This is a genomic window from Streptomyces sp. NPDC101225 (assembly GCF_044767585.1).
Taxonomy (GTDB): domain Bacteria; phylum Actinomycetota; class Actinomycetes; order Streptomycetales; family Streptomycetaceae; genus Streptomyces.
The window spans coordinates 1-56609 of the sequence record NZ_JBIWOE010000024.1; the positions used below are offsets into that span (position 1 = coordinate 1).

Genomic DNA, 56609 nt, shown 5'->3' on the forward strand with positions numbered 1-56609 from the left:
ACCGAACCAGACGCCCGAACTCTCCCGCAACAATGCCGACACCATGCCTGATCAGCGGAAACTCAACGACCACATCCGGAAAGACAACGGCTTCTGAATGGCCGTACCCTTCTTGCCCCGGTCGACAGGAGTCGGACCTGTCAGGTCTCCCCTTGCAAGGCCCGTATGTTCACCTTTCAAGGCCCGCATGTTCACCGAGTCGATTGCGCGCCTCGGCCGGTCCAAGTCACCGTGAGCGACGAGTTCGTCCAGCACCAGGCGCTGCAGTCCGGCCCAGACCCGCGCTCTGCTCCATTCACTGAACCGGCGGTGAGCGGTCGGCGCCGACTGGCCGAAGGTTGGCGGCAGTTGCTTCCACCGGCACCCTGACGTGGCCACGAATACGATCGCGGCCGGCACCTGGCGATCCCCATACCGCCGTCGGCTCGTCGACGATCAGGGTGTGCCGGTGAGCCGGCCGGGCTCCGCCGCGGGCCCGGTCTCCGGTGCCGTAGGCCAGTGAGCCGCCAGTTCCGTGAAGGAGGCCGTGCCGGGCGCCGGTGGCATGGTGGCCCGGCCGCGCGCCCTGGCCCGGTCCAGCAAGTCGGCCGGGGCCACAGTGGCCAGGCGCTCGGCGGCGTGGGCGAGCAGCCGGGTCGCGGTGGCGAGCAGCGCCTCCTCGCCCGACGGGCGCTCGGCGAGGGAGAGTTCCTCGGTGAGCAGGGACCGCAGTGTGTCGGTCAGATCGGCGGTGCCGGCCTCACGGACCGTCAGGGAAAGGTGCGCGGAGAGCCCTTGGTCCCCGGTGGCCAGGTGGGCGAAGCCGCGCGGGACGTACAGGACATCGCCGGGGCGCAGGGTGGTCCGCAGGATCTCGGCCGGCCGGGGTCCGTCCTGGTCGGTGACCCGGCCCGCGTGCCAGTTCCCGTCCGCGGGCCCCTCGTGGATGTGCCAGGTCTTGCCGCCGGCCACCTGGACGACCAGGACGTCGGCGTCGTCGCGGTGCAGGGGCAGTCCCTGGCGGCCCGCCGGGGTGACGAAGAAGAACGCCTCCACCTGACGACCGAGTTCCGTCGCGAGGGACGCGAGCAGGGCACGGGTGGGGACGTGCCACTGGTCGACGCAGCGCAGGAGCAGGGTGGCGCCTTTGTCGAGGAGTTCCTGGATTCTGCGAATGTCGGCGAATCCGGCCGGTGTGCTGCGGGCGACCGTCCGGGGGGTGGTGAATTTCCTCGCGGGGAGTTTGTCGCCGTCCCACATCTCCACGTACGGCTCCCGGAAGAATCCGGTGGAGAGGGCGGCGTCCAGATCCGCCAGGGTGAAGGAGCTGTGGCCGCCGCCGTCGGGGTGGAAGACGCCCGGGCGTTCATTCCAATAGGTGGTGAGGAATTCAGCGGGATTTCCCACCCATTGGGCGAGCGTCGGCGCGTGCATGGGCATGGTCCCTTCTTCGGCAAGCTCTCTCCGCTGTCGGAAAGGCTCTCCGTTTGTTCGGTGATGTGCTCGGTCTCGCCGGTTCGTGCGGTTCGGGCCGTGGGAGCCGCGCGGTCAGCCGGGCAGGACGGCGCCAGGGTGGCGATCCAGCGCCGCCTGGGCCAGTTCGAGGGGCACGGAGAGCGTGTCGACCATCAGGTATCCGCCTGCGGGGCAGCGGACGACGGTCATGTCGGCGTCCTGCTCGACGACCACGGTGGGGCTGCTCAGCGCGGGCCCGAGGGGGAAGCCGTAGTGCACGACCGGGGCGGTGCCGTCGATGCCGTCGGGGCCGGCTGCGGCGGCCCGTCGCGCCCGTTCCCGTTCGGCGGCGGCGCCGAGGTCACGCGCCAGTGCCCGTGAGGTCGCGGTCGCCAGGCCGGGTACGGCGTTCACCCTGGTGAGCGCCTCCCACACCTCCGGCGCCAGCATCCAGTGTTCGGCGGCACGGTACAGATCCGTCACGTCCCGCCCGGTCATCGCGTCGGCCAGGACGGCGACGTCGACGACGTCCCGCCCCCGCAGCGGCTGCTGGAACAACTCCTCGGCGATGAGCAGGAGATGGGCCACCACCGGGTTGGCGGGCCACTCGGTGCGCAGGGGGACCGTCGTGGAGTTGCCGACGAAGGGCGCCGAGAGGAACTCCGCCGCGTACACGGGGTCGAGGTCCGACTCCGGGGAGGGCCAGTTCAGAGCCACGGCCCAGTGGCGGCGGCCGTCGCTCTCCAGCATGCTCACCCGGGCCTCGTCCACGGGCCGTTCCCGGATCACGGCGGCCACCGCCGCCCACAGTTCGTCCTCGTCGGGGATCAGCAGGTCCACGTCGCGGCTGGTGCGCAGCACACCCGGCGGATAGTAGCCCTGGAGCGCCGCTCCCTTGAGGACGTGGGCGCGGCCCCCCTCGCGGACGAGTGCGATGAGGCGCGCGTGTTCGTCGCGGCGTGCGCGCTCCACGTCGAGCAGCGCGGTGCCGAACGCGCCCATCCGGTGGCCCTCGGCCGCGGCGAGCGAGCACACGGTGCCGCCGAGGCGGTGGTCGCGGCGCGTGGCCCGCTCCAGGACCAGGCCGAGCCGGATGTCCGGGTCGAGGCCCATGACCTCCCGCACGGTCCTCAGCGACAGCTCCACGGTGCACCTCCAGGGACGGAATTCCGAGCAGCGTAGCCGTGCGGACGAGTTCCGGACCGCGCTGTGCGTATTCCGGAAAAGACGAGTTGATCACCGCTTCGCGGGTTTCCGGTGGATGCGGGGCAGTGACTGCGGATTACGGAAGCAGCCGTTGCCCGGCCGATCCGCTCCCGCCTACAGTCCGTTGTGCTCGATCAACTCCCAACGAAGGAGCATCACATGATGAAGCACGCTTCCATCCTGCGCCCGCGTCTCGACAAGGTGAAGCCGCAGAGCCGCTGAATCATCACCTGAAGTGGAATGCCGTCGCCTTCGGGGGGCGGCATTCGCTTGTACGGACCAGTGAGGGAGAGTGCTTTCCTTGTATGAATTCCGGAACCTCGACGGGCCGCTTCCGGTCATGGCGGTCGTCGACGAACGGCTGAGCACGACCACGGTCTGTCTCGCCTCGAAGTACGGTTCGCGGGACGATCCGGCGCGGGAGTGCGGTCTCGCCCATGTGCTGGAGCATGTGCTGATGTCCGCGCCGGTGGGGCCGGTGCCGTCGTTCAGCGAGTACGTCGAGCGGCTGGGCGGGCACGCCAACGCGGAGACCGGCCTGGACCGCATGCTGTTCTACGCGCAGGTGCACGCGGACGACGCGGAGGAGATCACCGCACTGCTCCAGCAGGCGGTGCTGCGGCCCCGGTGGGACGAGGGGACGCTGCACCAGGAGAAGGCGGCGGTCTTCCAGGAGCTGGCGGCGGCCGCCGCGGACCCGAGCGACGTGGTGCAGGACGCCTTCCTCGATCACCTCTTTCCCGGACATCCGCTGGGCCGTCCCGTGGGCGGCACCCGGGAGACCGTCGAGGCCTTCGACGCCGCGGCCTTGGCGGCGGGACACCACGACCGTCTGCTGGCCGCCCCGCTGTCGCTGATCGTGGTGGGACCGTCGGTCCCCGCGACGGCCGACCCGCTGGTGGCGGATGTCCCGGCGGAGGCGCTGGCCCGGCTGGGCACGGCCGAGCGCGACCTGTCCGCGCTGCCGGTGCCCGGGCCCCACGGGCCGGTGCCGTGGCCGGACGAGTTCGCGTGGGTCTGCGCGGGCGCGCGCTCGGTCGGCAACCACGATCCGCGCCGTCCGCACTTCAACGTCCTGGCACAGCTGCTCGGTTCGAGCCCGTCGTCGCTGCTGTACCGCCGGCTGCGCGGCGAGGCGGGGCTCGCGTACGCGTTCCAGTCGTGGAACCGCGGGTACGGGGAGACAGGCGCCTGGCGGGTCCTGGCCGGAGTCGATTCCGGCAACGGTGACGCGGCGCTCGCGGTGATCCGGGGAGCGCTGGAGGAGATCGCGGCGGACGGCCCGAAGCCGGACGACCTGGAGTCCGCCCGGCGCCAGGCGCAGATGCGGATCCACACCTCCGTCGACACCCCGCTGGAGTGCGCGCGTTTCCTCGCGCTCCGCAGCGGCGGCCCCGCCGACTGGTCGCCCGCGGCGGAGGTGGCGAACATCGCCGCGGTCGGCGCCGAGGAACTGCGCGCGGCCGCCGCGCACGTGCTGAGCGGCTGGCGGGCCGTGGTCCGGCCGGAGGCACAGTGACGGCCGCCCGGGGGTATCTCGACCGGGCCGCGGCGGCCGGACTCCTGCGCGAGGCGGGCGGGTTCGGCTTCGTCGCGGACCGCTGCGACGACCCGTTCACCGGACGCCGGCAGGTGCTGGTCGAGTACTGCGACCCGCGGCTGCCCGCCTCCCCCGACGCGCTCGCGGCCCTGCGCGGCGCCCTGCGCGCGGACGGCGAGGAGGCCGACGCGGTGCTGCTGCGTGCCGTCGGTGAGGTGCGGCTGCCCGCGCCGTGGCGGCCCCGGTTGACGTACGTACGGCACGACCGCACGCCCCGTCCGCCGGGAGCCGGCGTCCCGTCCCCCGCCGGGCTCACGGTGCGGCCGGCGACCCCCGCCGACGATCCGCGCATACGCGACTGGCTCGCGCAGGCGTTCCGGAACGCCTACCCGGGGCAGGAGGTCGACCCCGGACACCCGGGTGTCACGGACGTCGTGGACGCCCCGGACCGGCTGTCCCTCATCGCCGAGGTGCGCGGTGAGCCGGTCGGGCACGCGACCGTCCTCGTCCGGCAGCAGGACAGCGTGACGGACGAGGAGTTCGCCGAGCTGGTGGACACGCTGGTGGACGACGCGGGCGTCCGGCGGGCCGCCGTCGCCGCGCTGGTGGACGCTGCCGTACGGGCCACCGAGGGACATCCGCTGTGCGGCCATGTCGTGCACCCCTACGAGCCCGGGGCGGCGCGCGGCGCGGACGGTGTGCTGCGCGCGCTCGTGGCGGGCGACTGGTCGGTCGACCACTGTTTCTGGGAGATCCCGTGGTGAGCATCGAGGAGTACGGCCCGGCCCGCCGGGGAGCGTCGGAACGCCCCGAGAACGGGGGCACGGGGCCGGACGCCATCGTCGTGGAGGACGTCGGGCGGACCTTCGCCGACCGGCGGGGCCGGGCGGGCGGCGAGGTGACCGCGCTGAGCGGGATCAGCCTGCGGGTGGCACCCGGCGAGGTGCACGGCCTGCTCGGCCCGAACGGCGCGGGCAAGACGACGCTGTGCAAGATCCTGACGACGACCCTGGAGCCGACGACGGGTTCGGCGCAGGTGCTCGGCCTGGACGTGACCCGGCAGCCGCGGGCCGTGCGGCGGTCGATCGGCCTGGTCTTCGGCGGCGACCGGGGACTGTACGGGCGGCTCAGCGCCCGCGAGAACCTGTGGTTCTGGGGTGCCATGTACGGGCTGCGCCGCTCCGAACTGCGGTCGCGCGCCGAGCTGTTGCTCGGCCGGGTGGGGCTGCTGGACCGGGCGGACGCGCGGGTCGACACGTTCTCGCGCGGGATGAAGCAGCGGCTGCACCTGGCGCGCGGTCTGGTCGGGGACCCGCGCGTGCTGATCCTCGACGAACCGACGATGGGCATGGACCCGGTGGCCGCGCTGGACTTCCGGGTGCTCGTCGCGGAGCTGCGCGAGGAGGGGCGCACGGTCCTGCTGACCACGCACGACATGGCGGAGGCGGCGGCGGTCTGCGACCGGGTGTCGCTGATCGACCGGGGCCGGCTGCTCATGACGGAGGACACGGACGCCGTCGGCCGGCTGCTCTCCGGCTATGAGCGGGTCGTCGCGCACGGGGTGTCCGCCGGGCTGGCGGAGCGCGTGGGGGCGCTGGCAGGCGTCGTCGAGGTACGCCACGAGGCGGACCGGCTGGAGGCCGAGACGGAGCAGCCGTCCGCCACCGCCTCGGTCCTCGCCGTCCTCGCCGGGGCGGGCGTGCACCGGGTCAGCACGGCGCGGCCGGACCTGGCCGAGGTGTACCTGCATCTGGTGGGCCGGCGGGGCATGGCGGTGACCTGATGTCCCTCTTCCTGGCCGCCCTGCGCTTCCAGTTGCGCCTCGCGCCACGCTCCCCCGGCACCTTGCAGGTGTGGGCGACGGCACCGCTGTTCACGGCGGTGTTCCTGTCGATCGCCGAGCACGCGCACCGCACCGACCTCACGTCGTTCTCCGTCGTCGCCCCGACCCTCATGGGCCAGTGGGCGTTGGCCCTCGGCATCGCGGGCGAGCTCATCGCGGAGGAACGCAGCCAGGGCACTCTGGAGGCGGTGATCGCGACCCCGTGCCGGCTCTCGGTGGTCGTGGTGGGCCGGATCCTCGCGGTCTGCCTGCTCGGCGTCACCGCCATGGCGGAGGCGTGGCTGGTCGCGGGGCTCGGCTTCGGCCGCTGGATCGCCGTACCGCACCCCGTCGTGCTGGCGGCCGCGCTGCTGGCGAACGCGGCCGCCATGGCCGGGACCGCGAGCATCCTGTCGTCCCTGTTCGTCCTGATGCCGTCGGCGCGGATCGTGCAGAACACGCTCAACTATCCGCTGTACCTGCTCAGCGGCGTCCTGGTGCCGCTGTCGACGCTGCCGGCCTGGGTCAGGCCGCTGGGCCGCGCGGTGTTCCTGAGCTGGAGCGCCGACCTGTTCCGGTCCGCCCTGGACGGCGCCGCGGTCTCCCGGCCGGTGACGCGGATCGCCGTCGTCGCCCTGCTCGGGCTGTCCGGATACCTCATCGGGTCGCTCCTGCTGGCCCGCGTACTGCGCAGGGTCCGCAGGCTCGGCACCCTCACGCACACCTAAGGGCAGACATGTACCCCTCCGCGTTCCATCTCGTGCGCTACGGCTTCCTCAACGCCGTGGCCGACTTCAAGGCCACCTACACCTGGCGCAGTTGGTCGTTCGGCTGGCTGGGCCGGATGCTGGCCCAGGTGGTGTTCTTCGTCGGGCTCGGCCGAGTGCTGGACCAGCCCGGCGCCGTACGGTACCTGGCGCTCGGCAACGCGCTGATGACCTGTGTCGTGGACACCATGGCCGTGGTGGCGACGACGAGCGGGGAGCGCCGGGCCGGCACGCTGTCGCTGCTGGTGGCGAGCCCGGCGGACCCGATGTGGGTGTTCGCGGGGCGCAGTCTGCACTGGCCGCTCAGCGGGTTCGCGACGGCGTCGGTGGCGTTGTTCGGCCTCGGCCCGTTCTTCGGGGTCACCTGGAGCGCGGCGCAGGTGCCGCCGGTCCTGCTGCTGATCGCGCTCACCGCGCTGGGCACCTACTGCGTCGGGCTGTTCCTGGCCGTGCTGGTGCTCAACGTGCCGCGGCTGCGCAACGTGGTGTCCAACTGCGCCTATCTGGCGATGATGGCGTTCTGCGGTGTCCAGGTGCCGGTGGGCTTCTGGCCGCGTCAGGTCGGGGCGGTGGCCCAGGCGGTGCCGTTGACGCATACGCTGCGGGCGCTGCGGGCGGTGGGCGACAGCCGTCCGGCGGCCGAGGTGTTCGGCCCGGTGGTGGCGGCGGTACTGACGGCCTGCTGCTGGCTGCTCGCGGCGGGCGTCACCTTCCGCTGGCTGGTCGCGGTGCCCGCCCGGCGGGCGGGCACCCTGGACCTGTCCTACTGACGGCCGCCGCCGCCCGCGCAGCCGCACGGCCGGTCCGCCGCCGGCCGCTGCGCGAGCAGGGCGGCGGTGAGCGCCTCGGTGGCCGTGCCGAGCGCCGCGACGTAGGCGTCCTCGCCGGTGCCCGGGGCGGGTTGGAGGCCGAGGTCGAGCACGGGGTGGTGGCGCCCGCTGCGCCCGCAGGTCAGGTCGCACGTGCCGAGCGTGATCCGGACCGGCGCCGGGACGTCCGGGGCGGCGGCGCGCACACCCCGGCACAGGGCGGCCGCCGCCCGCGTGAACTCCTCCGGGGAGCGGGGCAGTACGCCGACGCGGCGCCGTCCGGGCGCGAGGGAGCCGGAGCGGTAGGCGTGGCCCTCGCAGCTGTCGTAGGTGACGAGCCGCCAGGCGCCCGTGGTGAGCGCGTCCACCAGGGGCCAGACGCCGTCCTCGATGGCGGCGCGCCACTGGGGGTGGCCGGGGTCGACGTCGTCCGCCTCGTGGATGCCCGGGAGTCCGACCGTGTTGATGTTGCCGGCCGTGCTCCTGAGCAGCCGGACGGGGCGGCGGGGCGCGGCGGGCGCGTTCCAGCAGCCGAGGAACGCGTCGACGTCGGGCATGACGTTCGGGAAGCGGGGGCGGTGCGCGAGCATGCGGCAGCCCCCGCCCGCCGTCGTCGTTCCCTCTTGGCGGCCTGTCACAATTCCCTCCCGGTTTATGGTCCACGGATTCAGGATGCTGTCCGGCGATCCTAACGACGAAAGACGGGGAAACGGCCCGGCGGTTATCACGGGAGGCCGGAGAATGCGGATTCCCGCAGGGCCCGGATACGGCCGCCGTCCTCTTCCGTTCGTATTTCCGCAATTCCTTGGCCGCGGGCCGGTCGTCTCGGTCATCCTGCTGGCACGTGCCGCCGTCCACGGCGGATCACGGAATCCTCTTCGGCCGCACGGGAAGGAGTCGGGGCCGTGGCTGAAACGTACGACCTCGCCGTCGTCGGACTCGGTTACGCCGGGCTTCCGCTGGTCGTCGCGGCTGCCCGCAACGGCATGCGGGTCGCGGGCTACGACGTCGACACCGGCCGCGTCGCCGCGCTGGCCGGCGGGACCAGCTACGTGGACGACATCTCCGACCAGGAGATCACCGAGGCGCTGGCCTCGGGGTTCACCCCGTCCTCGGATCCGGAGGTGATCGCCGCCGCGTCCGCCGTCACCATCTGCGTGCCGACGCCGCTGCGGGAATCCGTACCCGACCTGAGCGCCGTCGTGGACGCCGCGCGCCTGGTGGCGCCCCGGCTGCGCCCCGGGGCACTGGTGGTGCTGGAGTCGACCACCTACCCGGGGACCACCACCGGCGTCGTGCTGCCGCTCCTCGCGCAGGACTCGCAGACCGTCGGCGAGGACTTCCTGCTGGCCTTCTCCCCCGAGCGCATCGACCCCGGCAACCCGGCGTTCGGGCTGCACAACACCCCGAAGGTGGTCGGCGGCGTCACGGCCCGCTGCACCGAGGCCGCCACCGCGCTGTACGAGCGCATGGTGCAGAAGGTGGTGACGGTGAGCACCCCGGCGGCGGCCGAACTCACCAAGCTGCTGGAGAACACGTACCGGCAGGTCAACATCGCGCTCGTCAACGAACTCGCCGTGTACTGCCACGGGCTCGGGGTGGACGTGTGGGAGGTGGTGGCCGCCGCGGCCACCAAGCCGTTCGGCTTCCAGCCGTTCCGGCCGGGTGCGGGGGTGGGAGGCCACTGCATCCCCGTGGACCCCGGCTATCTGGCCTTCAGCGGCCGGGCCTCGGGGTTTCCGCTACGGCTGCCGGAACTGGCGCAGGAGGTGAACGACCGGATGCCGGCGTACGTCGTCGACCGCATCGTCCGGCTCCTCAGCGACCGGCGGCGCAGCGTCCGCGGCACCCGTGTCCTGCTGCTCGGGGCGACGTACAAGGCGGACATCGCCGACGGCCGCGGCTCACCGGCGGTGCCCGTGGCCGAACTCCTGCTGGACCGGGGCGCCCTCGTGCGCTTCCACGACCCCCATCTCCGCACCCTGCGGCTGCGTGGGCGGAGCGTCGCCGGCGCGGAGTCGCTGGACGCGGCGGTGGCCGAGGCGGACCTCGTGGTCCTGCTGCAAGCCCACCTCGACTACGACCTGGCCGCCCTGGCCGACACCGCGCCGCTGCTGTTCGACACCACCGGACACACCGTCGGCGCGCGCGTGGCACATCTCTGACCCGGCCGCGCGGACACCGGCCGGCATCCTTCCGAAAAGGACGCCGGCCGGGTTTTCGGCATTCCCGGAATACAACGCTGCGGATATCGGAAATCATCGCCCATGCAATGCGTTGATCCGGCCTCCCGGGCGCTGCTAATTTCATTCCAGGGAATCAACGGATTCCTCGACGCAAAAGAAAGAGGTACATCATGTCCGAGAAGAACGAGATCTCCTTCGACGCGTTCGTCGACGCCGTCAAGTCGTACGACCTGGAGTCCGTCAGCGCCAAGGACACCGCCCACTCGTCGGCGGTCTCGGTGAAGCCCTGGGAGCACGTCACGGAGCAGACCTCGGACGCCGTCTGATCCGCTGCGCCACACCCGGCGGGCGGCTGTCCGCAGCCGTCCGCCGGGATCCCCCGCGCCCGCCGTGCTCCGCGGCCCGGCGCCCGTCCCGACGGCCCTGCGAGGTGGCACACATGCTCGACCCGTCCCCGTGGGCGGACCCGGCGGACCGCGAAGTGGAGACCGAGGTGCTGATCCTCGGCGGCGGACTGGCCGGACTGGCCGCCGGATCCCTGCTCGGCGATAGCGCCATCGTAGTGGAGGCCGCGGACCGGCCCGGTGGCCTGGTGCGCACCGAACGCGTCGGGAACTACTGGTTCGACCACGTCATCCACCTGCTCTACTTCAGCCATCCCGACGTCGAGGACCGCGTCCGCGCGCTGCTCGGTGACGTCCTGCGCCCGTGCCCCCCGGACGCCCGGGTCGAGACGGCCCGGGGCACCACCCGCTTCCCCGTGCAGCTGAACCTGCACGGCCTGCCCGCCGAGGTGCGCGTCGCGTGCCTGGCGGACCTGCGGACCGCGCACGCGCGGGACACGACGCCCGGCGACTACGAGGAACTGCTGCTGAGCGCCTTCGGCCGCACCTTGTGCGAGCTGTTCTTCTTCCCGTACAACCGCAAGCTGTGGCGGCGGCCGCTCGGCACGCTGTCGGCGTCCGGCTTCCACTGGAACCTGACCCGGCCGAGCGTCGCCGAGATCGAGCGCGGCGCGAACTCGCCACGCCCGGCGGGCGGTTACAACGCGCGGGGCTGGTACCCGCGGCCCGCCCCGGGCGGCCGGCGCGGCATGGAGGTGCTCTCCCAGGCGCTGGCCGGCCGCGTCCGGGACCTGCGGCTGCGGCACACCGTCCTCGCCGTCGACCCCGAGTCCCGTACCGTACGCACCCGTTCCCCCGAGGGCGTCACCGACTTCCGCTACACGCACGACTGCGTCTCCACGCTCCCGCTGCCCGCCACCGTCGAGCTGTGCCACCGGGCACCGGATGCGCTCGTCGGGCGCTGCCGTGCGCTGCCCCGCAACCGGGTACGGTCGGTGGCGCTCGCCGTCCAGGGCCCGCGCCCGCGCGACACCGGCCACTGGCGGTACTACACGCGGGAGGACGTCCCGTTCACCCGCCTCGTCTTCATGACGGAGTTCGACCCGGACATGGCGCCCGCCGACGGCTGGGGTGTGCTCGCCGAGGTGCTCGAACCGTCCGAGGGGCCGCGCGCGGCGGACGACGCGCTGGTGGCCGACGTCCTGCGCGGGATCGGGACGGTGGGACTGCTCGGCCCCGGCAGCCGGGTCGTCGGGTCCCGGGTGTTCACGAGCGACCCCGGCTACGTCGTCTTCACCGACGAGGCCCGCAAGACCGCCGACGAGGCCACCCGTCATCTCACCGCCCGCGGCATCACCCCGCTCGGCCGCTACGGCACCTGGACCTACTCCTCCATGTCCCAGGTCATGGAGGAGGCCTTCGCCTGGGCGGCGCGGCGTTCGGCCCCGGCGACGACATGACCCGGACAGCAGACAGGGAGATCCCCCTTGCCCAGCACCACAGTCCACGGATTCCTCGCGCTGGAGGGCGTCGACGGATCCGGGAAGACGACGACCGCACGGCTCATCGCCGAACACGTGCGCGCGCAGGGACGGCCGCTGTCCCGCATCGGCCAGCACTCCTGGCTCGATCCGCAGGCGGCGCGCGTCATCATCGACGTCCGCGAGGACCGGCCGCACCGGCACAGCCACCGGCGGATCACCGAGGCCTACTTCCGGGACAAGCAGCTGCAGGCCGGCGCCATCGGCGACCTGCTGCGCGACCGCACCGTGCTGTCGGACCGCTACATCTTCAGCGACGCCGCCTACCTGGAGGTGCTGTACGGCATCCCCGCACGCGAGACGCTGGACCGCCACCACGCGCACGGCACCCTGCTCCCGGACCTGATCGTCTATCTCGACGTCCCCGTCGAACTGGCCGCCGACCGCGTCGTCTCCCGCGGCAAGAGCATGCGGCACTACGAGAACAGCTACACCCTCGACAAGGTCAGCACGGTGTACCGGGCGCTGCTCCTCGACGACCCGCCGCCCTACCTGCCGCCGGTGCACGTGTTCCGCAACACCGCCGGTGCGCACGAGGACGGCCGGATGCGCGCCCTGTACCGGGCCGTGGACGACGCCGTGGCCGCACCCGGACGCGCGTTGCTGGAGGCCTCGTGAACCGCCTGGACGTCGTGATCCCCTGCCACAACGGCGCGCACTGCGTGGGCCGGCAGCTCGCGGCGCTCGGCCGGCAGCGCACCGACGCCGACTGGGGTCTGGTGATCGTCGACGACGGCTCGAGCGACGCCCTCGCGGCCGTCGTGGACGGCCACCGCCGCCACCTGCCGCCGGACACCCGGATCGTGACCCGCCCGGTGCGCGGGGGTACCGGTGCCGCCCGCAACACGGGGGCGCGCGCGGCCCGCGGCGACCGTCTGCTGTTCCTGGACGCCGACGACGAGATCGCCGAGGACCACGTCGCGGCGATGGCGGCGGCGCTCGACCGGGCCGAACTGGTCACGGCCGGCATCGACTACCGGCGGCTCAACCCGCCCGAGGTACTGCGCGGCACACCATCCGACCAGCTTCCCGACATCCTGACCGCGAGCCTGTTCAAACCCCATGTGCTGGGCGGGCTGATGGGGATCTCGCGGGGCCTGTTCGAGGAACTGGGCGGCTTCGACGAGCGGTTGCCGGCGCTCGCCGACGTCGACCTGTCCTGGCGGGCACAGTTGGCGGGCCGCACCATCGGCGTGGCGGACACCGTCGTGTCGGTCGGCATCCGCGCCACGCACCGCGGCAGGTTCCGCCGGGGCCGGTTCCAGGGTCACGACATCGTGGCGCTGCGCCGGAAGTTCGCCGCGCACGGCACCGACCCCGTGACCTGGCGCGGCCACCTGGCGGACTGGCTGCGCCTGCCGGTCACGGCCGTACGCGCGGGAGCGCCCGCCGCCCTGTCCGCCCTGGTGTGGGAACTCGGCTGGCAGACGGGGGTGTGGGACGCCCTGCGGTCCGAGCCGCGCCTCCCGTCCCCCCTCACCGCGCCGGAGCCATCATGATCACCCTGTCCCGTGGGCTGAACCCGCACGAGACCGCCTGGGCGGAACCGATCGCCCCGGGCCGTCCCCCCTTCACCCTCCTGCACGGGAGCCCCTCGTACATCAACGTGCTCGACGCGCTCGGCGCCCGGGAGGCGATCCGGGCCCTGCGCGACGGGACCGGTGTGGCCGCCTGTGCCTCGTTCAAGCACACCTCCCCCGCGGGTATCGCGCTCGGCGGGCCCTTCGCACCGGAGGACGGGGACCTCCACGACCGGGGGCCGCTGCCGGACGACGCCCTCGGCCGGGCCGTCGTACGGGCCCGAAACACCGCGCCCAAGTGCTCCTACGGAGACTTCGTCGCGGTGTCGGAGCCGGTCACGGCGGCACACGTGCCGCTGTTCGCGAACGCCATCGGGGTGATCGCTCCGGACTTCGCCCCCGAGGCTCTCGCCGCACTCTCCCGCTCGAACCACGGCCGGTTCATCCTGCTGCACGCCCACGAGGGTGAGGAGCGGGACGGGCACGGCGGGAGCGCGCGGGAGTCGGTCGAGACGGCGGGGCTCCGGCTGACGCGCTCGGCCGCGCCGCTGCCGGGGTACGCGGGCGGGACGCGCACCGAGTGCGGCACGCCCGGCAGCACGGACGACCTGGCCATCGCCGTCGAGGCCGTCCGGCACGCCCAGTCGAACGCCATGGCCTTCGTCGTGGACGGCACCACGATCGGCATCGGCATGGGGCAGCAGAACCGGCTGGACTGCACCCGGCTGGCCGCGGCCCGCGCCAGGACCTGGCAGCGCCGCCGCCATCCGGACGTTCTGGGCCTCGGCTTCCGGAAGGACGTGGGGCCCGCGGAACGCGCGGTGTGGCGGGCGCGGCTCGCCGAGGGCGACCTGACCCCTTCGGTCCGCGCCGAGTTCGCCGCGCTGCTGGCGAACCCCCGGGACGCCGACCGGGAACCGGACTGGAAGGCCACGCCACCGCTGTCCGGGGTGACCCTGGCGGCCGACAACCACTTCCCGTTCGTCGAGGTCGTCGAGATCGCGGCCCGCCTGGGCGTCACCCAGCTGGTCACGCCCGCCGGCTCGACCGGGGCGGACGCGCTGCGGGACGCCTGTGCGGCGCACGGCATGAGCTGGATCGTGACCGGTGAGCGCTTCTTCCGGCACTGACACCGGCCGCCGCGACACGAGGCGCCCCGGCCCGGCCCGCGGCGACACCGGCGCTCCGGGCACCGGCCCCCTCGTACGTCCCTGGCGGCTGCCCGGCTGGCGTCCGCGTACCGTGGCCGTCATCGACGCCCGGCTGGCCGCTGCGGGCCTGCGGCGCACCGGGCCCGTCGAGGACGTCAAGCGCTGGACGCTGTCGGCCGTGCTGCGCTGCCCGACCAGCGGGGGCACGGTGTTCCACAAGCAGTCGCTGCCGTCCCTGCTGCACGAGGGCCCGGTGCTGGCCCTGCTGGCCGGCCGGCACCCCGGGCTGGTGCCCGAGATCATCGCGCCCGGGCCGCCGGACGAAGGCTGGTGCACCCGGGGGGTCGACCTGCGCCCGGGTACGCAACTGCCCGAGGAGGAACGGGGCCGGGCCCTGGCCGTCCTCGGCGCGGTACAGCGCGACTGGCTGGGCCGGACCGCCGATCTCGCCGCCGCCGGCTGCTGGGTGCGCACGCCGCGCGCACTGGCCGGCCTGGCGGCGCTGTCCGAGCGGAGCGACCTGTTCGGGCCCGGCTCCGGACTGCCGGACGCGCTGAGCGCGTCGGAATCCGTCCGCCTGGCCGCGGCCTGCGCCCGGCTGCCCGAGCGATGCGCGGCGCTGGCCACGGCACCGCCCGGCGTGAGCCTCGTCCACGGCGACCTGCACCCGGGCAACTGGGGCGTGACGCCCGCGACCGGCCGGACCGTGTTGCTGGACTGGGCGGAGGCCTCCGTCGGCCACCCGTTCCTGGACGTGGCGGCGGCCCTCAGAAGCTGCCCGGGCCCCGGGGTCCGGGCCCGCGCCCTGGACCGGTACTTCGCGAGCTGGTCACCGCTGATGTCGGCGGCCGAGTGCCGGGAGGTGTGGCGGCTCGCCGAACCGGTCGCCGCGTTCAACCAGCTCGTCACCTACGCGCACTTGGCCGACACGGCGGAACCGCACGAGCGGCCGGGTTGGGCGCCACGGCTGCTGGGGTGGGCGCGGGCGCTGTTGCGGACCGCGGACGGCGCCGGGCACAGCTGACTCCCCGGCCGCCCGACCGCCTCCACCCCTGGACGAAACCCCCAATCCCCCCTCTCCCGAAGGAGACACCTACATGTGGTCCACCCCCTCGACACCCGTCCTCGTCACCGGCGGTGCCGGATTCATCGGCAGCCGGCTGGTCCGTGCGCTGGCAGCGGCGGGCCACCCCGTCCGGGTCCTGGACGACCTCACGACGGGCCGGCCCGAGTCCGTCGCGTCGGTGCCGGGCGCCACCCTGGTGCGCGGCAGCGTGCTCGACGCGGACGCGGTGGCCGAGGCCGCGTACGGGACGGGGCTGGTGCTGCATCTCGCGGGTGTCGTCGGCATGCGGCTCGCCGCCCAACAGGCCGGACTGGCCTACGCCGTAGGCCACCAGGGGACGGCGAACGTCCTGGCCCGCACCGGGGACACACCCCTCGTGCTCGTGTCCAGCTCCGCCGTCTACGGGCTCAGCGACAGCACCGCCGAGCTGCGCGAGGAGCAGGCCGTGGACCGGGCCGTCCCGCTGGCGTACGACGGCGGCAGCCCGGGCTACGCCACCGGCAAGTGGGAGATGGAACGGCTGGGGCGCGAGGCCGCCCGGCACCGGCCCGTGCTCACGGTGCGGCCCTTCAACGTCGTCGGCCCCGGCCAACGGGGGCGCTACGGCATGGTGCTGCCGACCTTCTTCCGGCAGGCCGAGTCCGGGGAGCCGCTGACCGTGCACGGCGACGGCACCCAGCGCCGCTGCTTCACCGACATCGACCAGTTCGCCCGCCGCCTGCTCGACCTCGCGGCCACCGAGGTCGCCTGGCGGCCCGGCGCCAACGTGTTCAACATCGGCTCCCGCACCGAGACGACCATCGCCGGCCTGGCCCGCCTGGTACTCGACGCCACCGGCAGCACGGCGGGCTCCGTCCACGTGCCGTACGAGTCGGTCTTTCCCGGCCGCACCGACGTGACCGGCCGGGTGCCCTGCCTGGAGCGGCTGACCGCGGCCGTCGGCGGAACCAACTGGCTGTCCGCCGCGGCACTCGTGGGAAAGACGGCGCGGGCACGGCGGGCCGACGCGCTCACCACCGCCCGGTGACGAATTCGCCGCGTGCGGGTTCACGCAAGAAGAACGGTATGTCGTTGACGCGTTTCCACCGTCACGAGAGCCTTTTCCCAGACATTCAGCACGGAGGAGCTGCACCATGAAACTTCAGCTGCCGGCTCCCGGGGAAACCATATTGGCGATGCTCAAACTCCCCGGAGAAATGTGCAATATCAACTGCCATTACTGCTACGAGCGGCGCAAGCCGTACCCCAACGCCCTCATGCTGAAGCCGGAGGTGCTGCGCACGTTCCTCGCCCTGTGCGGCGGACGGCCGCTGGCGGTCGAACTCCACGGCGGTGAACCGCTGCTGATCGGCCGCCGCAAGATGGGTGACCTGTTCGCCGAACTGCGCCGCTACGAGGGCCCGGTGACGGTCTCGATGCAAACCAACGGCATCCTCCTGAACGAGGCGTGGCTCGACTTCTTCGACCGGGAATGGCCGGACATCGAGATCGGCATCAGCCTGGACGGGGACGAGCAGGGCAACGCGCACCGCGTCGACTTCCGGGACCGGCCCACCTACCGCAAGGTCACCAAGGCCCTCGACATGATGGCGGCCCGGGGCCGCAACGTCGGTGTCATCGTCGTCGTGACCCGCCGCATCCTCGGCCGGGCCGCTGACGTGCTGGACTCGCTGAGCAAGTTCGAGGCCGTGAAGGTCGTCAAGCTCTCCGGGTGCCTCGACTTCAACGTGAAGAGCAAGGACTACCGGACGCCGAACCGCCAGTCGCTCCAGATCCTCAACCCCGACGGCGTCGGCATGCCCGGCTGGGCGACGACGCCCGACGAGTACGCCGACTTCCTGATCGAGGCGTTCGAGCACTGGTCGGCGACCCGCTCCTACGGCGCGTACGTCCTGGAGCCGTTCTTCAGCGTCATCCGGTCGCTGTCCGGGCTGCCCACCAGCTATACGAGCTTCAGCGACCGCAAGGAACCCTTCGTCGTGACGCTCTACCCCGACGGGCGCATCGGCAGCTCGGACGAACTGAGCATGCCCGGCGCGCTGCTGGGTTCCGTGGACACGGCGTCCGGGATGGACGAGCTGCTCACCCTGGACAGCAACCCGGAGCTGCGCCGGGACCTGTCCGCGCTGCTCGACAAGTGCGCGGGCTGCTCGCACGAGGCCTCGTGCCGCGGCGGTGCCCTTCCCGACCGGCTCCGCTTCGAGGGGACCGGGTTCGAGGAGGAGTACTGCGACTACCGGCGCAAGGTCATCGACCACGTGGCCGCGGCCCTCCCGGCAGCGGCCTGAAAGGGAAACCGCGATGTTCCTCCTCCCCGTCATCGACGACGACGAGACACAGAACCGCTGCTGGAACGCCTCGCTCGACGGCCGGGCCATCCACTCGTTCCTGCTGTGGGTCGAGCCGCACAGCACCGCCTGGGCCCGCCGTACCGCCGCGGCGGCCGGCGCCGAGGCGCCGGACACCACGGAACTGCCCGACCCGCTCACCCGCGCCCTCACCGGTCTCGCCGGCGCCCCGGACATCGCCGTCGACCCGGCCGAGGTGAGCACCGGCCTGCTGCCCTTGCCGGACGGTCCGCGTCTGGCCGTGCTGCACGGCGTGCCCGGGGACGGTGGCCGGCTGCGGCTGGTTCCGGCCGCCGCACCGGACCGGGCGGCGGTGAGCGACGCGGTGCGGGTGCTGGACGGTGTCGGGCTGCAGTACGTCGTCGACCTCGCCGTGGGCGCGGTCGTCCTCGGCGACGCGGCGGGCGCCGCCGTACCGGCCGACGTGTGCGACGTGGCACGGCTCCCCCCGGGCGAGTCCGACGCCCTGTCCCGCGCCGAGGCACTGCTGCGCGAGGGCGCCGCGTCCTGGATGGGCCAGTGGCTGCGCACCGAGGAGGCCGTCGGCGCCCGCGGCGGTCCGCTGTCCGGGACCGACCGCGCCTGGCTGACCGCCGTCTTCGCCGACTCCCTCGCCTTCCAGCTGTACGACCGGCTCGCCGCCCGCCGCCCCGAGGACACCCCGGAAACCGTCACGCGCCGCAGGCGGGAACTCCTCGACGGGCTCCGCGCGCTGCGTGACGTACTGCCGGGCCGGGTCGGCGAGACGGTCGGCATGGGCATCGTCGCCGAGCTGATCGGCACCACCTACCCCTGCTGGAACCGGCGGCAGTTCGCCGTCAAATCCCCCTTCGACTACATCCGCGAGATCCGACCGCTGACGGACGCCGAGAAGGCGGAACACCTCGACCGGTGGGCCGCCCCGAGCACCGTACGCTGACCGCCGCCCCGAAAGGACGGGAGACCATCATGACCGAAGCCGACACCATCGAGGCGGCCGGGCCCGTCACCTCGCTGCAGGCCGGGCTGACCGCGCGGCTGGTGGAACACCGTGCCGAGCGGGCGCGCACCCTGCTGGCCAGCCTGCGCAGTCTCGTGCCGGGCACGGAGCTGGACGGCCCGGACGGGGCGCCGGACGCCTTCGACAACGCCGTCCTGCACCACGCCTTCCAGCAAGCGCGCCTCGCCGCACGGACCCGCGACACGGACCGGGCCCGCGCGGCCGTGCGCCTGTGGCAGAACCGGGCGGCGCTGCGGGCCGAGGCCGTGCAGACCGCCGTGGGGCCGGTCATGGTGTTGCGCGCGGCGGACTGCGACGCCGTGGACGACGACCGCCTCGGCAGCCGGATGTACCTGCTCGGCAGCTCGCCCCAGCGGGACGCCGCGGAGCGGGCACGCATCGCGCGGACCCTGAACGAGGCCGTCGACGCCGCGCTCGTCGTCGGCGGCGAGGTGCTGCGCTCCTCCACCGCCGTCGTCATCTGGACCGAGGCCGTACCGCTCGGGGCGACCTGCCGCAGCTACACGTTCGACTTCCTGCCCGGCACCGTCGTCCTGAACTGGACCGACGAACCGCTGCGCCTGGGCGAGACCCTCGTGCACGAGGCCACGCACTCCTGGCTGAACGAGTCCTTCGACGCCGAGGGCGTGTCCTTCGCCGACGACGGCCCCCGCTTCCACTCCCCGTGGAAGAACGAGGACCGTCCGGTGTTCGGGATCGTGCACGCGGCCCTCGCCTTCGCGAACGTCATCCACTACCTCTCCCGCATCCAGCCGGCGCCGGACGACGACTCGCAGCTCGCCGCAGTGCTGCGGCGGCGCCTCCAGGTGGAACTGGAGTCGCTGGAGGTCGGCCACGCGTCGGCCCTCACCTGCTTCGACCAGGTGCCCAGCGAACCGTTGCGCACCTACCTGCGGGCCGCCGTCGCCGACGCGCGGCGCGCGAACTGACGGCGGCACCGGTGCCGGGTCCGCCCTACCGTCACCTCGGCCCGCTGCCCGTGCTCACCGCCGAGGACCTGCGCGAGCCCGTACGGACGCTGCTGGCCGATCCCACGGCCGAGGTGAGCGACTGGACGGGCGAGCCGATCGGCTACGAGAGCTGGAGCAGGGCGAGCGACGGGCTGTACACGGTGCGGGGCACGGCCTCGGGCGAGGGCGGCGACCGCGCGTGGGAGCTGGTGCTGAAGCAGGTACGGCACCGTCCCTGGCGACCCGGCCCGCGTGATCTGGCCCGGCAGATCGACGACGGCGGCGACGGCCCGGCGGACTGGACGTACTGGCGGCGCGAGGCGCTCGTGCTGGGCTCGTCGCTCCCGTACGCCGTCGCCGGCCGGTTCGCCGCCGTCCGCTGTCTGGGAATCGTGCCGGGGCCCGGTGACCGACTCCGGCTGTGGCTGGAGCGGGCCGGCGGAACGCCCGGCGAGGCCTGGACGGCCCGTGAACTGCTCGGCACCGCCGAGTTCCTCGGCGGATTCCATGCCCGCTCGCTGCGGCAGCCGCCGCCGTCCCGGGAGTGGTGGTGCAGGCCGTTCCTCGAACAGGCCGCGCTGCGCGAGCGGTTCGCCCTGATCGACCGGGTCGCCGACGCGGAGACGAGTGCGGATCCGGCGGTGCGCGGCCTGTTCCGGCCGGGGACCGCCACGGCGCTGCGGACGCTGGCGCGCCGGCACGCCGAAGCCGTCCGGAGGGTGCGGTCCCTGCCGGCGGCGCTGGTGCACCGGGACCTGACCCCGCGCAACCTGTTCCGGACGGCGGGAGGCACGGTCGCGATCGACTGGGGCCAGGCGGGACTGGGGCCGGCCGGTGAGGACCTGGCCACCCTCGTCCTGTCGTCGGCGGTGGCCGCGGATCTTGGCCCCACCGCCACGCTGGCCCTCGGGGGCGCCGCCGCCGCGCGCCATGCCACGGGGGCGGCGGAAGAAGGGGGGCCGTGCGATCCGGAGGACGTAGTCCTCGCCTACCGTCTCGTGGCCGCCTACCACTTCGGACTTCCCGTGGTGCGGATCGCCGACCGACTGCTCGCACGGGACGCCGTGTCCCGCGCCGAGACAGCCGCCGATCCCGGCACGCGGCGCCGGGTGGCGGTCATGACAGCGCTGGTGGAGGAGGCGCAGGGGGATCTTTGAGGGCGAGAGACGGGGCCCGGCGCAGGCGGCGACCGCCTGCGGCGAGGACGGCAGTCCGGTCCCGGTAAGGGCGGGTTCACCGGCCGGGCCGGGAGCCGCCCACCGCATTCCGGGCGCCGGCTCGTCGGCCTCCTGGTGCGAGCGCCCCGGTCGCCGCGCGGGAGCCTCCGGTGTGCGGATGTCAGGCGGGGTCCGACGGGCGCATGCCGGTCATGGTGAGCCGGCCCTGTGCGACGCGCAGCCGGTACCAGCTGCCCCGGCCCACGATCCCAGGCAGCGCGCAGTCGTGGGCGGCCGACAGATACGCCAGCGTGGCGGGGATGGCGTCGCCGTGCGAACACGCCACCGCGTGGCCGCCGTTGTGCCGGGCGGCGATCTCCACCAGCGCACCCATGGCCCGTCCTGCCGCCCACGCGCCGCCGAGCGACGGGCCGACAGGGGCGAAGATCCCCTCCGTCCAGGCCGCCGGCTCGGCGAAACCGCGCGCCTCCCGCAGCCGGTCGTCGGCCAGCACGGGGACCCCGGCGACGGCGGCCAGTGGGGCGACGGACTGCCGGCAGCGCAGCGAAGGGCTGCTGTAGACGGCGTCGACCCCCGCCTTGAACACCTCGCCGAGGACATCCGCCTGCCGCGTTCCCTCGTCGCTCAGCGGACGCAGATCGTCGTCCCCGCTCCACTCCTCGCGCGGCGACGAGGAGCAGTGCGGAACCAGATCCAACACAATGGTGCATGAATGCGCGAACATAGCGCGCATCATGCCCGGCCCGGCCGAAGGAGTCCAAGCATTAGCGGTTATCCGCAAAAGAGTTGACCACGCCGATACGGCGCACGGAACCTGAACCCGAAATGGATTGCAGGGCGGCAGGTTCCGCAGGCTACGGAGTCGGTATGGAATTGGTCGACACAGCGGCGCATCACGATGTCCGGGAAATGGCCCGGGAATTCCTTGAGTGCGGCGCTCCGTTTCTCTGGCCCGCGTTGCCCGACCTCGCCGGCCTGCCGCCGGACCGTGTCGCCGCGCTGCCTCCCCTGCCGTACGGCGACCCGGAGTTCAGCTCCCGGCTGCTGCGGGAGCAGACCGACACCACGACGACGGACTCGTCCCGCCCCCCGGCTGTGGTGGAGCGCCAACTCGCCTGGCTGCGTGACGAGTTGCCCGAGTGGCGTGCGGGGCGCGTGCACCATCCGCTGTGCGGACCCGGCGCCTACGTGGCCGCGCTGGGCGGTCACGGCCTGACGGCGTACGTCGGCGTCGACGCGGGCCCCGCGGTGGTCCAGCACGCGCGCCGCCGCTTCGCCGGGCAGGACCACATCCGCTTCGTGCTCGGCGACGCGACGGACACAGCCATCCCGCCCGGGGAGCCGCCCTGCGACACGCTGCTGCTCACCTACGACGCCGCCAACTTCTTCGCCCCGCACGCCTTCCGGGAGCTGCTCGGTTCGCTGGTGCGGGGACTGCGCCCGGGCGGCACCGCCGTCCTGGACCTGCGGCTCGCCGAGGACGGCGCCGCGGGGTTCGACGAGGGACGGCGCGTGCACCGGCGCCGGACCGGCTCGGTGTTCCGGGACGGCCCACACCTGCTGCTCAGCGAGGGGTTCACCGCCGCGGACGGCGCACTGCTCGGTCACCGCATCGTCGCGGTGGACGATGGCCCCGGCGGCCGACCACCCGAGGTCTTCCACTCCGTGCTGCACGTCCCGACCGCCGCGCAGCTCACCGCCGCCCTCACGGCCGCCGGTCTTGAGGTGTGCGTGCGGGGACGCCCCTTCGCCGGCTCCGACGACCCCAATCTCGCGCGGCACCTCGTCGCGGCGCGCAAGCAGCGCACCACCCGCCGCACCCTTCCGTGGAGGCAGCCGTGAAGATCACGTTCCTCGGGCACGCCGGTGCCCTCGTGGAGGCCGACGGCGTGAAGCTGGTCTGCGACCCGTGGTTCTCCGAGGGCGGGGCCTTCCTGTCGGGCTGGCACCAACTGCCCGACAACAGTGCCTGCGCCCCGCTCGTGCACGAGGCGACCCATGTGTACGTGTCGCACGACCACCAGGACCACTTCGACGCCGGCGTGCTCGACGCGCTCGACCCGTCGGTCACGCTGCTGATGCCCGACTACCCGCTGCCGACCTGGAAACGGCTGGTCCGCACGCTGCGCGGGCCGGCCCCCGTCCTCCTCGGCGACCAGGAGGTGTTCCGGGCCGGCCCGCTCCGGCTGCGCCTGGTCCACTCCCCCACACCCCGGCACCAGGACTCGGCCCTCGTCATCGAGGACACCGTCACCGGCCAGGTCGTCGTCAACCTCAACGACTGTCAGGTGGACCGCGACCAGTTGCGGACCATCCGCCGGCTCCATCCTCGCGTCGACGCCGTACTGGCCCAGTTCTCCGGCGCCACCTGGTTCCCGTTCGCCTACTCCTTCCCCGCTGCGGAACAGGTGGAGGCCGCCCGGCGCAAGCGGGTCAACTCCATGCGCCGGTGGGCCCGGTACATGCAGGCCCTGGCCCCGCGCAGCGCCGTCGCGTTCGCCGGACCGCCGGCCCTGCTCGACCCGGAGCTGGCCCCGCACTTCTTCGCGGAGTCCTCGGTCTTCACCACGCCGCCCGAACTGCTCGCGTGGCTGCGCCGCGAGCACCCGGACCTGGCCGAGCGCACCGTGGCCCCGCTGCCGGGCGACGAACTCGACGTGACCACGGGCCGGTTGACCGCCGACCCGGGGATCCGGCAGGGGTTCGACTGGGAGAACCTCGCGCCCTACATCGCGGACTACGCCCGCAGACGCGCCCCCGCCATCGCCGAGGTGGTCGCCGGGTACCCGGAGCCGCGCCACGGCCTCTACGACGGTTTCGCCGCCCACTTCAAGGCCCTGTTCGCGGCCGGGGAGAGCCTGTGCCGGGCCGTCGACGCCGTCGCCGCCTTCGATGTGCGCGGCGCCGGGGGCGGCTTCTGGCTCGTGGACTTCCGCTCGCTGGAGGTGCGCGAGGGCAGCGGGCCGGAGACCGACGCGCACGACTACCGCTTCACGCTGTCGTCGCGGTACCTGCCGGAGATCCTGGAGGGCGGGATGAGCTGGGAGGAGTTCTTCTTCTCGTTCCGCTTCAGCGCCTGGCGGCCCGGCATCGGCGCGTACAACGAGGAACTCATGACGGTGCTGCGGTGCAGCGATCCCGACGACCTCGCCGCGTACGTGCGGCGGACGGCGCAGGGCGGCGAGCGTCCGGCCGGCACCTTCACGCTGGAGACGCCGAGGGGGACGTACCGGGTGTCCGACGTCTGCCCCCACCTGGGCGCGCGGCTCGGCCCGGGGGACTACGACCCGGAACTGGACGCGGTGGTCTGCCCCCAGCACGGCTGGCGCTTCGGCCTGCCGGACGGCGCCTGCGCCAACGGCCGGGCACGCCTGGGCGTCTCGCCGGCCGGACCGGGAGCGGATCCCGGACACCCCGACGGACCTCTCCGTGAACCTCTCGACGGACACCCCGGCGGACGCCCCGCGGCGTCCCCGAGAAAGGCAGGTACACCAGTGATCGACTACGCGGCCATGGAACGGCAGTTGGAGGCGCACGAGCCCTGCTTCCGCGCCGACCCGTTCCCGCACTACGTGTGGGACGGCATCCTTCCCGCCGACGCCCTGCGCGCCGCCGCCGGCGCCTATCCGGACACCGCCGTGATGACGGCGAAGCCGGGCATTCCCCGCTGGCACTCCCAGGACCGGCGGCTGGCCGGGCCGGCCCTGCGGGAGCTGTGCGAGGCGCTGCTCGGCGACGACCTCGCCGCCTTCCTCGGCAAGGTGACGGGGGTGGCGGGGCTGCGTACGGAACCGGACGGTGACTGGGGCAGCTACCGGCTCGCCGGCCGCGGCGCCGTGCATCACGCACACGTCGGCTCCAACCGGCACCCGGAGACCGGGCGGCTGCGCCGGTACTCGCTGTTCACCTACCTCACCGAGGGCTGGCGCCCGGAGGACGGCGGCTGGCTGGAACTGGGCGAACCGGTCGACGGCGCGTCGCCGGCCCGGATCATGCCCTCCTTCAACCGCAGTGTTCTCATCGAGACGACGTCCCGATCGCTGCACGGTGTGTCCCTGCTGCGGGCCCCGGCGCCGGTCCTGCGCAGGACCGTGACGGTGCACTTCTGGACCGATCCGGCGGCGGACGGCGCGGCGTGAGGGAGGACAGGAGGTGAGGCACCGCCGGCTGGGCCGAAGCGGCCTGCACGTCAGCGAGTTGGTGTACGGGAACTGGATCACTCATGGCGGGCAGATCGACGAGGACCGCGCCCGCGCGTGCGTCAGGGCGGCGCTGGACTGTGGTGTGACCAGTTTCGACACGGCCGACGGGTACGCGTTCGGTGCGGGCGAGGAGATCCTGGGCCGCGCGCTGGCGGGCGAACGCCGGTCCGGGGTCGAGATCTTCACCAAGGTGTACTGGCCGGTCGGCCCCGGCCCGAACGAGCGAGGGCTGTCCCGCAAGCACATCGTGGAGACGATCGACGTCTCGCTGCGACGGCTCGGCACCGACCACGTCGACCTCTACCAGGCCCATCGCTTCGACCACGGCACCCCGCTGGAGGAGACCATGACGGCCTTCGCGGACGTGGTCCGCGCGGGCAAGGCGCTCTACATCGGGGTGTCGGAGTGGCGGGCGGAGGAGATCCGCGCCGCGCAGGGGCTCGCCCGCGAACTCCGGGTGCCGCTGGTGTCCAACCAGGCACGCTATTCGGCCCTGCACCGCGTGATCGAGGCCGAGGTGATCCCCGTCTGCCGGGAGCTGGGCCTCGGTCAGCTCGCCTTCTCCCCGCTGGCGCAGGGTGTGCTCACCGGGAAGTACCTGCCCGGCCGGCGGCCGCCGGCCGGGTCACGCGCGACCGACACCAAGGGGTTCGGGGGGCACTTCATGGAGAAGGTGCTGCGCGAGGACATCCTCGGCCGTGTGCGAGGGCTGCTGCCCCTGGCCGAGGAGGCGGGGATGCCCCTGCAGGTCCTGGCCCTGGCCTGGGTACTGCGGGAGCCGAACGTGGCGGGCGCGGTCATCGGGGCCAGCAGACCGGAGCAGATCACCGCCAACGCCGCGGCGTGCGACGTCGTCCTCGGCGCGGATCTCAAGGCCGCGGTGGACGCCGTCCTGGCACCGGTGGCACTCACCGACCCGGCCCTCACGACCAGCCCGCCCGCCGCTTCCTGAGCGCGCACCGCCCCGGCCCCGGCGCCCCTGGCCGCCACGTCCCATGCCCCCGCCCGTCCACCACGACCGGGGGCACTGCCGTTCCCGGGAGGGCCCCTGCGATCACGTCTGGCCGGTGACCGCCGGAACCGGACGAACTCGCCTGCCACCCCTCGCCGGCACACCGGCCGAACCCGGCCGACCCTCACCGGCCTCACCTCGCAGGGACGTCCGATCGCGCCCCGGCCGTGCGCCACGTCCGGGGACCCCGTGCCGGCCCGACCAGTGCGGCCCCGCGCCGCGCGCTCACGGCGCGGGCTCATGGCGGTGCCGAGTCTCGTCGGCGAGCTCCGCGAGTGCCAGCTGCAGGAGCGACGGCTCCACGCCCGCTTCGCGGCACCAGCGCAGCGACAGTGCGAGCGGCACGCCCCGTTCCGACCACAGCCGCGTCAGCTGCCGCGCGGCCTCGCCCGGCCGGTCCGAGAGGGCGCCGGGTCGCAGCAGCAGATTGCGTCCGCGCACCAACACCCTCAGGAAGGCGTCCCGTTCCTCGGCCATGTACACCCAGGAGCGCGCCGACAGCTCGGGAAAGCCGAGGGGCGCACGGTAGGCGAATTCCGCGGTGGCGATGACCGAGGTCAGCAAGGCGGGCGGCAGTCCGTGCCGCGCCAGTTCGGTGCCGATCGTGCGGATCAGCCAGCGCAGGACGTACGGGCCACCGCGGGGCCCTGGTGCCAATCCCTCGCCGAGCAGCAGGGAAGCGGCGCTGGACACGTCCGCGAGGAAGACTGGGCTGGGGCCCGCCGCCGCACCGGCGAGGGCCAGCAGTTCGGCGATGCCCGCGGTCAGCCGGCCGAGCAGGGGCGGCACGGGGGTGCTCCGGCCGACCGGCACCGGCGAGTCACTGGGGACGATGGGCTGCGTCAGCGCGTGCTCGGAGACGATCACCTCGAACAGCGGCCGGCGCAGGGGTGTCACGCGGCCCGCCGTCCGCCGGCGCTCGGCGAACTGGATGTGCGCGACCGAGAGATGGCATCCGCAGGAGCACTGTCCGTCGCAGTGCGCGAACGCCACACCCTGGGACCGGCGGCGCACCGTGAGGCACGGCCCCAGTTCGGGTTCCATACGCAGCGGCGCGTCCGGCAGCCGGGTGCCGCGGACGATGCTCCCGGGCCGGACACCGAGTCCGCGCAGAGCGGCCGTCACGGGCGGGCCGTCCTGTGGCTCCGCCCGCAGGAGGAAGGTCAGGTCGTCCGGTGGGGTGCCGGCCTCACGCAGCGCGTCCAGGACATCGCCCAGCGCCTCCTGGTAGGGGCGCCTGCCGGTCCAGGCGGCGCCGACGGTGCGCTGGGCGCTCGGCGGGGAGCCGGGGGGCAGGTGGGCCAGCCGGCTGGTGTTCAGCACCCATTGCAGGACCACCGCGCCGCCGGGTTCCGGCCGCGGATGACCGGTCAGGAACCTGCGCCAGGCCGGTGCCGACACCGAGGTGAAGAGAGTGGCGCCGCCGTCCCTCGCGAGCAGGGGTCCGGGTGGGAGGCGGCGGTAACCGAGCCGTACCAGACATTCCGCGAACGCCGACACCTGCGGCACGCTCTCGCGCACGCCTACCACTCCCCGTTTTCAGTTCATAAAGGCAAAACGTAACTAGCTGTCAACAAATCCTAGTCACGGCCAGGCGGGCTCGCATCTCTTTTGAGGCAAGCAGTATGCGAGGTTTTACCGCCATTTACACCTTCCTATTGGACCCTAAAGCCCACCAAAACGGTACAACACGCCTTTCTAGCTCACTTAATTCCGATGTTGACCATCGAGTCATGCCGTGCCAGCATCTGGACCAGTCAAGTGAGTCACAAAGCGAGTCACTTATGACTGCCAGAAGAATCGAGTGAGGACGGACATGAATCGCTTAAGGCTCCTGTCGGCGGCCGTCGCATCCCTGCTGTGTTTCTCCACCCCGGTGGCGTTCGCCGCGCACGGCGGACAGCCGGCCGGGCCCGGATCGACGGCCATCATCGCCGCACCCGCACCCGGGTCCCCGGAGGACAGGGACATCCCGCTCTGCTGCTGACAGCGGGGCCTCAGCGTGTGAAGACGGGAGGTGTTCTTCCTCTGCCGTCTGCACGGCGGTCACTTCCCTTCCGCGCCGTCCCTACGTGCGCGACGTCAGCTTCTGACCCGTCAGGAAGGTATCCCGGTGCCCCATGCACCGCATGCTCTGCCGGTACGCCCACACCGCGCGCTCGTCCTCACCGCAGAGCTTCAGGATCTCGGCCAACTCGGCCCAGGCGAAGGCCGCCTGGCGGTTGGCCTCCGACGCCTCCAGCATCAGGGCACCCCGCTCGTAGGCGTCCTGGGCGGACTCCCGGTCCCCGAGCACCAACCGGGCCGCGGCCAGCACCAGATGGTTGCGGGCGCTCTGCAGCCGGTGGTCGGAGCCGAGCAGCTCCAGGGCCCGTTCGGCGTGGCCGATCGCGGCCTCGGCGTTCCCGAGGCGCAGTTCGACCTGCGCCAGGGCGGAGAGGCAGTAGGCGACGTCCACGCTGCTGCCGACCTCGCGCAGGCTCGTGAGGCTCTGGTCGAGCACGTCGCGGGCGACCTCCGGCTGCGCCGTCTCCGACTGGAGGAGCAGCATGGCGTAGGCGTTGCGCAGCCGGGCCAGGGCCCGTTGATCCTCGCCCTCCGCGTAGATGGCCAGCGCCTTCTCGATCAGCGTGAGGGCGTCCGCGGTGTTGCCGTTGCGGTGCATGACCACGCTGGCGTTCCAGTACGCGGCGCCGAGCGCCCGGGAGTCCGTGACCGTCCCGGCCTGTTCGATCGCCTGGGTGGCGAGGTACGCCGCCCGGTGCATGTCGCCGCGCTCCATGTAGACGCCCACCAGGGTGGAGAGCAGTTCGATGCCGATGACAGTCGGTCCGAGCTGGAGCTTCTCCAACTCGGCCAGAGTGGCCTCCGCCACCTCGATGGCGTGGGACAGGTCGCCCAGCTCCCGGTAGCACCGGCACAGCGCGATCACGGTGGGGAGACGCGGCATCAGGTCGGGACGGTCGAGGGAGGCCGTGTGCAGGGCCTCGAACCGAGCGACGGCTTCCTCCAGCCGGCCGCCGTGCTCCAGCGACCGGGCCATGCCGTACTCCGCCTTGTACCAGACCTCGGGCCGATCGGCGAAGCTCACCTTTTCCTGAAGCGTGCGATAGGCCTCGAACGCGGTGTCCGGGTCCCCGTTGTTCAGGGCCATCTCGGCGTAGTTCAGCTCCACCTGGGACTCGTTGACCGAGATCTCCGCGGGGGCGCCGGTCAGGTCGGACGGGTCACAGCCCAGCCGCCTGGCCAATTGGGCGAACACGTCCGCCGACGGCGCCCGCTTGCCCGCCTCCAGCAGCGAGATGTAGCTGGCGGACAGGTCGTCGCCGGCGAGTTCGGCCTGGGACATTCCGGCTGCCCGGCGCAGGCGTCGGATGCGTGCACCGACTTCTCCCGAATTCTTCACACCTGCTCCTCGGCCACATGGACGGGTATTACCAATCAGTCAAGTTTAGCTCAAACCGTTGACCTACGGGGAACCATTTCGCCGAGCAAGGACTCAGACCGCGGCCGCCCTTACCGCCCCCTGCGGACCGTCGTCATCGTCGTCTCCCCAGGTGAACGCCGCCTGCCCGGGTCGCCTTCGAGTATCGGAACCCATTATTGACAAGAGTCATCCTCTGGTCACCTTCTCAGTCAGCTTCCACTCACACTCATCGGAAAACGGCGGCGCCGACCGCTGCACCCCACCGACCACACCGAGCAGGGGAGCCCCGTGCGTAGCTCAACGAACCCCACACCTGTGCGCCGCAGCAGCCTCGGAATACCCGGCGGTGAACAGCGGCCCGTCCCGGTACGGCCGTCCCTGGAGGAGAGGCTCGCCGCCGCCATGCCCCTCGACGAGCGTCAGCGCAGGCTGGTGGCGCTGCTGCTCGCCGGGCACACGGACGCGAGCGCGGCCGGCCGGCTCGGGGTCAGCCCCCGCACGGTGACGAACATCCTCCGCTCACTCATGGACCGACTGGGGGTCGACAACCGCTTCCAGCTGGGGGTGGCCCTCGGCAGCCGGATGCGCGTGCCCGACCGCCCGAACCACCCACCCCGGCCCGTCCCGAGCGCGGGCGAGCCGATGCCCGGGTTCGGCGTCCCGATGCCGTCGGCCCGCCGCGAGGCCAGTGCGTAGGCCGCACGGCGGGCGCGTGGCCGAAGATCCGATCAGGCGCAGACAACGATGTCGTACGGTCTCACCTCCACCGTCATACCAGCGGCCCCGGTCGGCCGAGGGATCCGGCCGCGGTGGTCCGGGGTTCGACGGCCCCTCCAACACCCCCGGGAAGGCACAATCGGCGAGCCCCCATGCGGGTCACCAACCCGCCCAGGCTCTGACCGGCCCGGCCCGAAGGATCCACATGATCGAGTGCGTCCGCGCGGTCCTGATCACTCCCGCCGACCGGCTGCTGCCGATCCGCCGCACCCGGCCCGGCGGCATCCCCTGCCGGACCCTGCCCGGCGGCCACGTCGAGCCCGACGACCTGGACCTGCGCGCAGCACTGACCCGTGGGGTCCGCGAAGAGACCGGTGGCACCCCGGACATCCTCGGCCGACTGCTGACCTTCGACGACAGCCACCAACGCGACCACGTACCTGCGACAGAGCCCCTACGCGCACGAGGCCGGTCGGGTGCGCGGCTGAGGCAGCCGCTGACGAGCGTCCGGCGTCCCGGAGAGATTCTCGCGGCAGGGTGAAACTTTCCCGGGCCGGGCGCGCGACAGTTAGGTATGGACAGCCGCCCGAGCGACGAAATGCTGCTCGCCGCCGTCACCGAACGTGACATGGGCGCCTTCCGCACGCTGTACGAACGCCACTCCGGCTGGCTCGCGATCCGGCTGACCCGGCGGTGCAATGACCGCGACCTCGTGGCGGACGCGGTCCAGGACACGTTCGTCGCCGTCTGGCAGAAGCCGCAGGGCTTCCGCGGCGACGGCGACATCGCGGCATGGCTGTGGGGGATCGCGATCCGCCGGCTGGTGAGCCGCTTGCGGGCCCGCGGCAGGGCCGTCGCCGTGTTCGAGGACGCCGGAGCCGTTCCGGCCGCGGAAGACCAGGTGCTGCTGTCGGTCGAGTACGGCGACATCGGCCAGGCAATGGCCCGGCTGTCGCCGGAGATGCGCGCCGTCATCCAGGCCGTCGTGCTGGACGGCCTGTCTGCGAGGGAGGCGGCACTGCTGCTGCACGTACCGGTCAGCAGTGTGAAGACCAGGCTCTACCGGGCCAAGGCGCGCCTGCGGGCCGCCCTAGCGGAGGGACCGTCATGACCGGGTGGCACCTCGACGACGACGCCCTGCGGAGGTATGTCGAACGAGCCGATTCGCTGGCCGAGGGGGCCTCGGTCGAACAGCACCTGCTGTCGTGCGAGCAGTGCCGCGCGCGGGTCAACGCCGCGGTCGACGTGATCGACTTCGCCGCGGTATGGGACCGCACACGGGACGCCGTAGAGGTGCCGCGGCCGTCGGTGTTCGAGCGCCTGCTGCGCGTGGCGGGCCTGTCTGACCACGAGGCACGGCTGGTCGGAGCGGCCAGCGCCTTCCGCGGCGTGTGGCTGGTCGGCGTGGCCGCGATCCTCGTGTTCGCCGGATTCGCGGCGGTGGTCGGACACGACCGCGGCCTGTGGCTGTTCCTGGCCGTGGCGCCGGTCATGCCTTGTCTGGTGGTCGCGTCCGCCTACGACCCGTGGCTGGACCCGGCGCTGGAACCGGAGCTCGTCACACCCTATCCGGCGCTCCGGCTGATCCTGCTGCGCACGATCGCGGTGCTGGCGGTCGCGTTGCCGGCGATGCTGCTCTTCGGGCTCCTCCTCCCCGGTCAGGCGCCGTTCGCCTGGCTCCTGCCGGCGGTCGGCTTCGTCGCGGTGGTGCTGGCCGCATCGACCTGGGTCAGTCCGCTGTACTCCGCCATCGCCGTCAGCACCGTCTGGCTCGCGGTCATCGGGTCGCTGGCCACGCGGTCCGGCTCGCCGGACGCGGTGCTCCAGACCCGGACCCAGGCGGCATTCCTGGTGCTGGCGGCGGCCTCGCTCGTGATTCTTCTGGCACGCCGTCGCCGACTGCGCCGGCTTCGACCACGGAGGTAGCGACAGTGACCGCTTCGATCAGCCTGCGTGAGGTCGGGCGCGCGTTCGGTGCCACCCGGGCGCTGGCCGGCGTCAGCCTGGACCTGGAACCCGGCGTGAGCGGACTGCTCGGCCCCAACGGCGCCGGCAAGACCACACTGCTCCGCCTGCTGGCCACCGCGCTGCCGCCCACACAGGGACAGCTGAGCGTGCTGGGCCTGGACCCTCAGGTCCCGGCCGGCCGCACCGGCATCCGCCGCCGGCTCGGCTACCTGCCGCAGGAACTCGGCTTCCCGCGCGGCTTCACCGCTTTCGCGTTCGTGGACTACATCGCGTTGCTCAAGGAATGGACCGAGCCGGCGGCACGCCACGCGGAGGTGCGCCGCGTCCTCGGCCTGGTGGGCCTGTCCGACCACGGCGCGAAGCGGATCCGGGCCATGTCCGGCGGGCAGCGCCGGCGGGTCGCCCTCGCCCAGGCGCTGCTCGGCTCCCCACGGGTGCTGATCCTGGACGAGCCGACCACCGGCGTCGACCCGGAACAGCGGGTCACCCTGCGGACCGTGCTGGCGGAGATCGCGCGCACGTCGATCGTGGTGCTGTCCACCCACCAGACCGAAGACGTCGCGGCCCTGTGCGAGCGGGTGATCGTGCTCGACCACGGCCGGGTCCGCTACGACGGCACGGTCACCGACCTGGTCGCCCAAGCGGCCGGCCGGGTCTGGCTGGCGGACGAGCCGGACCCGGCGGCGAGCGTCTCCTGGCGGACCGCCACCGGCCGCTACCGCAATGTCGGTGCCCGCGTCCGGGTGGGCGCCGAGCACGTCGAACCCTCACTGGAAGACGCCTACCTGCTCCTGCGGGGCGGGGCACCGGAGCCCGAGACCACCGGGGAGGTGGCTCCATGACCACCGCGCTCACGCCCGCCCGGCCCGGAGCCGGCGCCCGGACCGCGTTCGGCGCGCTGGCCGCCCGGGAGACACGCCGGTTCGTCCTCAACCCCGTCTTCCTGTTCACCGTGGCCTTCACCGCGTCGTGGACGTGGATCGGCCGGGGCACCGCGGTCACCGACGTCACCAACGTGAACGCGTTTCCCGCGATCTTCCTGGGCGGGTTCGGAATGTCGGCCGCGTACTGGCTGACCCGGTCGATGCACGCCAGCGAGCCGGTCGTCGGCGTCACTCCCCTCACGTCGCCGGCGCGTACCGCCGCACTGTGCGCGGTCGCGATCGTGCCGTTCGGCTTCGGCTGCCTGACGCTGCTCGCGTTCCTGCACTTTCACCCGGCCGGCGAACCGGCGTACGCCATGTTCAGCCCGTCGGACCGGATCGCCGTCCTGGCCGGGCAGATCGTCGTCCCGGCCCTCGGCGGACCTCTGCTGGGCATCATGCTGGGGCGCTGGGTGCGGTTCCGGGGCGCCGCGTTCGTGCTGTTCCTGGCCCTGTACGGCTGGGTGAGCCTGGTCGCGGTCGTGTCCGCGTCAGATGCGGACACGGTGCCCGTCGCGGCGCTGCGGCTGTTCGCGGCGTTCACCTTCTTCGCGCTCCACAGCGACGCCGGTGGCGTGACCGCCTGGAGCGGATCGCCGTGGTTCTTCCTCTGCTGGCAACTCGCCCTGTGCGTGATCGTGGTCCTGGCGGCACTGCTGAGGGGGGCCGAGGGGCAGGTACGCACCCGGATCGTCCTCGCCCTCACCGTCACGGGCGCGGCGGCCCCGGTCATGCTCGCCCTGACCGCCGCGGGCGGGTTCACCCACCCGGCCGGCTCATGACGGCCGCACCGGTGCTGCGGGCCGGGGCGTGGCCGACGGTCGCAGGTCTCAGCGGCGCGGCGGCCGTGCCGGGCGGCGGCGCCGCCGCGTTCCCGGCAGCCGCCACCGTGCTGCTCCCGGTCTGCTTCGCGCTGCTCACCGCAGCCTCGGCGTTCACTCTCGACGAGCCGGCCAGCCCGGTCGTCGACGTGACACCGACCGGGCCCGTCCACCGCGCCATGATCCGCTCCGTGGCGTTGCTGGCGCCGCTCACCGTCGGCGCACTGGTGATACTGGCAGCGGCATGGCGCGGAGCGGCCCTGCCCTGGGCGGCGACCGGCCTCGCGCTCTTCGGCAACGTGGTCCTGGGGTTCACCGCGGCATGCGTGGCCCGGACTTGGTCGGGAGAACCGGGTCCGGCCGCGGGCACGGCCGTCGCCCTGATACTGATGGCGCCCGGCCTTGCCCCCAGCCTTGTGCCGCAGGCCGCACACTGGGTCCACACGTTGCCGGCACCCGGCGCGGACGGACCGTCGTCGGACACCGTGTGGTGGACCGTTCTCGCAGCGTGCCCGGTGACCCTCGCTGTTGCGGCCCACGGCCGAAGGCTGCCCCGGCACGTACCCAGGGATCCGTGACCCCGACGACAGCGATGCACCAGCTACGCCCCGGCGGCGGTCACCACACGACCGCTCGCTGCTTCGGGGATACGTCCTCCCACGAGCACCGAGCACCGAGCACCGAAAGAGCCGCTGCTTGCTCCTCGCTCAGCGGGACCCGAGAGCATTCACTTGCTCTCCCGTGGCCAGCGTGGCCCGGACGCGAGTTCGTGGTTTGTGGGAGACAGGCAGATCGAGCGTCCGACCCCGCTTCGTGGCCGACACGTCCCCGCTCACCGACAGACGGGTCACGGCCCTGCTGCCGGCCGCCAGCACGTACCAGTGACCACCCGGTGACTGCCAGCCCGTCGTAGCCGCGATGTTCTGACCAAAGCGGCTGCAGGCAGCGGTCGACCGCGCCCGCGCAACCGTGCGGGCCGGCGCAGACGGCAAGTCCCTGCTCGTACGCAGGGTCACCGTCACATCGCCGGGCCCGCTCCAGGTGTCGGCGCGGGCGCAGGACCAGACGGCCGTACCGCCGTGGTCAGGCAGATTCTGCTCGGCGAAGTCCCAGGCGTTGACCGACCGCACACCGGCGTTCCCGGGCGACCCGAGGGCGCAGACCGTGTGAGCCCAAGCAAGCAGGGCGGCTGAACCGGTCGCCTCACGAGGTCGGCCGGGCGGGCCGCCTTGTCCGGGCAACGGGATATGGGTGAGGTGGACCGGGGACAGGCCACCCCAGTCGGCGAGCAAGAACGAATGCTTTTCGACGATGCGCTGCGAGGAGCGTAGCTGCAGCACCGGGCGGCTTTCGCAGCCGCCACCGGCGGACCCCACCGGCACCGGTTGCGTAACTCCATCCTTCGCCGTCCGCAACGGACGGGCAATAACGTCCGGCCGCACGAGATCTCGGACGCTCGCCTCGGAAATCCAAGGAGCCAGCAGATAACGTGCGGCATCTCGGCCCGAGTTCAGGGACACGGCGGCAGCCGTCGTGAGATCCGCGTCATCGGTACGGGCAACGCTGAGTTCCGCGGCGTGCGCCGGGGCGCGGGCCTCGCTGTAGCGGGCAAGCCGCGTGCCGTCGTACAACAGCACCACGGTACGGTCGGCTACATCTCCTGCGTACAGCAGTTGTGGTGCGGTCGCCGGTGCGGCCGCGGTGGTGGCGGGAGCGCGCCGGACACGGGTGCCGGCCCGGGGATGTGCCCAGGTGGCCAGCGCCCGGCCCAGCAAACCGTCGTCGTGCGTTCGTGAGCCGCGCGGCGGCCACGCGGTGAAGTCCACTCGAGAGGTGTTGTCCCATGCCTGTCTCGGGGTACGCACCAGCTCCGCGGGCGTGAATGCCGAGTCGGCGGCGGGCGCGGGAGCGGACGATCCGGGCGCCGTGTCACCGGCGACCGTGATGGCCATCGCGGTTGCCGCCGCCAGGCCGACGGCTACCGCACCCAGCGTCAGCCTGACTCGTCGGCTGCGGCGCAGCAGATCGGTGGGGCTGGCCTGGAGGGCGCAGGCATCGAATTCGTGCGACGACAGCAGCGCGGCGGTCGGTCCGGCGCGGCCCGCTCCGAGCGAGTCGGCAGTACTCACAGCGGCGGCCGGGTCCGCCACACCCGCTGATGCGAGCAGGTCGCGGACGACTGCCTCGGACAGTCCATGAACCGAGCGCAAAAAGCACGCGGCACGCGAGGCGGCGGACACGTCCGAGAGCCGCCGGGCAAGGTCCAGTTCGTCCGCCCCGCCCGACCGCGGGAACAACCGGAGTCCCACGACGAGGGGTACCCGAGGCTTGAGTGCCGCCGGTGGGGCGAACCGTGGGGACCAGCAACGTGGACGTCGTTCGTAAGCCAGAGCCGCACGGAGCACTGCCACGATGAGCAATCGCTCTGCCGTCTCCCTGTCGCGTGCCTCCTCGCGGGGGCGCGGCACAGGGATTCCGCCCCGCTTTGTCCGCAGGCGTGGCAGGGCCCGTTGGACGAGAGCATGCGCCAGGAGCACCCGCCGATGACGACCGAGCGATGCGGGGAGGGCGAGATGCGTCAGGCAGACCAGGTCCCGGTACCGCTCGACCAGGATGGCTTCGGCCTCCTCAATCCGGGGTCCGCCATCGGGCCGGCGCAAGCGAAGGTGCATAGGCTGACGTGCTTTCCGGAAGGGAGCGCGGGTATGACACTCCGTCAAACGAGTGAACATCGAACCGGTCACCGTAACGCCTCATCGCGCCGAGCCGATCGGGGTGTGCGCGGACCATACGTCGTCCCCGTGAGCCGTTCACTCCGCCTGCCCCGAGCGGGAGATTGTTGCGAGTGCAAGCGATGGTTGGAATTCGTTAAAGCCCGATCAAGAAACGGCAAGAACTCTCCGAACCCCCCTTACGGTGTAGGTCGCCGCTGCTCGCGGCGGCCCGCCTGCAGAAGGCAGGCACACGAAGGGGCGTTGCGTTCATGGGGGAATACGTCGGCGTCGATCCGGTGCGCGTGCGAAAACTCGCCGACCGGCTCGGGGACCTGGAACGGGCTCTGGCCAAGCACGGGGCTCTGATCCGCAAGAACTTCAAGTCCTGGGACAGCGGCCTCGACCTGTCCCCGCTGGCCCAGCAGACGCGGGCGGTCGGCCAAGATGCCCGCGACATGTCCAAGCGCGCCGATCTGGCCCGCAATCTGGAGGAGGCCGGCGGCGCGACGGGGATGTGCACTCCCGACAGGGACGTCATCGACATCCCCTGGGACATGAAGGACGTCTCCGCGCAGAGCGCCAAGGAGGCGCAGCAGGAGGCCGCGACCCTCAAGAAGGCGCTCGACAACCCCAAGGCCGACGGCTCGCGTGCGGACATCGCGGCCATCTCCCGCTCCTTGGCCGACCACCGGGACGACCCCGCGTATCTGGCGGCCTTCGCGTCCGCCGACGCGGCTCGCGTCGGCGAGGCACTGCACGAGGAGGACGGCACCCACGGCGGCGAGGTCCTCAACCAGGATGCGCAGCGAATACTCAGCCAGTACGCCGCAGGCGTCAACGGGCTCTTCACCCTCCAGACGGCAGGCAGGATTCCGCCGAACGGTGACATGTGGTCCGTCGGGATGCTCTTCAAATACGGGCCTGACGGCAAGGACTGGGACGCGCAGGCGCTGTCCTCGGTCGGCGGCGCGATGCTCGACTGGCGCAAGAACCACGAGATGCGGCCCACCTACAGCCAGGGGCAGGTGACCGGCGCCGGGTACGTGCCCGGAGGGTACGTCGACCCCGACGACACCTGGTACAAGTCGATCGGGCTGGCGCACAGTTATGTGACGGAAGGCATGGACGACGCCCAGGTCCGGGTCCAGGCCATCGACGCCAATGATCCGTCGGCCGCCCTGATGCAGCGCGTCAGCTCGACGACGACATGAGGGACTCCTTCAGCCGCGGGGCCAGTTGACGTGCTCGGCACTGAAGGGAAATGGGGTTCGACCGTGAAGCGACGCAGTCGGGCGTGGCTGACGGCCGGGGCGGCTGTGGCCGCCCTGCTGGCCCTGGGCGGCTGCCTGGGGAGTGGCGACGACAAGTGGAAGGAACCGGACAAGGGCCAGGCCGAGGCGCTGCTGAGCACCGACAACGGGCACGGTGGCAGTTCGGGAGCAGCCTGGCTCGCCTTCGACGGCGATCCCGACGGTCTCACGGTCGGGCCTGACGGGAAGGTCTACGGCCTGGCCACGTCCCTGGCCGTGATCGAGGGCCACAAGGCCAGGACGATCCTGAACAGCGAAGTGCACGGTGCCGGCGGGCTGGTCGTGCTGTCTCCCAACTCGTTCGTGGTCGGCGCCCACGCACAACTGCTGAACATGAAGCCTGGCGGCGAACAGACAGCCCTCGCAGGCGTTTCGGGCACGTCACGGAAACCCGGTCAGCCGGTGCCGGCCACCACCTCGGCGAAGACCTTCCCCTTGACCACCGGACGCATCGAGCCCTTCGGCAGGCGCTCGGACGGCTCCGTCCTGTTCGCGGACGGCGACGTGATCTGGCGGCTCAAGGCAGACCGACTGACACGCCTTTACCAAGCGCCGAGGAACAAGAAGGGCAAGGTCCAGCAGATCATCGACCGCGGCAGTGCCGTGGACCACTCCGGCACGGTCTATCTGCGCACCGCCGAGGACGGCCTGTCGGGGCGCTTGGGTGACGTCGTTTCCGTGCACGAGGACGGATCGGTTCAGAAACTCGCCCTGCCGAAGCACGTTTCAGGGGTGAAAGGCAACCTGGCCTCACTCGGAGTGACGTGGATGGCGGGAGACGGCTCGAACGGCGTCTACGTACGCGCGCGAGACGAATCCGCCGGATACGTGCTGCACGTGACCTCCGGCAAGGCCGAACTCGTCGCCAGGCAGATCTCCGGTGGCGACTCGGACTCAGGGTGCAAGGAGGGTTACTCGGTCGACGCGTTGAAGCTTCCCTGCACGATGCCCGAGGCTCTGACCTACTCGGCAGGCAGTCTCATCATGGCGGGCCATGCCCGTTTCGTTCTGAAGATCGCAACGAAGTAGGAGTGAGACTCTTCCATGGCCATACCCCAGGAAGACCGCCTGGATTACCTCTGCCGCCAGGACATGAACGCGATCGAGCGGGCGGTCGACGACATCCGCACCGCCATGAAGAACGTCGACAACATGATGCCGAAGACCTGGATCGGCAAGAGGGCCGACAACTGGCGCACCGATCCGAGGGCCGTATGAAGCGGTTGAAGACGCTGTTCGACTCGTTCCCGGCGGAGGAGAACCGCCTGGTGGAACAGGCTCGCCAGAAGCAGGCGCAGATGAACAACACGTCGCACGGGGGAGGCTAGGCGTACGTGGAGGGGGCGGCGGCATCGGCCCTGCGCCACGTCCCGCAGGTTCACATGCCGCCGCAAGGCAGGCCCAGGCGCCCCGCCGCCGAGACTGCACACCGGAGGGAGGGAAACGTGGACGGCCACTCATATGCCGTTCTCATCGCGAGCGTCGCCGTCACCGCCGCCACGTTCGACGTGATCCGTGTGTACCGGCGGTTGCCCGAACGGGCCGCCGACGGTGCGGAAACGGCCGGCGAGGTCGTACTCGCCGAAGCGGTCCCCTCGGATCCCCAAAGGGCCACTGCCGACAGGAACTTCGGCCTCGTCATCGCCTCCCGCGCCGCATTCGTCGCCCTCACTCTCATCGTCGCCGGCCTGCTCTGGAGCGCCGAGGACGACCGGCACTGGACGCAGGACAAGGTCCTGCACGAGGCGGAGAAGATCGCGGCCGACATGGAGAGCGGTGGGCAGGCACCCGGCGACGGCAGCACGCCGGGTGCGGGGACCTTCAGGACCCTGGTGGACACCGAAGTGCAGGCCGTCGTGAAAGGCAACGGCCTCGGCCTGACAGACGACTTCACCACCCCTCCCCCGGACGCCGTGGACAGCTACGTCATCACCGGCACGGAGTTCCACGACGGGACAGGAAGGGCAAGGCCCACCAAGTACAGGGCCTGTCTCCTCATCACCTCGGCGGACCCCGTCCCCAACAGCCTGCCCACAACCTCCGGTATCAGCGAGGACGTTCACGACTACGCCATCCACACCAGAGTCACGCCGGGCAAGTGTTCCAGGTCTGATGGTTAACGGGAAAGGAACTGCGCCAGGACGACATCGCCAACGAGTCGTTGGAGACACCGCGCCGGCTGGACCATCAAGACGCCAGGGGCGACGCCTGCATACGGTTGCCTACTGGTAACACCCGCCGACGCACATCACGGTGACGGTTCCGCTGTCGCCGGCCGCGGGCGAAGGGGTGCCGGGGGTGGGGGCGGCGGGAGCCTCGCTGGTCCCCCAGGGCTCTCCATACGATCACCGCGACCAGCAAGCCGTGTTCCGCCCAAGCCCGACGACCGCACCGCTGACTCCCCCACTCATCGACATGGATCACGTATCGGACTGCCGAAGCGCACCCGGAAGTCGCATGGGGCGGCGCGTGTGGGTCGGCACGCGATCAGCGTTCCCGCGACGGCGAGGGCAGGGCTGACAGGGCGGACGGGCCGCCGGGGAGCTGTCGCCAGGCGGGAGGCCGGCGCGTACCACAGGGCGGGGCCCGCCGGTCCATGGCCGGCGGGCCCCTTCTCGCGGTGGATTCCGCTAGCGTCCTGCCGCGGTGCGGGACGTCGCCGCGAATCGGCGCGCCCATGCGGTGAACTCGTCCGCGACGGGGTAGTCGCGCTCGACCCGCTCCAGGAGCCGCTCCAGGTCAGCCGGTGAGACACGGTCGACGTTCAGCAGCACGTCGGCCCACCCCGGCGGACGTCCGACGCGGACCCCCGGCGATTTCGCCCGGACCTCGTCGAGGAGCCTGTCGCGATCCAGGAGCAGACGCATCCTCGGGATCGTGTCCCGCGTGAGCTCCCCGGCCAACTGGCGACCGCACTCCTCCGGGTCGATCCGCCCGCCGTAGGCCCAGTAGCGACGCGCGGGTGTGGATGTGTCGTCCGGGTCGTAGGCGACCGAAGCCGGTGGCAGCACGTACCAGCTGACCATGGCCGCGGCGGACGTCGGAGGCCGGTGCTGCGCGACCTCCCAGCCCTCGCGGTGCACCCACGCCCGCTCCGGCGTGGGAACGATCGCCGCCTTGACGAAGAACACCTCGGTCGACGGGTCCATGGGGTGCGGTTCGAACTCCAGCACCGCGCAGTCCCCACGATCCCCGGCCAGCCGCAGGACATTGTCCTTCTTCGACATGCCTTCCGCCTTGGCGACCGGCGTGATGTGCCGCCGCAGCCATGACTTCTGCGAAATCATCCCTCTCCTCCTGGCTTTGTCGGCCCCGTCACGCGGCCAGCCCGTACAGGGCCCGGCTGACGGCCACGGTAATCGCCGTTCCCGTCTCCACGGCGGCCCCGCCGCCCACCAGTTCCGGCAGCGCCGGAAGGGCCAGCACGGCCACCGGCACCAGCAGCGGCCACTGGCTCACCCCGTTCGTGAGCTGGGGATATTATCGAGACCCCGCTGGTTGCCGACACCGGAGTAGTGGCCGAAAATCCTTCAAGTCCAGCACATGCACGATCAGAGCTCACCCGTCGAGTCCTGATGGATTGCAGCGCGCTCCCGGCACAGGCGTCACCGCAGCGCGGACGTATCAGGCCGAACAGACCCTTACGGCCGGCGGTCAGGCGCCCCGGTCGTGTCCGATCTCCCGGCCGTGACCGACCAGTTGACGCACTGTTCCACCACGCTGCAGGGCTGCCCGACCGACGGATCACACGAACGGCCTGGAACGGGCCCACCGCCGCACCCCATAAGGTCCCGCCGGAACGGGGGCAAGGGGGTGCGAGACATGGCGTCGTCGGCGGCCCGGCCCGCGGTTGTCCTTGGCTGCCGTTGACGGACCGTCGTCGGCTGCCTACCGTCCAAGCGCAGCGATGCCGAACAAAGTTCGGCATATCGACCGAAAGAAGGTCCGGATGGACGGCATGGAAAGGTCACGGCGGTCGCTGTCCGCGCTGGGGTTGCCGGAGCGGGACCTCGGGGAACTGCCCGATTCGGTCAAGCGCTTCCCGGACGGCGCGCAGTACCGGGTGGAGATCCCGTCGGTCGAAGGCCCGGGCCCGTTCCAGGCGGTCGTGGACGAGGCCGAGCGGCACGGGATACGGATACATCGCATCAGCCAGGGCAGCGGCATGATGCTCCTCGCCGACTCGGAGATCGAGCAGATGGTGGCCCTCGGCCGCGAACGCGGCGTGGAGGTCTGCCTCTTCGTCGGACCGCGCGGCGGCTGGGACATCGGCATCCAGGCCACGTCCGCCGCGGGTGGCGGCGCGGCCGCGGTGCTGCGCGGCGCCGACCAGCTCGCGTACGGGGTCGAGGACGTCATCCGGGGCTGCGACCTCGGCGTGCGCAGCGTGCTCGTGGCCGACATCGGACACCTGTGGGTCCTCGGCCGCATGCGGGCGTCCGGCGACCTGCCGCCGGACCTGGGGATCAAGGCGTCGATATCGATGCCGACGGCCAATCCCGCGGCCGCACGGGTCCTTGAGGACCTCGGGGTCACCACGATCAACCTGCCGATCGATCTCACCCTGGCCCAGATGGCGGCGATCCGGGGCGCGGTCGACACACCTCTGGACGTCTATGTCGAGGGCGCCGACGACTTCGGCGGCGTGGTCCGCTACTACGAGATTCCGGCCCTCGTACGCGTGGCGGCTCCCGTCCACCTCAAGTTCACGGTACGGAACGCGCCGTCGCTGTATCCCTCCGGAGCGCACCTCGCCGACGTGGCCGTGGCGACCGCGCGCGAGCGTGTACGGCGGGCGGCGATCGGTCTTTCCGTGCTCCGCCGGCACTATCCGGAGGCCGCAGCCGGCCCCGGACCGATGACGACGTAGGTCCCGACGTAGGCATGGCGGGGCAGACGATCCACGTACACGTATTGACGAAACCGTAGCCGACTCAGGGCCTTGACGACCTATCAGGCCAGTTCTACGTTCAGCCCCACCAAACAAGCCGAACGACGTTCGAAATACCGGGCAGCACGGGCCGAGCGCGCCGGAGTGGTCATGAAGAAGATCGATCCGCAGGTGGAAGAAGCCGTCGAGACGCTCAGCCTGAACGGGCTGGCCAGGCGGCGGCTGCTGAGCGGCGCCGGAATGGTGAGCGCCTCGGCCGCCGCGGCGGCCTTGCTGTCCGCCTGCTCAGCCGACAACAAGAGCGGCAACAACAAGACGGGGGACGGTGTCGGCGACTTCCCGAAGACACCGAAGTGGAGGTTCGTGTTCGTCAACCACGTCACGACCAACCCGTTCTTCACTCCGACGCAGTACGGCGCGGCGGACGCCTGCGCGCTCCTGGACGCCTCGTTCCAGTGGACCGGCTCCAAGGACTCGAGCGTCCCGGAAATGGTCAGCGCCATGAGCTCGGCCGTCTCCGCGAAGGCCGACGGCATCGCGATAGCGGTCGTCGACAAGAACGCCTTCACGTCACCCGTCGACAAGGCCCTCAACGCCGGTATCCCCACCATCTCGTACAACGCGGACGGGGCGAAAGGGGATCCGGGGACGAGCCGGCTCTGCTACGTCGGGCAGGACCTCTACCAGTCCGGGGTCGAGCTGGGCCGCCGCATCGCCTCGCTGATGCCCTCCGGCGGGGACGCGGTCGGCTTCATCGCCACGCCGGGCGCGCTCAACATCCAGCCGCGCATCGACGGAGCCACCGACGCGATCAAGGCATCCGGCAAGTCGATCAATTTCAAGTCGGTCGCGAGCGGCGCGGAGCTTCCTCAGGAGCTGTCGACCATCGACGCGTATGTCAGCGGCCACAAGGACCTCAAGGGTCTGTTCGCGGTCGACGCGGGCTCGACGGAGAGCGTCGGCAAGGTCGTGAAGAAGTACGGCCTCAAGAAGAAGGGGGTGGTCGCGGGCGGCTTCGACCTGAACCCGAACACGCTCACCGCGATCAAAGCGGGCGACCTCGACTTCACCATCGACCAACAACCCTATCTGCAGGGCTTCCTGAGCGTGCTCTACCTGTGGATGTACAAGCTGTCCGGCGGACTGGTGATCCCGAGTGTCACCGACACCGGCCTGCTCTTCGTGACCAAGGACAACGTCGACCCCTATCTGCAGACGAAGACCCGGTACGAGGGCTCCAGCACGAAGCAGCAGCTGATCAAGCGCTCCGGCCCCATCGCACACGCATGAGCGAGCGGGCCGTGCGGGACGCCATCGACGGGGAGAGCGCCACGGCCGACACCCCGCCGGTGCGGCGGCACGGACCCCTGCGCCTGGCCTACGAGGCGTTCGTCATCCGCCGTGAGGCCACGATCTTCATCGTCGCGGTGGGCCTGCTGCTGTACTTCTGGTCCAACAACTCGGACTTCCTGGCCCGCAACAACCTGGTCAACCTCTCCCAGCAGACGGCGCCGTACGCGATCATCGCGGCGGGAATGGTGCTGCTGCTGGTGAGCGGGGAGATCGATCTGTCGGTGGGCGCCGTCTTCGCGCTGTCACCGTTCCTGATGCACTACATGATCGACTACTACGGCACGTACCCGATCGTCGCGATCATCGGCTCGACACTGGCCGGCGCCGTCATCGGTCTCGTCAACGGCTTCGTGGTGGTCGTGCTGAAGGTGCCGTCGTTCGTCGCCACGCTCGGCATGCTCTTCCTCATCCTCGGCATCATGCTGACCACGTCGCACGCGTACCCGGCGCAGATCCCCGAGGCGGCGCACGGGGTGCGCGGCTGGTTCGGGCAGGCGGACTGGTCGGAGCTGATCTGGTGCCTGATCGTCGTCGCGTACTTCCACGTGATCCTGACCCGCTCGCGCTGGGGCCTGTACACGATCGCCACCGGCGGCAACCCGCTCGGCGCGGGCGAGGCCGGCATCAGGACCGGCCGCATCAAGTTCGGCAACTTCATGGCCACCAGCGCTCTCGGGGCCTTCGCCGGCATCCTCGAGGCCTTCCGGGTCGATTCGATCGACCCGACCTCCGCGGGTGCGGACGGCGCGACACCGATGTTCACCGCCGTCTCCGCCGCGGTCATCGGCGGTACCGCGCTGGCCGGCGGCTCGGGCACGGTCGTCGGCGCGCTGCTCGGCGCGCTCGTCCTCGCGGAACTGCGCAACGGGTTCAACCTCATCGGCATCAACGCCAACCCGTTCAACATCATCCTCGGTGCCGCGATCATCCTCTCCATGGTGCTCAACGTGTACCTGGCCAGACTGCGAAGGGCAGGCCGCCGATGAGCGGGCCGACACCGGCACCGGCGCTCTCCGTGGAGCACATGGCCAAGGGCTTCGGCGCGGTCACGGCGCTACGGGACGTGAACCTGCACCTGGACAAGGGTGAGGTGCTCGCCCTGGTCGGTGACAACGGCGCCGGAAAGTCGACCCTGTTGAAGATCCTCTGCGGCTTCCACCGGCCCGACGCCGGCCGCATCCTCCTCAACGGCGAGGAGGTGACGCTCAAGTCGGTCGACCATGCCCGCTCGCTCGGCATCGACGCCGTGTACCAGGACCTGGCGCTGGTGAACGAACTGACAGTCTACCACAACATGTTCCTGAACCGGGAGAAGATCCGGCCCACCCGGCTGCTGAACAACCGCGCGATGCGCAGGATCGCCCAGGAGCACCTGGACGAGATGGGGGTGAACATCCCGTCGGTCGACGTCGAGGTCGCCAAGCTCTCCGGCGGCCAGCGCCAGGCCATCGCCGTGGCCCGCTCGGTGTATTCCGAGGCCAGGGTCCTCCTTCTCGACGAGCCCCTGGCCGCGATGGGCGCCAAGGAGGGCGCGCTCATCCTCGACCTGGTCAACGACCTCAAGGCCCGGGGCGAGGTCTCCGTCATCATCATCGCCCACAACTACGCCCAGGTCTTCGAGGTCTGCGACCGGGTCAACCTGCTTCAGCACGGGGAGATCACCTTCGACAAGCGCACGTCGCAGACGTCGGTGGCCGAGCTGACCGACCTGGTGGTCGAGGAGTACCGGAGGTCGCGGACCACGTAGGCGTCCTCGGACGGAGTCCCGCCCCGGAGCCGGCGGCCAACGGGCCCCGGATGCCCTGGTCACCGATGACCCGCCACAGCGAGGTGACACCGTTCTCCAGGCCGGCCCGCACGGCTGCGCAACCGTGCGGGGCGGCCGGTTCAGCCGCTCGCCCAGGCCTCCACCGCGGTCGTCACCGGCACCTCCGTACGTGCCGATTCCTCACAAGCCAGTGCCAGCAGATGGTCCTGACAGCCCTCGGCCAGCGGATACGGTTCCGGACCGGCATCCCGCGCCCAGGCGCCCGTACGGCACAGCAGAGCCACGACGGCCAGGTCGTCCTCGGACAGGCTCGCGCCGAGATGGTCGTTGCGCCACACCACCCGTCCGTCGAAGGAAATGTGGTGCACCTCAGCCCCTTCGAGATTGAGGTCCGTGCCGGTGCGGCGACGCATCAGCAGGGACTCGACAGGCGTGCGTGGATCAGCCATCCGCACCACCGTGTCGTCCACGATCTCACCGAGCGATCCGCGCACCACGATCCGGCGGGCCCGTAGCGGATTCCACCACTGGTTGTCCGTGAAGTCGTACAGGGCCGTACGAGCTCCGCCGAAGTCCAAGAGGGCAAGGGTGGTGACGGCGTCCTTGGGTGTCAGGTCATCCGACCAGCCATCGGGAGACAGTGGATCGGCGAGCGGGGCGGTGAAGGCACGGGCCGTCACCGTCGCGGGGCCGTAACCCACACCCAGGGTGTGCCGGATCAGCGACATCGCGTGATACATGTGGGTGGAGGAGACCTGTACGGACGTGACGTCGCCGATCACCCCTTCCTTCACCAGAGCGAGTCGCGCGGCGTGTCCGGGCATCAGGGTGTACTGCTCCGCCACCTGCACCAATGCGCCGCCCCCGGCACGCCTCGCCACCCCCACGGCATCCCACAGCTCCCGCAGTCCAGGCACATCGGGCGCCGGTGGCGTCTCGGCGAGGACCGGCGTCTCATGCCCGACAAGCTCCCGCACGACCGTCGGCGTGACGTCCCACGGAACCGACGGAACCACGAACTCCGGCCCCGTTGCGCAGAGTTCGTCGACCGTCCGGAAGGCCGGCACGCCCCACTCCGCTGCTATCCGGGCCATGCGTTCGGTGGAGCGAGTCACCACCCCGGCCACCGCCAGGCGTTCGGGCAACGCCCTCGCCAGCCGAACGAAGAACTCGGCCCGCCAGCCACTGCCCACGATGCCGAATCGTATGGGTGCTGTGCTCACTGTCCCCGTCCCTCCCGATCCACGCCGCGAGTCTAGCCCTGGACCTCGGCCACGCCGGCGCGACGAAGGGCCAGTTGTCGCCCTCCAGCGGGTCGGCACCGGCCATGAACGCATGGGGGCCGCTCCTGGTGAACGCGGCGCTTCACGGCGCACGGTGCCACCGCCGGAGCAGCCACTTCCTGCTCGGCGGCCGCAACGCCGCGCGCGGGCCGCGGTCGGCCCGCCCGCAGGGCCTGACGAAGATCCCGCAGGCGTCGACCGCTTCCGTGCCCTCGGCCGCGGTGCCGCAGGGGCGCGACCGTGACAGGTCGTACGGCATCGCTCCGCGGTCCGGGTGACCGGGCGATCTCGTTCGGCGGCTTCGACGATGGCCGGTGCGGCAGCCGCCGCGGCCGCGGGATCGAGGACCTCGACGGCATTCACCACGGCGCGGTGCCGCGGCAGCCGTGGGGGCGCCGGAGGGGGGAAGCCGCCGGCGCCCCGAGAAGCTGGTCAGCCGCCGTGCGTGGCGGTGCTGCGGTAGCCGGTGTAGGTGTACGGGTTGTCGAGGACCTTCGTCTCCGGCACGTCCGGGTTCATCCCGTGTTCCCAGGCCTCGGGGCCGAGTTGTCCCTGCAGGTAGTCGACCGTGGCCTCGACGCTGCGGCGTGCCCTGGCCAGGTCGATGCCGACGAGCCGGTGGTCGTGCTTCACGACGCGTCCGTCGACCATGACGGTGTGCACGTCCGCGCGCTGCGCCTGGAAGGCGACGTGGCCGTAGGGGTTGAGCAGCGGGAACATCGCCGGGGAGTGAGCGTTCTTGATCAGGACGACGTCCGCCTTCTTGCCGGCCTCGAGACTGCCGACCTTGTCGTCGAGGCCGAGTGCCTGCGCCCCGCCGCGGGTGGCCCATCGCACGACCTGCTCGGCCCGCAGATGGACGTGGGTCACGGTCTCGCTCCCGGCGTGCGCCTCGAGGTGTTCGCGGGCCCGGTCGGCGCCGAGGGTGGCACGCATCGCGGAGAACAGGTCCCCGCTCCACCACACGCTCGTGTCCATGGACAGCGAGACGGGGATGCCGTGTGCGCGCAGGGCCCAGGTGGGCGGGTAGCCCTGCCCGCAGCTCTGCTCGCTCTCGGTGGACACCGACACCGAGCCGCCCGTCGCCGCGATGCGGTGGTAGGAGTCGGCGCTGAGGGTGGCCGCGTGCACGTACACCGTGTCGGGGTTCATGAAGCCGTGGTCGTGCATGAGTCTGATGCCGTCGTCGTTGGTGGCTCCCCATACGCCGGCGTGCGTGGTCACCGTCGCCCCCAGCTCGCGTGCCACCTCGAAGGCGGTCTTCTCGGGGAAGGCGGGATCTCCGGTGACGTCGAAGGCCATCTGGAAGCCGAGCATGTCGTCGCCGTGGAAGCGGCGGCCGACGAATTCGCGGAACTCGGGCGCGACCGACCACTCCCAGGGCGCCGCCTGGATGTTGCCGTAGGCGAGGACGAACCGGCCGGGCACCTCCTCCAGGGCGTCGACGGCGGCGTCGGCGTGCTGCACCGTCTGCAGGCCGTGCGACCAGTCCACGGTGGTGGTGACACCCGCGTCGAGTGCCTCGACGGCCGACAGCAGATTGCCGGCGTACACGTCCTCCGGCCGGAAGTGCCTGCCGTGCTCGAGGTAGTACCAGACGAAGTACTGCGTGAGGGTCCAGTCGGCACCGTATCCGCGCATCGCGGTCTGCCACATGTGCCGGTGTGTGTCGATCATGCCGGGCATCACGATGCCGTCGGTGGCGTCGATCTCGACGGTGCCCTCCGGAACGGCCAGGCAGGGGCCGACCGCCTCGATCCGGCCACCGACGACCAGCACGTCGGCCTCGGGATGAAGCGTCCCTCGGTCATCCATGGTCAGGACGGTCCCGCCCCGGAACACCACGGGCGGCCTCGCCGCACTGTCACCGAACCCGTCCGCATTGCTGGCCGCGTTCATTCATTCCTCCGAACTCATGGCGCACCGAGCGTGAGCGACTCCTTCGCCAACTGCGGACGGATGTCCGTATGGCGAACGGAGCAATGTGGGCGCAACGATGGATCTGGACGGAAGGCACTGTCAATACCTCGTGCGCACACCGTTGCCGAGGAGGCGCCGAGACGCCGGCGCCCGTCTCTTCGCCATGCGGACGGCCGTACCGGGATGGCTAAGCTCGTCGGGGGCACCCCGTCGTGCCCGCACCTTCGAACAGCAGGAGCCACCGTGCCCCGTCGCGACGACGACCCGAACTTCATCGAGGCGATCGCCCGCGGATTCGACGTGATCAAGGCGTTCGACCCGCACGCACCCGTCATGACCCTGAGCGAGGTGGCCACGGCCACCGGCTTGGCCCGCCCGACGGCGCGTCGGATCCTGCTCACCCTGGAATCCCTGGGGTACGTACGCTCCCGGACGGGCGGCGGCTACGCCCTCACCGCCCGCGTCCTCGACCTCGGCCTCACCTACGTCCAGGCCATGGGCCTGTGGGGAGTGGCCCGTCCCCACATGGAACGCCTGGTCGCCCGCACCCACGAGTCGACGTCCATCGCACAGCTGGACGGCTCGGACATCGTCTACGTGGCCCGGGTCGCCGTACCCAAGATCATCGCGCTGGCGGTGAGCATCGGCACCCGCTTCCCCGCCCCGCAGACTTCTCTCGGCAAGGTGCTGCTCGCCGGTCTCGACCCGGCCGAACTGGACAAGGCGCTGGCCGAACCGAGCCGGTCCCCCGCCGAGCCGCGCCACCGGGTCGACCGCGCCGGACTCGACGCCACGCTGCAGGAGGTGCGCGCCAGGGGCTGGGCGCTGACCGACCAGGAACTGGCCGCGGGCATCCGCTCGGTGGCGGCCCCGCTCCGGGACTGCGACGGGCGGGTGATCGCGGCGATGAACGTCACGGTCCATGCCGCGGAGACCTCGGTGGAGACCCTGCGGGACGAGTACCTGCCGCTGCTGCTGCAGGCGGCCGGCGAGGTGAGCGCCGACTTCGCGCGCTACGGCGCGATCCCGCGCACGCCGGCCACGTGAACCCCGCGCCCATGTCTTGACACGCCGCCCCGGCGATCTGAGACTTCGTTCTGCGGACAGCCGTCCGCAGAACGGACGAGGAGAGTGCTGAGGCATGGCGGAAGAAGCAGCTCCGTCCGAAGGCGGCCCCCCTCGCGGACCGCTGCACGGGCTGTTGGTGGCCGACTTCTCACGCATCCTCGCGGGTCCGTACGCGACCATGCTGCTCGCGGACATGGGCGCCGAAGTGATCAAGGTGGAGGGCCCCAAGGGCGACGACACCCGCAGCTGGCTCCCGCCGGTGCGCGGTGAGGTCTCCACCTACTACCTCGGCGTCAACCGCAACAAGCGGTCGCTGGCCCTGGATCTCAACGACCGCACCGATGTGGCGCTGGCCCGTGAACTGGCCGCCCGCGCCGATGTGTTGATCGAGAACTTCAAGCCGGGCGGGCTCGCCCGGTTCGGCCTGGACTACGACGCCGTCCGCCAGGCCAACCCCCGTGTCGTCTACGCCTCGATCAGCGGCTTCGGCTCCCGCGCCGATGCCGCCCTGCCCGGCTACGACCTGATGGTGCAGGCGATCTCCGGGCTGATGAGCCTGACCGGTGACCCGGACGGTCCGCCCTACCGGGCGGGCATATCGGTCTTCGACGTGATGACCGGGCTGCACTGCGCCACCGGCATCCTGGCCGCACTGCACCACCGCGACCGGACCGGCGCGGGCCAGCACCTCGAGGTCAACCTGCTCTCGTCGGCACTGTCCGGCCTGGTCAACCACTCCAGCGCCTACGTGGCCGGCGGAGACGTACCGCACCGGATGGGCAACGCCCACCCGAGCCTGTTCCCCTACGAACCGCTGCCCGTCGCCGACGGCGAACTGATCGTCATCGCGGGAAACGACGGCCAGTTCGCGAGACTCTGCGAGGTGCTCGGTCTTCCCGGCCTGCCGGACGACCCGCGCTTCGCCCGCAACCAGGACCGCACCGCCCACCGCGAAGAGCTTCGTCCACTGCTGGTGGAGCGGCTGGCGACCCGCACCAAGAAGGACCTCTTCGAGGCACTGATCGCCGCGGGCGTACCGTGCGCGCCCATCAACACCATCGCCGAGGGCGTGGCCTTCGCGGAGGAAGCCGGGCTCGACCCGGTGGTCGTCGTGGGCGAGGGGGCCGCGGCCGTTCCCTCGGTGCGCCATCCGATCTCGTTCTCGGCCACTCCCCCGCGCTACGACCTCCCGCCGCCAGGCCTGGACGAGCACGGCGCCGACCTGCGTGCCTGGCTCACGGCCCCGCGCGACTGACCGGCCGCCGCCGTCCCTTCCGGGCCCGCAGCGGGCCGCCACCTCCTGAACAGCCTGAGGAGCACCACCGTGCAGCAACCGGACAACGGCCGGCCGCCGCAGTATCCGACCTCGCTGGGGACGTCCGACGCCGACACGATCACCCTGCTCGGCCATGATCTGGCTCACGACCTCATGGGCCGGGTCGGCTTCGGTGAGCTGGCCCTGTGGCTGGTCACCCAGCGCCGTCCCCGACCGGGCGAGGTCCGGGTCTTCGAGGCGGTCCTCGTCGCGCTGGCCGACCACGGATTCACCCCCACCGCGATCGCCGCACGGCTCACCTACCTGTCCGCCCCCGACTCCGTCCAAGGAGCCCTCGCGGCGGGCCTGCTGGGCGGTGGTTCACGCTTCCTCGGCGTGACCGAGGACTGCGGAGCGTTCCTGCACGAGGCCGTGGCGGAGCACGAGGGACACCTGCCCGGCGAAACCGACGCCGCGGGCTGGGACGCGCTGGCGCTGGAGACGGTGCGAGCGGCCCGGGCCGGCGGGCGGCTCGTCCCCGGACTCGGACACCCCGTGCACAAGGTCCTGGACCCGCGCACCCCCGTCCTGCTGAAGATCGCCGAGGAGAACGGGCTCAAGGGCCCGCACCTGCGGCTGTTCGAAGCCGTCGGCCGGGTCCATCCTCAGGTACTCGGCCGCACCCTTCCGCTCAACGGCGCCGGCGTGTGCGGTGCGGCCCTGGCCGACCTCGGCCTCCCCATCGGCCTGCTACGCGGCTTCGCGCTGCTGGCACGTGCGGCGGGACTCCTCGGCCACCTCGCGGAGGAGCAGCGCTCGCCCCTCGGCATGGACGTCTATCTCTCCGTGGACCGCAACGCCCGGTACGTCGCCCCGACACCTGACTGAGCACACGTAACCCGACGAAGGAATGACATGGCAGAGCTGGTTGCGGTCATCGCCTCGACCCACCACCCCTTCTACTACCGGGCCAGCACGGCCACCGGCGGGGACCGGCCCCCGTTCGCCGACGCCTGGGTGGCCAAGATCGAGAAGTTCCGCGAGACGCTGACCCGCGCCCGCCCCGATGTGCTGGTCATGGTCGGATCCGACCACTTCCACCAGCTCTGGCTGGACAACATGCCGCAGTTCCTGGTCGGCAAGGCACCCTTCTACGACGCCAACTTCTACAACGAGGAACGCGAGTTCGGCCTGCCGCGCATGCTCCTCGAAGGCCACGAGGAACTCTCCGCCCACGTGCTGCGCCAGGGCCTCGACACCGGCTTCGATCTGGCCTTCAGCAACGAGCTGCGCATCGATCACTCGATCACCTGCCCGATCATCACGCTGCGGCCCGAGGCCGACCTGCCGATCGTGCCGATCTACACCAACATCTTCGCGCCACCGCTGCCCCGGCCGCAGCGGTTCGTCCAGCTGGGCAGCTCCCTCCGCGACATCATCGAGAGCTGGCCCTCCGACCAACGCGTCGCCGTCATCGGCACCGGCCACCTCTCCCTCGAACTCGGCGGGCCGCGTCAGTTCGGCGAGCACGGCCCCGACCCCGAGTTCGACCGCAGAGCCGTCGAGTGGATCGCGAGCGGCGACATCGAGGGCTGCCTGGCGGAGGTCACCCTCGACAGCCTCCACCACCCCGGCAACGCCACCCACGGCTTCATGGACTTCATGCTGATGATGGGCGTCGCGGGAGAGGGCGCCCAGGCCGACCACGTCGACACCCTCGACCTGTTCCACACCATGGAGGCCTACTTCACCTGGTACCCGAAGGGAGCCGGCGCATGAGCAGGTATCTGGTGAACAAGTTCCTCTTCACCGTCGACCGCGACCCCGAACTGGTGGAACGCTACCGGGACGACCCGCGCGGCACCGTCACATGGTGGGAGGCCACCCAGGCCAACACCCTCCTCAACTGCGTCCGTGCCGAGGCGACCACCTGGCTGACGTTCGAGGACGCCGAACGCGAGGCGCTGGCGACCCACGACCATCCCGCGCTCTTCGCCCTGGGAGCCCATCCCTTCCTCACCCTCACCCTGTTCATCGCCATGTTCGAGCGCGACCACCGGGGGCTGGACTACCAGAAGCAGTACGCCGAGCGGCTGGCGCACCACACGCTCCCCTACCCGGACATCGCGACATGACCGCCGGCCTGCTGCTCCTGCGCCTGCTGCTCGCAGGACTGCTGTTCGGACACGCGGCACAGAAGCTGCTCGGCTGGTTCCGCGGACAGGGGCCCGCCGGCACCGCGGCGGTCTTCGAAAGCTGGGGGTTCCGCCCCGGCAGGCCCCTGGTCCGGCTCGCAGGCACCTGCGAACTGATCGCGGCGACGCTGTTCGCCTCCGGCGCGGCCACCCCGCTCGCCGCGGCGATCGTCATGGGCACCATGATCGTGGCCGCGGCACCCAACGCCCCCAATGGTCTCTGGGCCCACCTGGGCGGTTACGAAGTCCCCTTCGTCTACGGCGCCTTGGCGTTCGTCCTGGCCACGACCGGCCCGGGACACTGGTCGCTGGACCGTGTCACGGGCGCGGACCGGGCGTCCGGCACGCCCTGGGCGCTGGCCGCCGCGGCCGTCGCCGTGGCAGCGGCCGCGCCCGCCCTCCTGCTCCGCCGACGCAACCTCCGCACCCCCGCGCCCGCCGCGGCCCCCTCCGCGATCGAGGAGTAGTCCGCAGGCACCACCGCCGCCCGGGTCCCAGGAGACCCGGGCGGCGGAGTACTGCCGGTGCGACGGGCAGAGCGTCAGGGCGTCAGCTGCCAGCGCGCGATGTACCCGACGTCGATGGACGCCCGGTCCTGCACGCGCAACTTCCATGTTCCGCTGAGCGGTTGGGCGGAGGCGTCGACCGTGAAGGTCTGGTCGACGTTGTCGGCGGAGCCGCCGCTGCGGTTGAGCAGCGAGTAGACGGTGCCGTTCGGGCCGACGAGGTCGACGGTCAGGTCACCGCGGTAGGTGTGGACGATGTCGACGTAGACCGAGGTGGTCGCGGAGGCGTTGCCGTCGCGGCCGGTGATGGTGATCGGCGACTCCACGGCGGGCCCGTTGTCGGGGATGTCGACGCGGGTGGCATTGGCATAGACGTACGCGATCTTCCAGCTGAAGGTGTCCGAGACGGACGCCCCCGTGCTGTCGGTCACCTCGACGGTGACGTCACTGGTGCCGAGGGTGGTCGGCGTGCCGCTGATCAGGCCGCTCGGGCTGATGCTCAGGCCGTCGGGAAGCCCGGTGGCCTCGTAGGTCAGCGAGGCACCGGTGTTGGTGGTGTAGGCGTCCAGTTGGAGGCTGACCGCCTGGTCGACGCCGCTGATCTGGTCGGCGACCGGGGCGAGGTTGACCCCGAGGGCGATGCGGTTGCCGACGTTGATCGCCGCCCAGGCGTCGGCGACGGCGAGGTAGGTCGGGCTGTAGGCGCCGAACAGGTCGGCGGCGGCCGACAGGGTCGCGGTGCGGGCACCGGCGTAGTCGGTGGTCGAGGTCATGTAGGTCGTCAGCGCGCGATACCAGATCGCGGCGGCGTTCTGGATGCCGATGCCGGTCACGGGCCGGCCGTCGTACGTCGGGCTGTCGTAGGCCACGCCGTTGACGGTCTTGGCGCCGCTGCCCTCGGAGAGCAGGTAGAAGAAGTGGTTCGCGGGGCCCGAGGAGTAGTGGACGTCGATGCCGCCCAGGGTGGAGCTCCAACTGTCGCGGGAGGCACCGTCCTTGGAGGGCTTGTCCATGTAACGCAGCGGGGTGCCGTCACCGTTGATGTCGATCTTCTCGCCGACGAGGTAGTCGCCGGGGTCGGCCGGGAGGTTCTCGTAGAACTCGACGGCGGCGGCGAAGATGTCGGAGGTCGCCTCGTTGAGTCCGCCGGATTCGCCGGAGTAGTTCAGGCCCGCCGTCGCCGCGGTGACGCCGTGGCTCATCTCATGGGCCGCCACGTCGAGGGCGGTCAGTGGGTGGGTGTTGCCCGAGCCGTCGCCGTACGTCATGCAGAAGCAGGAGTCCTGCCAGAAGGCGTTGACGTAGTTGTTGCCGTAGTGGGCACGGCTGTAGGCGGCGACGCCGTCGTCGCGGATGCCGTTGCGGCCGAAGGTGTCCTTGTAGTAGTCCCAGGTGGCCGCGGCGCCGAAGGCCACGTCGACGCCGGCGGTCTGGCGGTTGGACGGCAGGCCGTCGCCCCAGACATCGTTGTCGTCGGTGAACAGTGTGCCGGTACCCGAGGTGCCCTGGTTGAGGTCGTACGTCTTGTGCCCGGCACGGTCGGGGTCCACGAGCTGGTACGTCGATCCGGACAGGGTGGTGCCGAGCGGGACCGTGCCGACGAACTGGCCGGTGCCCGAACCGGTGTGCACCTTCTCGGCCGCGAGAAGCTGCTTGCCGGTGGCGGCGTCGATGACCACCTGCAGCTCGCTGGGAGTACCGTCGCGCTGCACGCCCTCGACGACGCTTTCCCAGGCCAGCACGGGTCTCCCGGTACCGGCCCAGACGACCAGCCGGGGCTTCTTCTGCGTCTGGGCGTTCTTGGCCTCGGCGCGTCTGGAGGCGGCTTCGGCCTTGCCTGCGGCGCTCGCCGCGGTGATCTTCGGGCTGAGTGAGGACACCGAGAGGCGCGCCGCGTGCGCCGTGGTGACGGTGGTGCGGCCGCTCTTGTCGTGGACGACGAGGTCGCCCCCGAGGACGGGCAGGCCGGCATAGGTGCGCTCGTAGCGGGTGTGCACGGTGCCGTCGGCGTCCTTGATGACGTCCTTGACGACGAGTTTCTCCTTGGCGCCGAGACCGATCCGCTGCGCCGTTGCGGCCGCCGCCGACCGGGCGCTCTTGATCAGGGCGGTGCGACGGGCGGGTGTCAGTGAGGTCGGGGCGGCGCCCGCCCGCGGGGTGGCGGTGATCTTCGCCGGTCCCGGGCCCGGGACCGCGGGCGCCGCGGTTGCGAGGCTGGGAGTGGCCAGAGCGAGCAGGGACCCTACGGCGACGAGGGCGAGGGCATGGGCGCGTCTGCGCCGCACAGGGCTGCGGTGTCGCAGGGGCAACGGGTTCTCCTTCGGTACGACGGCCCGTGGTGGGGACCGTGGACGAGACGGAGCGGCAGGGTGTGCCGGTCCGGAGCGCTGCACGGCATGCGGGTGGAAGGAGGT

The 56609-nt window shown here is 71.7% G+C and carries 54 protein-coding genes and 1 pseudogene; 42 read left to right on the forward strand and 13 right to left on the reverse strand.

Going from position 1 to position 56609, the window contains the following annotated elements; translation table 11 throughout:
• Positions 1-96 precede the first annotated feature (96 nt).
• From ACIRPX_RS28600 to ACIRPX_RS28610, 3 genes and pseudogenes are all read right to left on the reverse strand, one after another.
• Positions 97-420, reverse strand: a pseudogene (locus ACIRPX_RS28600) (transposase); the annotation flags it as partial.
• 15 nt (positions 421-435) lie between these two features.
• On the reverse strand, positions 436-1419 hold the full coding sequence (locus ACIRPX_RS28605) for a JmjC domain-containing protein (protein ID WP_404200470.1): 984 nt from the start codon (positions 1417-1419) through the stop codon (positions 436-438).
• 108 nt (positions 1420-1527) lie between these two features.
• A complete protein-coding gene (locus tag ACIRPX_RS28610) occupies positions 1528-2580 on the reverse strand; it encodes a hypothetical protein (RefSeq protein WP_404200473.1) in 1053 nt (350 codons plus the stop codon).
• A 361-nt stretch (positions 2581-2941) separates the two neighbouring features.
• Between ACIRPX_RS28610 and ACIRPX_RS28615 the strand changes: the two genes are divergently transcribed.
• Genes ACIRPX_RS28615 through ACIRPX_RS28635 form a run of 5 tightly spaced genes read left to right on the forward strand, consistent with a single transcriptional unit; the run spans position 2942 to position 7539 of the window.
• Positions 2942-4159, forward strand: a complete 1218-nt coding sequence (locus ACIRPX_RS28615) for a M16 family metallopeptidase (protein ID WP_404200476.1) — start codon at positions 2942-2944, stop codon at positions 4157-4159.
• Positions 4156-4944 (forward strand): hypothetical protein, encoded by a 789-nt coding sequence (locus tag ACIRPX_RS28620; protein ID WP_404200479.1) that lies wholly within the window; start codon positions 4156-4158, stop codon positions 4942-4944. The genes ACIRPX_RS28615 and ACIRPX_RS28620 overlap by 4 nt, the downstream gene beginning before the upstream one ends.
• Positions 4938-5963: an ABC transporter ATP-binding protein gene (locus tag ACIRPX_RS28625; RefSeq protein ID WP_404200482.1), complete on the forward strand. Its 1026-nt coding sequence runs from the start codon at positions 4938-4940 to the stop codon at positions 5961-5963. The genes ACIRPX_RS28620 and ACIRPX_RS28625 overlap by 7 nt, the downstream gene beginning before the upstream one ends.
• Positions 5963-6730 (forward strand): ABC transporter permease, encoded by a 768-nt coding sequence (locus ACIRPX_RS28630; protein ID WP_404200485.1) that lies wholly within the window; start codon positions 5963-5965, stop codon positions 6728-6730. The genes ACIRPX_RS28625 and ACIRPX_RS28630 overlap by 1 nt, the downstream gene beginning before the upstream one ends.
• An 8-nt stretch (positions 6731-6738) precedes the next feature.
• Entirely contained in the window at positions 6739-7539 is an 801-nt protein-coding gene (locus ACIRPX_RS28635) for an ABC transporter permease (RefSeq protein ID WP_404200488.1), read from the forward strand.
• Here ACIRPX_RS28635 and ACIRPX_RS28640 read toward each other — a convergent pair.
• Entirely contained in the window at positions 7533-8168 is a 636-nt protein-coding gene (locus ACIRPX_RS28640; protein ID WP_404200490.1) for a hypothetical protein, read from the reverse strand. The two genes, ACIRPX_RS28635 and ACIRPX_RS28640, sit on opposite strands and share 7 nt — an antisense overlap.
• 315 nt (positions 8169-8483) lie before the next feature.
• Here ACIRPX_RS28640 and ACIRPX_RS28645 point away from each other — a divergent pair, with 315 nt between their 5' ends.
• The 12 genes from ACIRPX_RS28645 to ACIRPX_RS28700 all read left to right on the forward strand — a co-directional run bounded on the left by ACIRPX_RS28645 (position 8484) and on the right by ACIRPX_RS28700 (position 20841).
• Positions 8484-9743, forward strand: a complete 1260-nt coding sequence (locus tag ACIRPX_RS28645; RefSeq protein WP_404200493.1) for a nucleotide sugar dehydrogenase — start codon at positions 8484-8486, stop codon at positions 9741-9743.
• A 191-nt stretch (positions 9744-9934) separates the two neighbouring features.
• Positions 9935-10090, forward strand: coding sequence for a hypothetical protein (locus tag ACIRPX_RS28650; RefSeq protein ID WP_159765597.1), 156 nt, complete (start codon positions 9935-9937; stop codon positions 10088-10090).
• A gap of 113 nt (positions 10091-10203) precedes the next feature.
• Positions 10204-11568 carry a protoporphyrinogen/coproporphyrinogen oxidase gene (locus ACIRPX_RS28655; protein ID WP_404200497.1) on the forward strand — a complete coding sequence of 455 codons (1365 nt, stop codon included), beginning with the start codon at positions 10204-10206 and terminating at the stop codon, positions 11566-11568.
• A 27-nt stretch (positions 11569-11595) separates the two neighbouring features.
• A complete protein-coding gene (locus ACIRPX_RS28660) occupies positions 11596-12267 on the forward strand; it encodes an AAA family ATPase (RefSeq protein ID WP_404200500.1) in 672 nt (223 codons plus the stop codon).
• Positions 12264-13148, forward strand: coding sequence for a glycosyltransferase family 2 protein (locus ACIRPX_RS28665; protein WP_404200503.1), 885 nt, complete (start codon positions 12264-12266; stop codon positions 13146-13148). Before ACIRPX_RS28660 ends, ACIRPX_RS28665 begins: the two co-directional genes overlap by 4 nt.
• Positions 13145-14299 carry a hypothetical protein gene (locus tag ACIRPX_RS28670; protein ID WP_404200506.1) on the forward strand — a complete coding sequence of 385 codons (1155 nt, stop codon included), beginning with the start codon at positions 13145-13147 and terminating at the stop codon, positions 14297-14299. Before ACIRPX_RS28665 ends, ACIRPX_RS28670 begins: the two co-directional genes overlap by 4 nt.
• On the forward strand, positions 14277-15344 hold the full coding sequence (locus ACIRPX_RS28675; RefSeq protein ID WP_404200509.1) for a phosphotransferase family protein: 1068 nt from the start codon (positions 14277-14279) through the stop codon (positions 15342-15344). Before ACIRPX_RS28670 ends, ACIRPX_RS28675 begins: the two co-directional genes overlap by 23 nt.
• A gap of 73 nt (positions 15345-15417) precedes the next feature.
• On the forward strand, positions 15418-16413 hold the full coding sequence (locus ACIRPX_RS28680; protein WP_404200512.1) for an NAD-dependent epimerase/dehydratase family protein: 996 nt from the start codon (positions 15418-15420) through the stop codon (positions 16411-16413).
• Between the two features lie 106 nt (positions 16414-16519).
• Positions 16520-17674, forward strand: a complete 1155-nt coding sequence (locus ACIRPX_RS28685) for a radical SAM protein (RefSeq protein WP_404200515.1) — start codon at positions 16520-16522, stop codon at positions 17672-17674.
• Positions 17675-17687: 13 nt separating this feature from the next.
• Complete coding sequence (locus ACIRPX_RS28690; protein ID WP_404200517.1) at positions 17688-18653, forward strand: hypothetical protein; 966 nt, start codon at positions 17688-17690, stop codon at positions 18651-18653.
• Between the two features lie 29 nt (positions 18654-18682).
• On the forward strand, positions 18683-19663 hold the full coding sequence (locus tag ACIRPX_RS28695) for an aKG-HExxH-type peptide beta-hydroxylase (protein ID WP_404200520.1): 981 nt from the start codon (positions 18683-18685) through the stop codon (positions 19661-19663).
• Positions 19664-19674: 11 nt separating this feature from the next.
• Positions 19675-20841: a phosphotransferase gene (locus ACIRPX_RS28700; protein WP_404200523.1), complete on the forward strand. Its 1167-nt coding sequence runs from the start codon at positions 19675-19677 to the stop codon at positions 20839-20841.
• 181 nt (positions 20842-21022) lie between these two features.
• Here the strand turns inward: ACIRPX_RS28700 and ACIRPX_RS28705 are convergent, their stop codons facing one another.
• Positions 21023-21586: a histidine phosphatase family protein gene (locus ACIRPX_RS28705; RefSeq protein ID WP_404200526.1), complete on the reverse strand. Its 564-nt coding sequence runs from the start codon at positions 21584-21586 to the stop codon at positions 21023-21025.
• A 233-nt stretch (positions 21587-21819) separates the two neighbouring features.
• Between ACIRPX_RS28705 and ACIRPX_RS28710 the strand changes: the two genes are divergently transcribed.
• The 3 genes from ACIRPX_RS28710 to ACIRPX_RS28720 are packed head-to-tail and all read left to right on the forward strand — an operon-like array spanning position 21820 to position 26016.
• Positions 21820-22704: a class I SAM-dependent methyltransferase gene (locus tag ACIRPX_RS28710; RefSeq protein ID WP_404200529.1), complete on the forward strand. Its 885-nt coding sequence runs from the start codon at positions 21820-21822 to the stop codon at positions 22702-22704.
• Positions 22701-25001 (forward strand): 2OG-Fe(II) oxygenase, encoded by a 2301-nt coding sequence (locus tag ACIRPX_RS28715; RefSeq protein WP_404200532.1) that lies wholly within the window; start codon positions 22701-22703, stop codon positions 24999-25001. Before ACIRPX_RS28710 ends, ACIRPX_RS28715 begins: the two co-directional genes overlap by 4 nt.
• 13 nt (positions 25002-25014) lie before the next feature.
• Positions 25015-26016 (forward strand): aldo/keto reductase family protein, encoded by a 1002-nt coding sequence (locus tag ACIRPX_RS28720; protein ID WP_404200535.1) that lies wholly within the window; start codon positions 25015-25017, stop codon positions 26014-26016.
• A 285-nt stretch (positions 26017-26301) separates the two neighbouring features.
• Here ACIRPX_RS28720 and ACIRPX_RS28725 read toward each other — a convergent pair whose 3' ends face one another.
• Together ACIRPX_RS28725 and ACIRPX_RS28730 are read right to left on the reverse strand one after the other, a co-directional pair.
• Positions 26302-27597 carry a hypothetical protein gene (locus ACIRPX_RS28725; protein ID WP_404200538.1) on the reverse strand — a complete coding sequence of 432 codons (1296 nt, stop codon included), beginning with the start codon at positions 27595-27597 and terminating at the stop codon, positions 26302-26304.
• Between the two features lie 547 nt (positions 27598-28144).
• Positions 28145-29482: a helix-turn-helix domain-containing protein gene (locus ACIRPX_RS28730; protein ID WP_404200540.1), complete on the reverse strand. Its 1338-nt coding sequence runs from the start codon at positions 29480-29482 to the stop codon at positions 28145-28147.
• Positions 29483-29791: 309 nt separating this feature from the next.
• Between ACIRPX_RS28730 and ACIRPX_RS28735 the strand changes: the two genes are divergently transcribed.
• The 7 genes from ACIRPX_RS28735 (at position 29792) to ACIRPX_RS28765 (ending at position 34510) form a co-directional block, all read left to right on the forward strand.
• Positions 29792-30199: a helix-turn-helix transcriptional regulator gene (locus ACIRPX_RS28735; RefSeq protein WP_404200543.1), complete on the forward strand. Its 408-nt coding sequence runs from the start codon at positions 29792-29794 to the stop codon at positions 30197-30199.
• A 226-nt stretch (positions 30200-30425) separates the two neighbouring features.
• Positions 30426-30761: an NUDIX domain-containing protein gene (locus tag ACIRPX_RS28740; protein WP_404200546.1), complete on the forward strand. Its 336-nt coding sequence runs from the start codon at positions 30426-30428 to the stop codon at positions 30759-30761.
• 33 nt (positions 30762-30794) lie between these two features.
• Positions 30795-31331: an RNA polymerase sigma factor gene (locus ACIRPX_RS28745; RefSeq protein WP_404200549.1), complete on the forward strand. Its 537-nt coding sequence runs from the start codon at positions 30795-30797 to the stop codon at positions 31329-31331.
• Entirely contained in the window at positions 31328-32146 is an 819-nt protein-coding gene (locus ACIRPX_RS28750) for a hypothetical protein (RefSeq protein WP_404200551.1), read from the forward strand. The genes ACIRPX_RS28745 and ACIRPX_RS28750 overlap by 4 nt, the downstream gene beginning before the upstream one ends.
• Positions 32147-32151: 5 nt before the next feature.
• Positions 32152-33030: an ATP-binding cassette domain-containing protein gene (locus tag ACIRPX_RS28755; protein ID WP_404200554.1), complete on the forward strand. Its 879-nt coding sequence runs from the start codon at positions 32152-32154 to the stop codon at positions 33028-33030.
• Positions 33027-33893 (forward strand): hypothetical protein, encoded by an 867-nt coding sequence (locus tag ACIRPX_RS28760; RefSeq protein ID WP_404200557.1) that lies wholly within the window; start codon positions 33027-33029, stop codon positions 33891-33893. The genes ACIRPX_RS28755 and ACIRPX_RS28760 overlap by 4 nt, the downstream gene beginning before the upstream one ends.
• Positions 33890-34510: a hypothetical protein gene (locus ACIRPX_RS28765; RefSeq protein ID WP_404200560.1), complete on the forward strand. Its 621-nt coding sequence runs from the start codon at positions 33890-33892 to the stop codon at positions 34508-34510. The genes ACIRPX_RS28760 and ACIRPX_RS28765 overlap by 4 nt, the downstream gene beginning before the upstream one ends.
• 129 nt (positions 34511-34639) lie before the next feature.
• Here the strand turns inward: ACIRPX_RS28765 and ACIRPX_RS28770 are convergent, their stop codons facing one another.
• Positions 34640-36061: a hypothetical protein gene (locus ACIRPX_RS28770; protein WP_404200562.1), complete on the reverse strand. Its 1422-nt coding sequence runs from the start codon at positions 36059-36061 to the stop codon at positions 34640-34642.
• A gap of 854 nt (positions 36062-36915) precedes the next feature.
• Between ACIRPX_RS28770 and ACIRPX_RS28775 the strand changes: the two genes are divergently transcribed.
• The 4 genes from ACIRPX_RS28775 (at position 36916) to ACIRPX_RS28790 (ending at position 40076) form a co-directional block, all read left to right on the forward strand.
• Positions 36916-37857, forward strand: coding sequence for a hypothetical protein (locus tag ACIRPX_RS28775; protein WP_404200565.1), 942 nt, complete (start codon positions 36916-36918; stop codon positions 37855-37857).
• Between the two features lie 63 nt (positions 37858-37920).
• Positions 37921-38985, forward strand: a complete 1065-nt coding sequence (locus tag ACIRPX_RS28780; protein WP_404200568.1) for a hypothetical protein — start codon at positions 37921-37923, stop codon at positions 38983-38985.
• Positions 38986-39000: 15 nt separating this feature from the next.
• Positions 39001-39174, forward strand: coding sequence for a hypothetical protein (locus ACIRPX_RS28785; protein WP_404200571.1), 174 nt, complete (start codon positions 39001-39003; stop codon positions 39172-39174).
• Positions 39175-39290: 116 nt separating this feature from the next.
• Positions 39291-40076, forward strand: coding sequence for a hypothetical protein (locus ACIRPX_RS28790; RefSeq protein WP_404200574.1), 786 nt, complete (start codon positions 39291-39293; stop codon positions 40074-40076).
• A gap of 510 nt (positions 40077-40586) precedes the next feature.
• On the opposite strand, the gene ACIRPX_RS28795 is transcribed toward ACIRPX_RS28790, so the two are convergent.
• Both ACIRPX_RS28795 and ACIRPX_RS28800 read right to left on the reverse strand, forming a co-directional pair.
• Positions 40587-41243 carry a hypothetical protein gene (locus ACIRPX_RS28795; RefSeq protein WP_404200577.1) on the reverse strand — a complete coding sequence of 219 codons (657 nt, stop codon included), beginning with the start codon at positions 41241-41243 and terminating at the stop codon, positions 40587-40589.
• A gap of 28 nt (positions 41244-41271) precedes the next feature.
• On the reverse strand, positions 41272-41415 hold the full coding sequence (locus ACIRPX_RS28800) for a hypothetical protein (protein ID WP_404200580.1): 144 nt from the start codon (positions 41413-41415) through the stop codon (positions 41272-41274).
• 490 nt (positions 41416-41905) lie between these two features.
• Between ACIRPX_RS28800 and ACIRPX_RS28805 the strand changes: the two genes are divergently transcribed.
• The 4 genes from ACIRPX_RS28805 to ACIRPX_RS28820 all read left to right on the forward strand — a co-directional run bounded on the left by ACIRPX_RS28805 (position 41906) and on the right by ACIRPX_RS28820 (position 45947).
• Positions 41906-42826 (forward strand): U32 family peptidase, encoded by a 921-nt coding sequence (locus ACIRPX_RS28805; RefSeq protein ID WP_404200583.1) that lies wholly within the window; start codon positions 41906-41908, stop codon positions 42824-42826.
• A gap of 171 nt (positions 42827-42997) precedes the next feature.
• Positions 42998-44137, forward strand: coding sequence for a sugar ABC transporter substrate-binding protein (locus ACIRPX_RS28810; protein WP_404200584.1), 1140 nt, complete (start codon positions 42998-43000; stop codon positions 44135-44137).
• Positions 44134-45186, forward strand: a complete 1053-nt coding sequence (locus tag ACIRPX_RS28815; RefSeq protein ID WP_404200587.1) for an ABC transporter permease — start codon at positions 44134-44136, stop codon at positions 45184-45186. Before ACIRPX_RS28810 ends, ACIRPX_RS28815 begins: the two co-directional genes overlap by 4 nt.
• Positions 45183-45947, forward strand: coding sequence for an ATP-binding cassette domain-containing protein (locus ACIRPX_RS28820; RefSeq protein ID WP_404200590.1), 765 nt, complete (start codon positions 45183-45185; stop codon positions 45945-45947). Before ACIRPX_RS28815 ends, ACIRPX_RS28820 begins: the two co-directional genes overlap by 4 nt.
• 140 nt (positions 45948-46087) lie before the next feature.
• Here the strand turns inward: ACIRPX_RS28820 and ACIRPX_RS28825 are convergent, their stop codons facing one another.
• The gene (locus ACIRPX_RS28825) at positions 46088-47191 is read right to left on the reverse strand and encodes a Gfo/Idh/MocA family protein (protein ID WP_404200593.1); all 1104 of its coding nucleotides are present in this window, start codon (positions 47189-47191) and stop codon (positions 46088-46090) included.
• A gap of 104 nt (positions 47192-47295) precedes the next feature.
• Here ACIRPX_RS28825 and ACIRPX_RS28830 point away from each other — a divergent pair, with 104 nt between their 5' ends.
• Positions 47296-47529, forward strand: coding sequence for a hypothetical protein (locus ACIRPX_RS28830; protein ID WP_404200596.1), 234 nt, complete (start codon positions 47296-47298; stop codon positions 47527-47529).
• Between the two features lie 154 nt (positions 47530-47683).
• Here the strand turns inward: ACIRPX_RS28830 and ACIRPX_RS28835 are convergent, their stop codons facing one another.
• Positions 47684-49150 (reverse strand): amidohydrolase family protein, encoded by a 1467-nt coding sequence (locus ACIRPX_RS28835; protein ID WP_404200599.1) that lies wholly within the window; start codon positions 49148-49150, stop codon positions 47684-47686.
• A gap of 264 nt (positions 49151-49414) precedes the next feature.
• Here ACIRPX_RS28835 and ACIRPX_RS28840 point away from each other — a divergent pair, with 264 nt between their 5' ends.
• From ACIRPX_RS28840 to ACIRPX_RS28865, 6 genes are all read left to right on the forward strand, one after another.
• Positions 49415-50218: an IclR family transcriptional regulator C-terminal domain-containing protein gene (locus ACIRPX_RS28840; RefSeq protein WP_404200602.1), complete on the forward strand. Its 804-nt coding sequence runs from the start codon at positions 49415-49417 to the stop codon at positions 50216-50218.
• A gap of 94 nt (positions 50219-50312) precedes the next feature.
• Complete coding sequence (locus tag ACIRPX_RS28845) at positions 50313-51494, forward strand: CaiB/BaiF CoA transferase family protein (RefSeq protein WP_404200604.1); 1182 nt, start codon at positions 50313-50315, stop codon at positions 51492-51494.
• 69 nt (positions 51495-51563) lie between these two features.
• A complete protein-coding gene (locus ACIRPX_RS28850) occupies positions 51564-52382 on the forward strand; it encodes a citryl-CoA lyase (protein ID WP_404200607.1) in 819 nt (272 codons plus the stop codon).
• 27 nt (positions 52383-52409) lie between these two features.
• A complete protein-coding gene (locus ACIRPX_RS28855) occupies positions 52410-53273 on the forward strand; it encodes an extradiol ring-cleavage dioxygenase (RefSeq protein ID WP_404200610.1) in 864 nt (287 codons plus the stop codon).
• On the forward strand, positions 53270-53629 hold the full coding sequence (locus ACIRPX_RS28860) for a hypothetical protein (RefSeq protein ID WP_404200613.1): 360 nt from the start codon (positions 53270-53272) through the stop codon (positions 53627-53629). The genes ACIRPX_RS28855 and ACIRPX_RS28860 overlap by 4 nt, the downstream gene beginning before the upstream one ends.
• On the forward strand, positions 53626-54156 hold the full coding sequence (locus tag ACIRPX_RS28865; RefSeq protein ID WP_404200616.1) for a DoxX family protein: 531 nt from the start codon (positions 53626-53628) through the stop codon (positions 54154-54156). Before ACIRPX_RS28860 ends, ACIRPX_RS28865 begins: the two co-directional genes overlap by 4 nt.
• Before the next feature lie 74 nt (positions 54157-54230).
• Here the strand turns inward: ACIRPX_RS28865 and ACIRPX_RS28870 are convergent, their stop codons facing one another.
• Positions 54231-56504, reverse strand: coding sequence for a M4 family metallopeptidase (locus ACIRPX_RS28870; RefSeq protein WP_404200619.1), 2274 nt, complete (start codon positions 56502-56504; stop codon positions 54231-54233).
• Positions 56505-56609: the final 105 nt, after the last annotated feature.

Excerpts from the sequence above, each read along its gene's own strand:
- ACIRPX_RS28855 (WP_404200610.1), top strand. The coding sequence starts at position 52,410 with ATGGCAGAGCTGGTTGCGGTCATCGCCTCGACCCACCACCCCTTCTAC.
- ACIRPX_RS28750 (WP_404200551.1), top strand. The coding sequence starts at position 31,328 with ATGACCGGGTGGCACCTCGACGACGACGCCCTGCGGAGGTATGTCGAA.
- ACIRPX_RS28830 (WP_404200596.1), top strand. The coding sequence starts at position 47,296 with ATGAACGCATGGGGGCCGCTCCTGGTGAACGCGGCGCTTCACGGCGCA.
- ACIRPX_RS28765 (WP_404200560.1), top strand. The coding sequence starts at position 33,890 with ATGACGGCCGCACCGGTGCTGCGGGCCGGGGCGTGGCCGACGGTCGCA.
- ACIRPX_RS28860 (WP_404200613.1), top strand. The coding sequence starts at position 53,270 with ATGAGCAGGTATCTGGTGAACAAGTTCCTCTTCACCGTCGACCGCGAC.
- ACIRPX_RS28815 (WP_404200587.1), top strand. The coding sequence starts at position 44,134 with ATGAGCGAGCGGGCCGTGCGGGACGCCATCGACGGGGAGAGCGCCACG.
- ACIRPX_RS28845 (WP_404200604.1), top strand. The coding sequence starts at position 50,313 with ATGGCGGAAGAAGCAGCTCCGTCCGAAGGCGGCCCCCCTCGCGGACCG.
- ACIRPX_RS28630 (WP_404200485.1), top strand. The coding sequence starts at position 5,963 with ATGTCCCTCTTCCTGGCCGCCCTGCGCTTCCAGTTGCGCCTCGCGCCA.
- ACIRPX_RS28865 (WP_404200616.1), top strand. The coding sequence starts at position 53,626 with ATGACCGCCGGCCTGCTGCTCCTGCGCCTGCTGCTCGCAGGACTGCTG.
- ACIRPX_RS28820 (WP_404200590.1), top strand. The coding sequence starts at position 45,183 with ATGAGCGGGCCGACACCGGCACCGGCGCTCTCCGTGGAGCACATGGCC.
- ACIRPX_RS28650 (WP_159765597.1), top strand. The coding sequence starts at position 9,935 with ATGTCCGAGAAGAACGAGATCTCCTTCGACGCGTTCGTCGACGCCGTC.
- ACIRPX_RS28685 (WP_404200515.1), top strand. The coding sequence starts at position 16,520 with ATGAAACTTCAGCTGCCGGCTCCCGGGGAAACCATATTGGCGATGCTC.
- ACIRPX_RS28635 (WP_404200488.1), top strand. The coding sequence starts at position 6,739 with ATGTACCCCTCCGCGTTCCATCTCGTGCGCTACGGCTTCCTCAACGCC.
- ACIRPX_RS28690 (WP_404200517.1), top strand. The coding sequence starts at position 17,688 with ATGTTCCTCCTCCCCGTCATCGACGACGACGAGACACAGAACCGCTGC.
- ACIRPX_RS28835 (WP_404200599.1), bottom strand. The coding sequence starts at position 49,150 with ATGAACGCGGCCAGCAATGCGGACGGGTTCGGTGACAGTGCGGCGAGG.
- ACIRPX_RS28670 (WP_404200506.1), top strand. The coding sequence starts at position 13,145 with ATGATCACCCTGTCCCGTGGGCTGAACCCGCACGAGACCGCCTGGGCG.
- ACIRPX_RS28775 (WP_404200565.1), top strand. The coding sequence starts at position 36,916 with ATGGGGGAATACGTCGGCGTCGATCCGGTGCGCGTGCGAAAACTCGCC.
- ACIRPX_RS28605 (WP_404200470.1), bottom strand. The coding sequence starts at position 1,419 with ATGCCCATGCACGCGCCGACGCTCGCCCAATGGGTGGGAAATCCCGCT.
- ACIRPX_RS28810 (WP_404200584.1), top strand. The coding sequence starts at position 42,998 with ATGAAGAAGATCGATCCGCAGGTGGAAGAAGCCGTCGAGACGCTCAGC.
- ACIRPX_RS28740 (WP_404200546.1), top strand. The coding sequence starts at position 30,426 with ATGATCGAGTGCGTCCGCGCGGTCCTGATCACTCCCGCCGACCGGCTG.
- ACIRPX_RS28795 (WP_404200577.1), bottom strand. The coding sequence starts at position 41,243 with ATGATTTCGCAGAAGTCATGGCTGCGGCGGCACATCACGCCGGTCGCC.
- ACIRPX_RS28705 (WP_404200526.1), bottom strand. The coding sequence starts at position 21,586 with ATGTTCGCGCATTCATGCACCATTGTGTTGGATCTGGTTCCGCACTGC.
- ACIRPX_RS28745 (WP_404200549.1), top strand. The coding sequence starts at position 30,795 with ATGGACAGCCGCCCGAGCGACGAAATGCTGCTCGCCGCCGTCACCGAA.
- ACIRPX_RS28640 (WP_404200490.1), bottom strand. The coding sequence starts at position 8,168 with ATGCTCGCGCACCGCCCCCGCTTCCCGAACGTCATGCCCGACGTCGAC.
- ACIRPX_RS28760 (WP_404200557.1), top strand. The coding sequence starts at position 33,027 with ATGACCACCGCGCTCACGCCCGCCCGGCCCGGAGCCGGCGCCCGGACC.
- ACIRPX_RS28785 (WP_404200571.1), top strand. The coding sequence starts at position 39,001 with ATGGCCATACCCCAGGAAGACCGCCTGGATTACCTCTGCCGCCAGGAC.
- ACIRPX_RS28680 (WP_404200512.1), top strand. The coding sequence starts at position 15,418 with ATGTGGTCCACCCCCTCGACACCCGTCCTCGTCACCGGCGGTGCCGGA.
- ACIRPX_RS28805 (WP_404200583.1), top strand. The coding sequence starts at position 41,906 with ATGGACGGCATGGAAAGGTCACGGCGGTCGCTGTCCGCGCTGGGGTTG.
- ACIRPX_RS28655 (WP_404200497.1), top strand. The coding sequence starts at position 10,204 with ATGCTCGACCCGTCCCCGTGGGCGGACCCGGCGGACCGCGAAGTGGAG.
- ACIRPX_RS28695 (WP_404200520.1), top strand. The coding sequence starts at position 18,683 with ATGACCGAAGCCGACACCATCGAGGCGGCCGGGCCCGTCACCTCGCTG.